At 45.9% G+C, this 55,562-nt stretch carries 68 protein-coding genes (2 of these 68 cut by a window edge); 18 read left to right on the top strand and 50 right to left on the bottom strand.

Going from position 1 to position 55,562, the window contains the following annotated elements:
* Both I2494_RS10550 and dprA read right to left on the bottom strand, forming a co-directional pair.
* On the bottom strand, positions 1–470 hold the 5' portion of the coding sequence (locus I2494_RS10550; RefSeq protein ID WP_218466775.1) for a DNA topoisomerase family protein. Its footprint begins 82 nt before the window's first position; the window shows 470 of its 552 coding nt (coding positions 1–470); its start codon is at positions 468–470; the stop codon falls past the left edge of the window.
* A 77-nt stretch (positions 471–547) separates the two neighbouring features.
* Positions 548–1,648 carry a DNA-processing protein DprA gene (gene dprA / locus I2494_RS10545; RefSeq protein ID WP_218466774.1) on the bottom strand — a complete coding sequence of 367 codons (1,101 nt, stop codon included), beginning with the start codon at positions 1,646–1,648 and terminating at the stop codon, positions 548–550.
* Positions 1,649–1,941: 293 nt separating this feature from the next.
* Between dprA and def the strand changes: the two genes are divergently transcribed.
* From def to mscL, 5 genes are all read left to right on the top strand, one after another.
* Complete coding sequence (gene def, locus I2494_RS10540; RefSeq protein WP_218466773.1) at positions 1,942–2,454, top strand: peptide deformylase; 513 nt, start codon at positions 1,942–1,944, stop codon at positions 2,452–2,454.
* A 42-nt stretch (positions 2,455–2,496) separates the two neighbouring features.
* Positions 2,497–3,444: a methionyl-tRNA formyltransferase gene (gene fmt / locus I2494_RS10535; RefSeq protein ID WP_218466772.1), complete on the top strand. Its 948-nt coding sequence runs from the start codon at positions 2,497–2,499 to the stop codon at positions 3,442–3,444.
* A gap of 67 nt (positions 3,445–3,511) precedes the next feature.
* On the top strand, positions 3,512–4,801 hold the full coding sequence (gene rsmB / locus I2494_RS10530) for a 16S rRNA (cytosine(967)-C(5))-methyltransferase RsmB (protein WP_218466771.1): 1,290 nt from the start codon (positions 3,512–3,514) through the stop codon (positions 4,799–4,801).
* Positions 4,802–4,846: 45 nt separating this feature from the next.
* Complete coding sequence (trkA, locus tag I2494_RS10525; RefSeq protein ID WP_218466770.1) at positions 4,847–6,223, top strand: Trk system potassium transporter TrkA; 1,377 nt, start codon at positions 4,847–4,849, stop codon at positions 6,221–6,223.
* 119 nt (positions 6,224–6,342) lie between these two features.
* Positions 6,343–6,744, top strand: coding sequence for a large-conductance mechanosensitive channel protein MscL (gene mscL, locus I2494_RS10520; RefSeq protein WP_218466769.1), 402 nt, complete (start codon positions 6,343–6,345; stop codon positions 6,742–6,744).
* A gap of 15 nt (positions 6,745–6,759) precedes the next feature.
* Here mscL and I2494_RS10515 read toward each other — a convergent pair whose 3' ends face one another.
* Entirely contained in the window at positions 6,760–6,966 is a 207-nt protein-coding gene (locus I2494_RS10515; RefSeq protein WP_218466768.1) for an alternative ribosome-rescue factor A, read from the bottom strand.
* A 66-nt stretch (positions 6,967–7,032) separates the two neighbouring features.
* Positions 7,033–7,473: a Zn(2+)-responsive transcriptional regulator gene (gene zntR / locus I2494_RS10510; RefSeq protein WP_218466767.1), complete on the bottom strand. Its 441-nt coding sequence runs from the start codon at positions 7,471–7,473 to the stop codon at positions 7,033–7,035.
* Positions 7,474–7,629: 156 nt separating this feature from the next.
* Here zntR and I2494_RS10505 point away from each other — a divergent pair, with 156 nt between their 5' ends.
* On the top strand, positions 7,630–8,919 hold the full coding sequence (locus I2494_RS10505; protein WP_218466766.1) for a tetratricopeptide repeat protein: 1,290 nt from the start codon (positions 7,630–7,632) through the stop codon (positions 8,917–8,919).
* Positions 8,920–8,999: 80 nt separating this feature from the next.
* On the opposite strand, the gene rplQ is transcribed toward I2494_RS10505, so the two are convergent.
* From rplQ to rpsJ, 28 genes are all read right to left on the bottom strand, one after another.
* Positions 9,000–9,386: a 50S ribosomal protein L17 gene (gene rplQ, locus I2494_RS10500; protein ID WP_108900569.1), complete on the bottom strand. Its 387-nt coding sequence runs from the start codon at positions 9,384–9,386 to the stop codon at positions 9,000–9,002.
* Between the two features lie 40 nt (positions 9,387–9,426).
* Entirely contained in the window at positions 9,427–10,416 is a 990-nt protein-coding gene (locus I2494_RS10495; RefSeq protein ID WP_029095697.1) for a DNA-directed RNA polymerase subunit alpha, read from the bottom strand.
* Between the two features lie 25 nt (positions 10,417–10,441).
* Positions 10,442–11,062 carry a 30S ribosomal protein S4 gene (gene rpsD / locus I2494_RS10490; RefSeq protein ID WP_108900570.1) on the bottom strand — a complete coding sequence of 207 codons (621 nt, stop codon included), beginning with the start codon at positions 11,060–11,062 and terminating at the stop codon, positions 10,442–10,444.
* 34 nt (positions 11,063–11,096) lie between these two features.
* Positions 11,097–11,486 carry a 30S ribosomal protein S11 gene (rpsK, locus tag I2494_RS10485; RefSeq protein WP_027275681.1) on the bottom strand — a complete coding sequence of 130 codons (390 nt, stop codon included), beginning with the start codon at positions 11,484–11,486 and terminating at the stop codon, positions 11,097–11,099.
* A gap of 16 nt (positions 11,487–11,502) precedes the next feature.
* Positions 11,503–11,859: a 30S ribosomal protein S13 gene (rpsM, locus tag I2494_RS10480; RefSeq protein WP_218466765.1), complete on the bottom strand. Its 357-nt coding sequence runs from the start codon at positions 11,857–11,859 to the stop codon at positions 11,503–11,505.
* Positions 11,860–12,022: 163 nt separating this feature from the next.
* Entirely contained in the window at positions 12,023–12,136 is a 114-nt protein-coding gene (gene rpmJ / locus I2494_RS10475) for a 50S ribosomal protein L36 (protein ID WP_108900572.1), read from the bottom strand.
* Positions 12,137–12,169: 33 nt separating this feature from the next.
* Entirely contained in the window at positions 12,170–13,498 is a 1,329-nt protein-coding gene (gene secY / locus I2494_RS10470) for a preprotein translocase subunit SecY (RefSeq protein WP_130593138.1), read from the bottom strand.
* Positions 13,499–13,505: 7 nt separating this feature from the next.
* Positions 13,506–13,940, bottom strand: a complete 435-nt coding sequence (gene rplO / locus I2494_RS10465) for a 50S ribosomal protein L15 (protein WP_108900574.1) — start codon at positions 13,938–13,940, stop codon at positions 13,506–13,508.
* A 3-nt stretch (positions 13,941–13,943) separates the two neighbouring features.
* Positions 13,944–14,123 (bottom strand): 50S ribosomal protein L30, encoded by a 180-nt coding sequence (rpmD, locus tag I2494_RS10460; RefSeq protein WP_029095691.1) that lies wholly within the window; start codon positions 14,121–14,123, stop codon positions 13,944–13,946.
* 6 nt (positions 14,124–14,129) lie between these two features.
* Positions 14,130–14,630: a 30S ribosomal protein S5 gene (rpsE, locus tag I2494_RS10455; RefSeq protein WP_029095690.1), complete on the bottom strand. Its 501-nt coding sequence runs from the start codon at positions 14,628–14,630 to the stop codon at positions 14,130–14,132.
* A 14-nt stretch (positions 14,631–14,644) separates the two neighbouring features.
* Positions 14,645–14,998 (bottom strand): 50S ribosomal protein L18, encoded by a 354-nt coding sequence (gene rplR, locus I2494_RS10450; protein WP_130593140.1) that lies wholly within the window; start codon positions 14,996–14,998, stop codon positions 14,645–14,647.
* A 9-nt stretch (positions 14,999–15,007) separates the two neighbouring features.
* Entirely contained in the window at positions 15,008–15,541 is a 534-nt protein-coding gene (gene rplF, locus I2494_RS10445) for a 50S ribosomal protein L6 (RefSeq protein ID WP_228350916.1), read from the bottom strand.
* A 13-nt stretch (positions 15,542–15,554) separates the two neighbouring features.
* Positions 15,555–15,947 carry a 30S ribosomal protein S8 gene (rpsH, locus tag I2494_RS10440; protein ID WP_130593142.1) on the bottom strand — a complete coding sequence of 131 codons (393 nt, stop codon included), beginning with the start codon at positions 15,945–15,947 and terminating at the stop codon, positions 15,555–15,557.
* Between the two features lie 31 nt (positions 15,948–15,978).
* A complete protein-coding gene (gene rpsN, locus I2494_RS10435) occupies positions 15,979–16,284 on the bottom strand; it encodes a 30S ribosomal protein S14 (RefSeq protein WP_047779700.1) in 306 nt (101 codons plus the stop codon).
* A gap of 13 nt (positions 16,285–16,297) precedes the next feature.
* Positions 16,298–16,837, bottom strand: coding sequence for a 50S ribosomal protein L5 (gene rplE / locus I2494_RS10430; RefSeq protein WP_218466764.1), 540 nt, complete (start codon positions 16,835–16,837; stop codon positions 16,298–16,300).
* Between the two features lie 14 nt (positions 16,838–16,851).
* Entirely contained in the window at positions 16,852–17,166 is a 315-nt protein-coding gene (gene rplX, locus I2494_RS10425) for a 50S ribosomal protein L24 (RefSeq protein ID WP_108900577.1), read from the bottom strand.
* 10 nt (positions 17,167–17,176) lie between these two features.
* Entirely contained in the window at positions 17,177–17,548 is a 372-nt protein-coding gene (gene rplN, locus I2494_RS10420; protein ID WP_108900578.1) for a 50S ribosomal protein L14, read from the bottom strand.
* Positions 17,549–17,709: 161 nt separating this feature from the next.
* On the bottom strand, positions 17,710–17,964 hold the full coding sequence (gene rpsQ / locus I2494_RS10415) for a 30S ribosomal protein S17 (RefSeq protein ID WP_108900579.1): 255 nt from the start codon (positions 17,962–17,964) through the stop codon (positions 17,710–17,712).
* Complete coding sequence (gene rpmC, locus I2494_RS10410) at positions 17,964–18,155, bottom strand: 50S ribosomal protein L29 (protein ID WP_047779697.1); 192 nt, start codon at positions 18,153–18,155, stop codon at positions 17,964–17,966. The genes rpsQ and rpmC overlap by 1 nt, the downstream gene beginning before the upstream one ends.
* Positions 18,155–18,565 (bottom strand): 50S ribosomal protein L16, encoded by a 411-nt coding sequence (gene rplP / locus I2494_RS10405; protein WP_029095681.1) that lies wholly within the window; start codon positions 18,563–18,565, stop codon positions 18,155–18,157. The genes rpmC and rplP overlap by 1 nt, the downstream gene beginning before the upstream one ends.
* Positions 18,566–18,577: 12 nt before the next feature.
* Positions 18,578–19,279: a 30S ribosomal protein S3 gene (rpsC, locus tag I2494_RS10400; protein WP_108900580.1), complete on the bottom strand. Its 702-nt coding sequence runs from the start codon at positions 19,277–19,279 to the stop codon at positions 18,578–18,580.
* A 17-nt stretch (positions 19,280–19,296) separates the two neighbouring features.
* Positions 19,297–19,629: a 50S ribosomal protein L22 gene (gene rplV / locus I2494_RS10395; protein ID WP_047779694.1), complete on the bottom strand. Its 333-nt coding sequence runs from the start codon at positions 19,627–19,629 to the stop codon at positions 19,297–19,299.
* Between the two features lie 14 nt (positions 19,630–19,643).
* The gene (gene rpsS, locus I2494_RS10390) at positions 19,644–19,922 is read right to left on the bottom strand and encodes a 30S ribosomal protein S19 (protein ID WP_029095678.1); all 279 of its coding nucleotides are present in this window, start codon (positions 19,920–19,922) and stop codon (positions 19,644–19,646) included.
* A gap of 14 nt (positions 19,923–19,936) precedes the next feature.
* Complete coding sequence (rplB, locus tag I2494_RS10385) at positions 19,937–20,761, bottom strand: 50S ribosomal protein L2 (RefSeq protein WP_218466763.1); 825 nt, start codon at positions 20,759–20,761, stop codon at positions 19,937–19,939.
* Positions 20,762–20,780: 19 nt separating this feature from the next.
* On the bottom strand, positions 20,781–21,083 hold the full coding sequence (rplW, locus tag I2494_RS10380) for a 50S ribosomal protein L23 (protein WP_029095676.1): 303 nt from the start codon (positions 21,081–21,083) through the stop codon (positions 20,781–20,783).
* Positions 21,080–21,685, bottom strand: a complete 606-nt coding sequence (gene rplD, locus I2494_RS10375; RefSeq protein WP_108900583.1) for a 50S ribosomal protein L4 — start codon at positions 21,683–21,685, stop codon at positions 21,080–21,082. The genes rplW and rplD overlap by 4 nt, the downstream gene beginning before the upstream one ends.
* 16 nt (positions 21,686–21,701) lie before the next feature.
* Positions 21,702–22,331 carry a 50S ribosomal protein L3 gene (gene rplC / locus I2494_RS10370; RefSeq protein ID WP_130593146.1) on the bottom strand — a complete coding sequence of 210 codons (630 nt, stop codon included), beginning with the start codon at positions 22,329–22,331 and terminating at the stop codon, positions 21,702–21,704.
* Positions 22,332–22,363: 32 nt separating this feature from the next.
* Positions 22,364–22,675 (bottom strand): 30S ribosomal protein S10, encoded by a 312-nt coding sequence (gene rpsJ, locus I2494_RS10365; protein ID WP_001181005.1) that lies wholly within the window; start codon positions 22,673–22,675, stop codon positions 22,364–22,366.
* Between the two features lie 442 nt (positions 22,676–23,117).
* Here rpsJ and I2494_RS10360 point away from each other — a divergent pair, with 442 nt between their 5' ends.
* A complete protein-coding gene (locus tag I2494_RS10360; protein ID WP_218466762.1) occupies positions 23,118–24,782 on the top strand; it encodes an LTA synthase family protein in 1,665 nt (554 codons plus the stop codon).
* Positions 24,783–24,877: 95 nt separating this feature from the next.
* Here I2494_RS10360 and tuf read toward each other — a convergent pair whose 3' ends face one another.
* The 10 genes from tuf to I2494_RS10310 all read right to left on the bottom strand — a co-directional run bounded on the left by tuf (position 24,878) and on the right by I2494_RS10310 (position 33,634).
* Positions 24,878–26,062, bottom strand: a complete 1,185-nt coding sequence (tuf, locus tag I2494_RS10355; RefSeq protein ID WP_218466761.1) for an elongation factor Tu — start codon at positions 26,060–26,062, stop codon at positions 24,878–24,880.
* Positions 26,063–26,132: 70 nt separating this feature from the next.
* Positions 26,133–28,238 carry an elongation factor G gene (gene fusA, locus I2494_RS10350; protein WP_218466760.1) on the bottom strand — a complete coding sequence of 702 codons (2,106 nt, stop codon included), beginning with the start codon at positions 28,236–28,238 and terminating at the stop codon, positions 26,133–26,135.
* 95 nt (positions 28,239–28,333) lie between these two features.
* A complete protein-coding gene (rpsG, locus tag I2494_RS10345) occupies positions 28,334–28,804 on the bottom strand; it encodes a 30S ribosomal protein S7 (protein WP_108900587.1) in 471 nt (156 codons plus the stop codon).
* Positions 28,805–28,900: 96 nt separating this feature from the next.
* Positions 28,901–29,275, bottom strand: coding sequence for a 30S ribosomal protein S12 (rpsL, locus tag I2494_RS10340; RefSeq protein WP_218466759.1), 375 nt, complete (start codon positions 29,273–29,275; stop codon positions 28,901–28,903).
* A gap of 195 nt (positions 29,276–29,470) precedes the next feature.
* Entirely contained in the window at positions 29,471–29,761 is a 291-nt protein-coding gene (gene tusB / locus I2494_RS10335; protein WP_218466758.1) for a sulfurtransferase complex subunit TusB, read from the bottom strand.
* 9 nt (positions 29,762–29,770) lie between these two features.
* Positions 29,771–30,136 carry a sulfurtransferase complex subunit TusC gene (gene tusC, locus I2494_RS10330; RefSeq protein ID WP_407657898.1) on the bottom strand — a complete coding sequence of 122 codons (366 nt, stop codon included), beginning with the start codon at positions 30,134–30,136 and terminating at the stop codon, positions 29,771–29,773.
* 5 nt (positions 30,137–30,141) lie between these two features.
* Positions 30,142–30,516: a sulfurtransferase complex subunit TusD gene (tusD, locus tag I2494_RS10325; protein ID WP_267081275.1), complete on the bottom strand. Its 375-nt coding sequence runs from the start codon at positions 30,514–30,516 to the stop codon at positions 30,142–30,144.
* A gap of 14 nt (positions 30,517–30,530) precedes the next feature.
* Positions 30,531–31,244 carry a helix-turn-helix transcriptional regulator gene (locus I2494_RS10320; RefSeq protein WP_218466755.1) on the bottom strand — a complete coding sequence of 238 codons (714 nt, stop codon included), beginning with the start codon at positions 31,242–31,244 and terminating at the stop codon, positions 30,531–30,533.
* Positions 31,245–31,405: 161 nt separating this feature from the next.
* Positions 31,406–32,191 carry an FKBP-type peptidyl-prolyl cis-trans isomerase gene (gene fkpA / locus I2494_RS10315; protein WP_218466754.1) on the bottom strand — a complete coding sequence of 262 codons (786 nt, stop codon included), beginning with the start codon at positions 32,189–32,191 and terminating at the stop codon, positions 31,406–31,408.
* Between the two features lie 267 nt (positions 32,192–32,458).
* The gene (locus I2494_RS10310; protein WP_218466753.1) at positions 32,459–33,634 is read right to left on the bottom strand and encodes an FKBP-type peptidyl-prolyl cis-trans isomerase; all 1,176 of its coding nucleotides are present in this window, start codon (positions 33,632–33,634) and stop codon (positions 32,459–32,461) included.
* A gap of 169 nt (positions 33,635–33,803) precedes the next feature.
* On the opposite strand from I2494_RS10310, the gene I2494_RS10305 reads away from it, so the two are divergent.
* Positions 33,804–34,031 carry a protein SlyX gene (locus tag I2494_RS10305; protein ID WP_218466752.1) on the top strand — a complete coding sequence of 76 codons (228 nt, stop codon included), beginning with the start codon at positions 33,804–33,806 and terminating at the stop codon, positions 34,029–34,031.
* Positions 34,032–34,120: 89 nt separating this feature from the next.
* On the opposite strand, the gene slyD is transcribed toward I2494_RS10305, so the two are convergent.
* From slyD to kefG, 3 genes are all read right to left on the bottom strand, one after another.
* Positions 34,121–34,747 (bottom strand): peptidylprolyl isomerase, encoded by a 627-nt coding sequence (gene slyD / locus I2494_RS10300; protein ID WP_130593157.1) that lies wholly within the window; start codon positions 34,745–34,747, stop codon positions 34,121–34,123.
* A 162-nt stretch (positions 34,748–34,909) separates the two neighbouring features.
* Positions 34,910–36,748, bottom strand: a complete 1,839-nt coding sequence (gene kefB / locus I2494_RS10295) for a glutathione-regulated potassium-efflux system protein KefB (protein ID WP_218466751.1) — start codon at positions 36,746–36,748, stop codon at positions 34,910–34,912.
* The gene (gene kefG, locus I2494_RS10290) at positions 36,748–37,299 is read right to left on the bottom strand and encodes a glutathione-regulated potassium-efflux system ancillary protein KefG (RefSeq protein WP_218466750.1); all 552 of its coding nucleotides are present in this window, start codon (positions 37,297–37,299) and stop codon (positions 36,748–36,750) included. The genes kefB and kefG overlap by 1 nt, the downstream gene beginning before the upstream one ends.
* A 357-nt stretch (positions 37,300–37,656) precedes the next feature.
* On the opposite strand from kefG, the gene I2494_RS10285 reads away from it, so the two are divergent.
* Positions 37,657–39,579 (top strand): ABC transporter ATP-binding protein, encoded by a 1,923-nt coding sequence (locus tag I2494_RS10285; RefSeq protein WP_218466749.1) that lies wholly within the window; start codon positions 37,657–37,659, stop codon positions 39,577–39,579.
* A gap of 57 nt (positions 39,580–39,636) precedes the next feature.
* Here I2494_RS10285 and I2494_RS10280 read toward each other — a convergent pair whose 3' ends face one another.
* Entirely contained in the window at positions 39,637–40,239 is a 603-nt protein-coding gene (locus I2494_RS10280; protein WP_218466748.1) for a LysE family translocator, read from the bottom strand.
* A 101-nt stretch (positions 40,240–40,340) separates the two neighbouring features.
* On the opposite strand from I2494_RS10280, the gene I2494_RS10275 reads away from it, so the two are divergent.
* From I2494_RS10275 to I2494_RS10255, 5 genes are all read left to right on the top strand, one after another.
* The gene (locus I2494_RS10275; RefSeq protein ID WP_218466747.1) at positions 40,341–41,321 is read left to right on the top strand and encodes a hydrolase; all 981 of its coding nucleotides are present in this window, start codon (positions 40,341–40,343) and stop codon (positions 41,319–41,321) included.
* Positions 41,318–41,566: a YheU family protein gene (locus I2494_RS10270; protein ID WP_218466746.1), complete on the top strand. Its 249-nt coding sequence runs from the start codon at positions 41,318–41,320 to the stop codon at positions 41,564–41,566. The genes I2494_RS10275 and I2494_RS10270 overlap by 4 nt, the downstream gene beginning before the upstream one ends.
* Positions 41,567–41,649: 83 nt before the next feature.
* Positions 41,650–42,519, top strand: coding sequence for a phosphoribulokinase (locus I2494_RS10265; protein ID WP_218466745.1), 870 nt, complete (start codon positions 41,650–41,652; stop codon positions 42,517–42,519).
* A 295-nt stretch (positions 42,520–42,814) separates the two neighbouring features.
* Complete coding sequence (gene crp / locus I2494_RS10260; RefSeq protein ID WP_027273485.1) at positions 42,815–43,447, top strand: cAMP-activated global transcriptional regulator CRP; 633 nt, start codon at positions 42,815–42,817, stop codon at positions 43,445–43,447.
* Between the two features lie 70 nt (positions 43,448–43,517).
* Complete coding sequence (locus I2494_RS10255) at positions 43,518–45,599, top strand: YccS/YhfK family putative transporter (protein ID WP_218466744.1); 2,082 nt, start codon at positions 43,518–43,520, stop codon at positions 45,597–45,599.
* 196 nt (positions 45,600–45,795) lie between these two features.
* On the opposite strand, the gene argD is transcribed toward I2494_RS10255, so the two are convergent.
* Complete coding sequence (argD, locus tag I2494_RS10250) at positions 45,796–47,022, bottom strand: bifunctional acetylornithine/succinyldiaminopimelate transaminase (protein ID WP_218466743.1); 1,227 nt, start codon at positions 47,020–47,022, stop codon at positions 45,796–45,798.
* A 325-nt stretch (positions 47,023–47,347) separates the two neighbouring features.
* Between argD and manD the strand changes: the two genes are divergently transcribed.
* The 4 genes from manD (at position 47,348) to I2494_RS10230 (ending at position 52,596) form a co-directional block, all read left to right on the top strand.
* Complete coding sequence (manD, locus tag I2494_RS10245; RefSeq protein WP_218466742.1) at positions 47,348–48,562, top strand: D-mannonate dehydratase ManD; 1,215 nt, start codon at positions 47,348–47,350, stop codon at positions 48,560–48,562.
* 14 nt (positions 48,563–48,576) lie between these two features.
* The gene (locus I2494_RS10240; RefSeq protein ID WP_218466741.1) at positions 48,577–49,590 is read left to right on the top strand and encodes a Zn-dependent oxidoreductase; all 1,014 of its coding nucleotides are present in this window, start codon (positions 48,577–48,579) and stop codon (positions 49,588–49,590) included.
* Between the two features lie 74 nt (positions 49,591–49,664).
* Positions 49,665–51,071, top strand: a complete 1,407-nt coding sequence (locus tag I2494_RS10235) for an MFS transporter (protein WP_407657897.1) — start codon at positions 49,665–49,667, stop codon at positions 51,069–51,071.
* 43 nt (positions 51,072–51,114) lie between these two features.
* On the top strand, positions 51,115–52,596 hold the full coding sequence (locus I2494_RS10230; RefSeq protein WP_218466739.1) for a mannitol dehydrogenase family protein: 1,482 nt from the start codon (positions 51,115–51,117) through the stop codon (positions 52,594–52,596).
* A gap of 296 nt (positions 52,597–52,892) precedes the next feature.
* On the opposite strand, the gene I2494_RS10225 is transcribed toward I2494_RS10230, so the two are convergent.
* The 3 genes from I2494_RS10225 to I2494_RS10215 form a co-directional block, all read right to left on the bottom strand.
* On the bottom strand, positions 52,893–54,290 hold the full coding sequence (locus I2494_RS10225; RefSeq protein WP_218466738.1) for a heavy metal sensor histidine kinase: 1,398 nt from the start codon (positions 54,288–54,290) through the stop codon (positions 52,893–52,895).
* Positions 54,277–54,969 (bottom strand): heavy metal response regulator transcription factor, encoded by a 693-nt coding sequence (locus I2494_RS10220; protein WP_218466737.1) that lies wholly within the window; start codon positions 54,967–54,969, stop codon positions 54,277–54,279. Before I2494_RS10220 ends, I2494_RS10225 begins: the two co-directional genes overlap by 14 nt.
* A 155-nt stretch (positions 54,970–55,124) precedes the next feature.
* Positions 55,125–55,562 carry the 3' portion of a ferredoxin reductase family protein gene (locus tag I2494_RS10215; RefSeq protein WP_218466736.1) on the bottom strand. The gene runs 408 nt beyond the window's last position, so the window shows 438 of its 846 coding nt (coding positions 409–846); its start codon lies off the right edge, out of view; it ends in the stop codon at positions 55,125–55,127.

The following is a 55,562-nucleotide window of genomic DNA, read 5'->3' as shown; positions in this document are numbered from 1 at the left end:
TCCATCAAAAGAGGATAGCTGCATATTGGGCAGATTCCAGCCACAGGCGTATGATTAAGCGCAAATTGACATTCAGGATAACGATCGCAGGCATGAAAAACCTTACCATAACGAGACTTCCGCTGTAGTAATTTTCCTTGCTTACACTGCGGACAAGCGATCTGAGTTTCATCAGGTTTATCAATCACCGCGATATATTCGCAGTCAGGATAACTGCTACAACCAATAAACATGCCGTAGCGCCCCTGACGTAGCACCAGAGTTTCACCACATTGGGGGCAATTTTGCCCCTCCAGTACTTTCACAACATGACCATCGCTTTGCGATGTCAACGAGTGAATATAAGTACATTCAGGATAGCGTGAGCATCCCTGAAATGGCCCCTGTTTTCCCGTGCGGATAACTAATGGCGCACCACATTCGGGACAGAGCTCTTCACTTTTTCCTGTAAATAATGCTGTTTTGCTCATAGCCTCACTGCTAATCGTTTTAAAGCCGATTTATATCTACAGTCTACCTGATTAAAACCATTTTTATATCCCCATCTTTACCTTACTCTAATATATCCTCCCTGAACTACCTGTACTGCGCCGGACAATTCCAGCTCCAGCAATTGGATCATCACCTCAGTAACTGATAAAGACATTTTCTCCGCAATAACATCAACAGAAATCGGCTGATGACTAACATGTGAATACAATGGTGAATCCGCTAATGGGCAATCCAAATTCATTAACAAAGGAACTGGCTCAATTGAAGTCTCTGGCGACAATGGTGCTATCCAACATAATGAGCTGTTAAGATTTTCGATAATATCTTCTGGTTGAGCAACCAACAGGGCACCTTGCTGAATCAGGCTATGTGCTCCTTCACTGTTACGGCTATCTAATGGCCCAGGGATCGCAAACACTTCCCTGCCTTGCTCCAAAGCATATTTTGCAGTAATCAATGAACCACTACGTAAACCCGCTTCAATGACTAATACTCCCAAACACAGACCACTGATGATGCGATTTCGCCGGGGAAAATACTCAGCCCTTGGCGCTTCAAAAGGTAAAAACTCAGAAACTAATGTGCCCTGATTTTCCAATATCTTTTGGGCTAACCCCGTATGACTGCGCGGATGAAGCCTGGCAAGCCCACTTCCCAAAACGGCTATTGTAATTCCTCCCACAGCCAAAGCCCCCTGATGGCTAATGCCATCAATACCTACCGCTAAGCCACTGGTTATTATCAATCCGCTAGCGGCCAGCTGTTGTGAAAAATAACTGGCCCAAATTTGGCCATAATGACTGTAATGGCGACTACCGACTATCGCCAGTTGAGGCTTGGCTAAATTACCTCTTTCTCCCCGAATGAATAAAGCTAATGGAGCAGAAGAGATATTTCGTAGAAGATCCGGGTATTCGGGGTCAATATAAGTAACTAAATGGCAGTCCTCCCCTTCTAACCATTTGAGGTTTCTTATTAGCTGATGTGGATCCACCTGCAAAAATGCTTCGGCTTGTTGAGGACTAAAGCCCAGTAATGGTAAAAGCTGTTCGCTAAAAACAATCTGCGATGGTTCTACATTTCTTAGCCGTCGGATATAAGGAAGTTTTTGTCCTGATATCATCAGCAATCTTAGCCACCACTCATCCCTGTCCATTTAATTACCTGCACCGTGCCATAAGCCTGTTTGTCAGATTAAAATGAAAAATCATCAAAACCGAGTGCAAAAATCACCTATTTCAGTAATGTTCTCATGAATATGATTACAACATTCCTCATACGACTTAATTCTTCGTGAAAGCCTGCATTTATGAACACTGAATATTCAGCAAACCTACTGCCATCAGGTTATCTATCACTTCAATAGTTGACTGATACTGTCAATCATCATCGGAAAGGTCTAGAATATAAGCATGATATTTTATCCATTAATTGGTGATTTAAAGAGATATGGCAGTATTACCTGTATTACATTTTCCCGATGAAAGACTACGCATTAAAGCCAAACCGGTTGCGGAAGTTACGCCAGAGATACAGCAGATCGTCGATGATATGCTGGAAACGATGTATGCCGAAGAAGGTATCGGCCTTGCTGCAACGCAAGTAAATATTCACCAGCGTATTATCGTGATCGATGTTTCAGAAAATCGCGATGAGCATTTCGTTATTATAAATCCGGAAGTACTGCAAAAAGCGGGTGAAACAGGTATCGAAGAAGGCTGTCTTTCTGTACCCGAATCCAGAGGTTTTGTACCACGAGCAGAGCAGATCAAAATTCGTGCTTTAGATCGCGATGGAAAACCTTTCGAATTAGAAGCGGATGACCTGTTGGCTATCTGTATTCAACATGAAATGGATCATCTGGAAGGTAAACTGTTTGTGGATTATCTTTCTCCGCTTAAGCGCCAGAGAATCCGTCAAAAATTAGAAAAAATTGCCCGACAAGAAGCTCGCTCACAGTAACCGTGTAGCGACTTAACTCATCAGATACGGTAGGAAATTGTAGTGTCTCAACCTTTGCGAATTATTTTTGCCGGCACACCTGATTTTGCAGCGCGTCATTTAGACGCGCTGCTCTCTTCTCATCATCAAATCGTTGGCGTATTCACTCAGCCCGACCGCCCTGCAGGTAGAGGCAACAAACTGACACCAAGCCCGGTTAAACAGTTGGCTGAGCAACATAACATCCCGGTATTTCAGCCCAAATCATTGCGGCCAGAAGAGAATCAGCAATTAGTTGCACAGCTTAATGCTGATATCATGGTTGTTGTAGCCTATGGGTTAATCCTGCCTCTGGCGGTATTAAATATGCCAAGATTAGGCTGTATCAATGTGCATGGTTCGCTATTGCCTCGCTGGCGTGGTGCTGCACCGATTCAGCGTTCATTGTGGGCGGGAGACAGTGAAACTGGTATCACCATTATGCAAATGGATGAAGGGCTTGATACTGGCGATATGCTATACAAGCTCACCTGCCCTATCTTATCTGAAGATACCAGCGCTACCTTATATGACAAGCTGGCTAAATTGGGCCCGGAAGGCTTACTCAATACACTGACGGGACTGGCAGAAGGCTCTATCAAGGCTGAAAAGCAGGATGATGCATTGGCTAACTACGCCGATAAGCTGAGCAAAGAAGAGGCTAAGCTTGACTGGTCGCTCTCAGCCGCTCAGTTAGAACGTTGTATTCGTGCCTTTAATCCGTGGCCTGTCAGCTATTTCATTATTGATGATCAACCGATAAAGGTCTGGGCTGCTGATGTCATTGAAGATAGTACTCAGGCAGAGCCCGGTACTATCCTTGAAGCCAGTAAATCAGGTATTCAGGTTGCTACCGCTCAAGGTATTTTAAATATCACTCAACTTCAGCCTGCCGGTAAAAAAGCCATGTCCGCTCAGGATTTGCTAAATTCTCGCCGGGAGTGGTTTATTTCAGGTCATCGATTAGCCTGATTTCAGGTGCTGGTCATCCTGACCAGCACAGTTATGAATAGCCTAATAATGGCTCGGTCCACTTTCTATGAATAACAAATATAATCTTCGGGCTATTGCTGCCACCGCTATTAGTCAGGTTCTGGATAAGGGACAATCCCTCAGCACAGTACTTCCTGAATATCAAAAAAACATTTCTGATAAAGATAAATCACTGTTGCAGGAGCTCTGTTTTGGTACGCTGCGCGTTCTACCTGAACTCGAATGGTATGTACAGCAACTGATGGCAAAAGTGATGACCGGCAAACAAAGGCCATTACACTATCTGCTAATGATTGGCCTCTACCAACTGCTATATACCCGGATTCCTGCTCATGCCGCTGTTGCAGAAACAGTAAATGGCGCAATTGTGCTGAAACGTCCGCAAATGAAAGGTTTGATCAACGGCGTAATGCGCCAATTTCAACGCCAGCAACAGGTAATGACCGAGCAATTTCAATCTCAAAATGGTCGCTTCTTGCACCCCGGATGGCTTTTACAGCGAATACAGCTCGCCTATCCACAACAGTGGCAGGCCATTATCGATGCGAATAACCAAAAACCACCGATGTGGTTACGAGTAAATCGCCAGCATCATACATGCGAACAATACCTGCAATTATTACAGCAAGCAGGTATAGAAGCTTTCCCTCATCCTGATTATTCTGACGCTTTGCGTTTAGCTGCCCCTTGCTCCGTTACGATTTTACCTGGATTTGAACAGGGATGGGTTACGGTTCAGGATGCGTCTGCTCAAGGTTGTGTATCTCTTCTCGAACCACAGAATGGTGAAATTATTCTGGATCTGTGCGCAGCTCCTGGTGGTAAAACCACACATATACTGGAAGCCGCGCCGGAAGCTAAAGTCATTGCTGTTGATGTCGATGAAGGACGCCTGAAACGCGTAACTGAAAATCTGATCCGTCTGAATCAACAAGCGACTGTCATTGCCGGAGATGGCCGTGAACCACAGGTCTGGAGTAATGGCCAAATATACGATCGTATCTTGTTAGATGCGCCATGCTCTGCCACAGGCGTGATTCGACGTCACCCGGATATCAAGTGGTTGCGCCGTAACAGTGATATTGACGAATTAGTCTCGCTACAAAAACAGATTATTAATGCCATCTGGCCACAGTTAAAGTCAGGTGGAACTATGATTTATGCAACCTGTTCTATTCTTCCTGAAGAGAATAAATTGCAAATTGATGATTTTATCCAAAATCATAGTGATGCTAAATTGGTGAATATTGGTGATTCACAATCGCCCTATCGACAAAATTTACCTTCACCTGATGGTGGTGACGGATTTTTTTATGCCAAACTGATAAAAGCATAAGCAAAATCAGTAACAAAATATCTTCGGCGCTAAAAAGAGAAAAAAATGAAAATTATCATTCTCGGTGCAGGTCAGGTTGGTGGCACACTGGCAGAAAATCTGGTCGGTGAAAATAACGATATTACTCTGGTTGATAATAATATTGTTCGCTTACGTCAATTACAGGATAAGTTTGATCTGCGTGTAGTACAGGGGCATGCCTGCCATCCCCGAGTATTACGAGAGGCCGGAGCTGACGATGCTGATATGCTGGTAGCCGTCACTAACTCTGACGAAATCAATATGGTGGCCTGCCAGATTGCCTATTCTTTGTTTAATACGCCAAACCGTATTGCCCGTATCCGCTCACCGGAATACATCCGTGAAGAAGATAAGCTGTTTGAACCTGAAGTTATTCCTGTTGATCATATAATTTCACCTGAGCAACTGGTTACTGATTACGTATATAAATTAGTTGAATATCCTGGTGCTTTACAGGTTGTGAATTTCGCCGAAGGTAAGGTCAGTATTGCTGGCGTTAATGCCTATTATGGTGGCCCATTAGTCGGTAATGCATTGTCATCTCTGCGTGAACATATGCCCCATATCGAAACTCGCGTGGCCGCGATATTTCGTCAGGATCGTCCAATTCGCCCACAGGCCTCCACTATTATTGAAGCAGGTGATGAAGTGTTCTTCGTTGCCGCTTCTGAAAACATTCGTGCGGTAATGAGTGAATTACAGCGTCTGGAAAAGCCCTATAAGCGATTAATGATCGTTGGAGGGGGAAACGTAGGTGCTGGCCTCGCTAAACGTTTAGAGAAAGACTATAGCGTCAAACTTATCGAACGGGATGCTGAGCGCGCGGCTGAATTAGCTGAAATACTGCAAGATACAGTAGTGTTTTGTGGTGACGCATCTGATCAGGAGTTACTGTCAGAAGAACATATTGAACAAATAGATCTATTTATCGCCCTTACCAATGACGATGAAGCCAACATTATGTCAGCCATGTTGGCCAAGCGTTTGGGGGCTAAAAAAGTGATTGTGCTGATTCAACGCCATGCTTATATCGATCTGGTTCAAGGTAGTGTTATCGATATTGCGGTTTCACCTCAGCAGGCTACTATTTCCGCGCTATTAGGGCATGTCAGAAAAGCGGATATCGTCAGCGTTTCTACGTTACGTCGTGGGGTTGCTGAAGCCATAGAGGCTATTGCTCATGGTGATGAAACCACATCTAAAGTTGTTGGCCGCCAGCTTGAAAATATCAAGTTACCACCAGGCACCACCATCGGAGCGCTTGTTCGTGGAAACGATGTCATTATTGCTGACAGAACAACAGTTATTGAGCAAGGCGACCACGTCATCATGTTTCTGGCTGATAAAAAATATATTTCTGATGTTGAACGGTTATTCCAACCAAGCCCATTCTTCCTCTGATAATACAGGGCTTATTCACCATAATTAGAGTAATAAGCCTATATTTTTCCTCGTTTATCTGGAAAAATGCCGTTCGATTGTTATGCTTATAACACACGTTGAATTAAAGGTAATTGAATATGAGTCTGCTTAAAGAGTTTCGCGAATTCGCTATGCGCGGCAATGTTGTTGACCTGGCTGTTGGTGTCATTATTGGTGCAGCATTCGGTAAAATCGTATCGTCATTGGTATCTGATATCATCATGCCGCCACTGGGATTATTGATTGGCGGAATAGATTTTAAGCAATTTGAATGGGTATTGCGTTCTGCTCAGGGAGATACTCCAGCCGTTGTAATGCATTACGGTGTTTTCATTCAGAATATTTTTGATTTTATTATTGTTGCTTTCGCTATCTTTATGGCGATTAAACTGATGAATAAAGTGCGTCGTGAGCAACCGCCAGCAGCTCCTCCGGCACCAACAACAGAAGAAAAACTATTAACTGATATTCGCGATATCTTAAAGCAACAGCAAAAATAGTTTATAAGTTGTAAATTAGCAGAAGGCTGGAGATAAAAAGACACTTTCCATCATCTTATCTCCAGCCTCCCGTACTATCTTCCCTGCATGTTTTGGCTTGCGCTGATAGCTTCCCTTCCCTTTCAGATTCTTCTCTATACGCTGTCGAAACAACGGATCATGCAATAAAGCCTGCAACGCATTATCCTGAATAGTTCCTTTTTGGTGCTGATACTTTGCCATAACAACCTCACTTAATTTATTTTGGCTATAAAACGAGCGCATCATAGTATAAAAATAATCCATTGACTATCTGGTTCTTAAATCTATATGCGGCAACTTATTTGTTGCACCATACTCTAATGCTTCGAGAATAGAGCAATAGGTACTGCTATGAGCACTACCACAACAAGCATCACTTAATCTTTGTAGTGATGCACGCATATGTTCCAACTCTTTTAGCTTCTTTTCCACTTCATCCAATCTGGCCTGAACAATAGACTTAGATTCTTGACAAGTATGCTGTTCCGGTTCAACTCTGATAGAAAGTAATTCAGCTATAGATTCCAGCGTAAAACCCAACTGTTTAGCATAACGAATGAATTTTAAACGCTGTAAATCCTGCTCGGTATAAAGGCGATAGCCGCCTTCAGAGCGGATATCGTGGGACATCATACCCTGCTTCTCATAATAACGAATGGTGTCTGGCGTAACACCGGCTAACTTCGCCAACTGTCCAATACGATACATCGCACTATTCCCCCTTCTTATCGTCAATTCCTATCCCACATGTTAAAATGAAGGGATATATATAGAATACCACTAACCCACTTTCGGCGTTTTGAAAAAGAGTTCTCTTTATAAAGAGCCTTGTAAGTGACGAATAATTCAAATATGAGGTATCACATGCGCCCTGTTCAAAATAACAGACGCTCTGCTGATTTAATCGCAAAACAAGAGCAGCAGTTTCATCAACTGGCCAGCCAATTTCAGGAAGCCATGCGAAACGCTGATTACCAGAAAGGTAAAGAGCTGGCTGAAGCCACACTGAGAATAATGCCGCGCAACCAGGATGTTCAGGCCAGTTATGCACTTTGTTTAATGCGTACCGGTGAATATGAAAAGTCATACAAGCTTTATAAACGTCTTCTGAAAACCGCTCCCCTGAATCAACTACCATCAACCATGATTGATGGATTAACTGAGGTTTGTGGCTGGCTGGGGCGTCCTGAAGAAGTTCGTCGCTATGGTCTGATGTCACTTGAAGAAGCTGATAAAATCTTTAGCGCCGGAAAAGTTTACCCATTACCTGCTGGCAATCCACCGCCGTTTAATCCAAATAATCCACAAGAGAATGTCATCTCTTTCACGTTATTTGGCTCTGCACCCCGCTATTGTGAAGCAGCAGTAATGAACGCCATTGTTAGCAAAGACCTGTTTCCTGGTTGGGAATGTCGTTTTTATCTGGATGATACCGTTCCTCAGGATATTCAGGAGCGTCTAAGCAAGGCTGGTGCAAACATTATTAAGGTTGATGAAGCGACTCGTCAGGCACTACCTGCTCTGATGTGGCGTTTTCTGGTGTTGGATGACCCGAAAATTAAACGCTACATCATCCGTGATGCTGACTCACTGCTTTCTGAACGCGAACAGGCGGCTATAGATGAATGGGTTAACAGTGATTACTGGTACCATCATATTCGTGATTACTTTACTCACTCAGAATTGATTCTTGCAGGGTTGTGGGGCGGTTGTCACAATGAAAATATTCCTTCTGTTATCGATGCAACTCGTGAATATCTAAGCCAGCAGGAAGCGCACAAGCGTTTTGTCGATCAATACTTCCTGCGTGAATATATTTGGCCTACGGTTCGGCAAAGTGTTCTCTCTCATGATGATATATTTGGCTTTCATCATGCTAAACCTTTCCCTGCCCATCCACCCATCCGTTGGAAAACCAATAAATTCCATGTTGGCAGTAATACCAGTTATCAGCGCGTTGCCGTCAGCAGTAAATTAGCAGATGGAGAGCTACAAACGTGGGAATTAATAGATGAAAACGGTGTGAAGAAAGCAGAATATCGCTCCGTTGTACATAATGGTGTCTGGGAAGAATATCTTCCATTCTTCACATTAGATCAAGTTAATGACAAAACGTTAACGATCCGAAATATCGATACGTCAGAGAAAGCATAACTCGAAGAGAACTTGATGCAATAAACATCTAGACGTAAAAAAGCCGGGATAAACCCGGCTTTTTCTTTCAGCAACAAATATTACTCTGCTGCTTCTGCTGGAGCTTTTTCTGCACGATCAACCAGCTCGATGTAAGCCATCGGAGCGTTATCACCTGCACGGAAGCCACACTTCAGAATACGAGTGTAACCACCTGCACGGCTCGCAAAACGCGGGCCAAGCTCATTAAACAGTTTTGCCACGATCTCGTTATCACGAGTACGGGCGAATGCCAGACGACGATTAGCAACGCTGTCGGCCTTAGCAAGTGTAATCAGTGGTTCAACCACGCGACGCAGTTCTTTCGCTTTAGGCAAAGTCGTCTTGATAATCTCATGACGAACTAAAGAACCTGCCATGTTGCGAAACATAGCTTGGCGATGACTGCTGTTGCGGTTCAGTTGACGTCCACTCTTACGATGGCGCATGACCTTATCCTTCTCAGTAAAACCTTAACCTGTGATCCGGTTACTCGTCAGCAATGCTAGCTGGTGGCCAGTTTTCCAGGCGCATGCCCAGAGACAAACCACGAGATGCAAGCACGTCTTTAATCTCAGTAAGAGATTTTTTACCCAAGTTAGGAGTTTTTAACAACTCAACTTCGGTACGCTGTACCAGATCACCGATGTAGTGGATAGCTTCTGCCTTGAGGCAGTTAGCGGAGCGGACAGTCAGTTCCAGATCGTCAACAGGGCGTAGCAAGATCGGATCGAACTCTGGCTTCTCTTCTTTAACTTCTGGCTGACGTACATCACGTAAGTCAACGAAAGCTTCAAGTTGTTCAGCCAGGATGGTAGCCGCACGACGAATTGATTCTTCCGGATCAATCGTACCGTTAGTTTCCATCTCGATGACCAGCTTATCCAAGTCAGTACGCTGTTCTACACGCGCTGCTTCAACATTGTAGGCAATACGCTCTACTGGGCTGTAGCATGCGTCAACCAACAGACGACCAATTGGACGCTCATCTTCTTCCGTATGAATACGGGCAGAAGCCGGCACATAACCACGACCACGCTGAACTTTGATACGCATACTAATAGATGCGTTTTCGTCAGTCAGATGGCAGATCAAGTGCTGAGGTTTGACGACTTCAACATCCCCATCATGGGTGATGTCGGCTGCAGTCACAGGGCCAATGCCAGACTTATTCAAGCTAAGAATAACTTCATCTTTACCATGAACTTTCACCGCCAGCCCTTTCAGGTTGAGCAGGATTTCCAGGATATCTTCCTGTACGCCTTCTTTGGTGCTGTACTCATGTAGTACACCATCAATCTCAACTTCAGTTACCGCACAACCCGGCATTGATGAAAGCAGAATGCGGCGCAGTGCGTTACCTAAAGTATGGCCGAAGCCACGCTCTAACGGCTCAAGGGTCACCTTAGCGTGCGTCGAACTCACTTGCTCGATATCTACCAGGCGTGGTTTTAGAAACTCTGTCACAGAACCCTGCATTGTGTCCTCTCTTTGGTACTAAACTTTACTTAGAGTAAAGTTCGACGATCAGGTGTTCGTTAATGTCCGCAGACAGATCGGAGCGCTCTGGATTACGTTTGAAAACGCCTTCCATCTTAGCAGCATCAACTTCGATCCAAGTCGGCTTTTCGCGCTGTTCAAACAGCTCTAAAGCGGCTTTAACACGAGATTGCTTTTTCGCTTTCTCACGTACGCTGACTACGTCATTCGGAGATACCTGAAAAGAAGCGATGTTAACAACGCGACCATTAACCATTACAGCTTTGTGGCTAACTAACTGACGTGCTTCTGCACGAGTAGCGCCGAAGCCCATACGGTAAACCACATTGTCTAAGCGACCTTCTAAAAGCTGCAGCAGGTTTTCACCTGTGTTGCCTTTCAGACGCGTTGCTTCTTTATAATAATTACGGAACTGACGCTCAAGAACACCGTAAATACGACGAACTTTTTGCTTCTCACGTAACTGTACACCATAGTCAGACAGACGTGGCTTACGCGCACCGTGCTGACCAGGAGCTTGTTCAATTTTACACTTGGTATCGATCGCGCGAACACCGGACTTAAGGAATAAGTCGGTGCCTTCACGACGGCTAAGCTTGAGCTTAGGACCCAAATATCTTGCCATTTTCTTTCTCCAACAATCCTAGAAACCGTGGCGATTAAACGCGACGTTTCTTAGGAGGACGACAACCGTTGTGAGGAATCGGAGTCACATCAGTAATATTAGTGATGCGGAAACCAGCCGCGTTTAATGCGCGGATAGTAGACTCACGACCGGGACCTGGGCCTTTAACCATAACTTCCAGATTCTTAATTCCGTACTCTTTTACTGCTTCTGCGCAGCGTTCTGCTGCAACTTGCGCAGCAAATGGAGTGGATTTACGAGAACCACGGAAGCCGGAACCACCAGCTGTAGCCCAACCCAATGCATTACCTTGACGATCGGTAATAGTCACAATGGTGTTGTTAAAAGAAGCATGGATATGAGCCATACCGTCAGAAACTTGTTTTCTTACACGCTTACGTGCACGAACAGGTGCTTTTGCCATTATTCAATCACCCCGATTATTTCTTGATCGGTTTACGCGGACCCTTACGGGTACGGGCGTTAGTCTTGGTACGCTGACCGCGAACCGGTAGACCACGACGATGACGTACACCACGATAACAACCAAGGTCCATCAGACGCTTGATGCTCATGGTAACTTCACGACGTAGATCACCTTCAACAACGTACTTGGCAACTTCGTCACGCAGCTTGTCAATTTGCTCTTCAGACAGTTCACTGATCTTAACATGTTCAGCAATACCAGACGCTACACAGATAGCCTGTGAGCGGGTTTTGCCGATACCGAAGATCGCAGTTAATGCGATTACAGTATGTTTATGATCAGGAATGTTAATGCCTGCTATACGGGCCACTATGCACTCCTACAAATAAAATAAGGCAACATTACTCTGAAAAGCCCGTTTTCAGGATACTCAAATAATGTTGCTGTCTTACACAAAAGATTGGCTGGCTAATCTAGCCAGCTCAATCACACTTTGCAAGAAAAATATGTCAAAACTTTAGCATTAACAACAATCAGCCTTGACGCTGTTTGTGTTTCGCTTCAACGCAAATCACACGAACAACGCCGTGGCGCTTGATGATTTTGCAGTTGCGACATAACTTCTTGACGGAAGCACGAACTTTCATTTTAACTCTCCGTAACTTCTCAAGCTAGCTGAATTAACGGCCATAGCCTTTCAGATTTGCTTTCTTCAATGCAGACTCGTACTGACTCGACATCATCAGAGTTTGCACTTGAGCCATAAAGTCCATGATGACGACAACGACGATAAGTAGTGAAGTACCACCAAAGTTGAAAGGTACTTTCATTGCGTCACGCATAAACTCCGGGATCAGGCAGATAAAGGTAATGTACATAGCACCAACGAAGGTTAACCGAGTCATTACTTTATCGATATATTTAGCCGTTTGCTCTCCCGGACGAATCCCTGGTACAAACGCACCGGACTTCTTCAGGTTATCTGCTGTTTCACGAGGGTTGAAAACCAACGCTGTATAGAAGAAACAGAAGAATATGATCGCGGCCGCATAGAGTAACACATAAAGTGGCTGTCCGGGTTGCAAATACATAGAAATAGTTGTCAACCAGTTCCAACCAGTACCACCACCGAACCATGAGGCAATTGTCGCAGGGAACAGAATGATACTTGAAGCAAAGATTGCAGGTATTACACCGGCCATATTCACTTTCAACGGTAAATGGGTACTTTGTGCAGCATAAACGCGGCGACCTTGCTGACGTTTTGCATAGTTAACGACGATACGACGCTGACCACGTTCAACGAATACAACAAAGAAAGTAACTGCGAATACTAAAACCGCAACCAACAGCAGCAGAAGAACATGTAAGTCACCCTGCCGAGCTTGCTCGATTGTCTGTCCAATGGCAGGTGGCAAACCAGCAACAATACCTGCGAAAATGATGATAGAAATACCGTTACCGATACCTCTTTCAGTCACTTGTTCACCCAGCCACATCAGGAACATGGTTCCCGTTACTAAGCTCACAACCGCAGTAAAGTAGAAAGCAAAGCCTGGATTGATTACCAGACCCGGCATTCCCATATTCGGCAAGCCAGTAGCAATACCGACTGACTGGAATATGGCCAGAACCAACGTACCATATCGAGTGTACTGGCTAATCTTACGACGGCCAGACTCGCCCTCTTTCTTCAATTCCGCTAACTTAGGATGAACCACAGTTAACAGCTGCACGATAATAGAAGCCGAAATGTACGGCATAATACCGAGCGCGAAGACAGAAGCACGACTGAGGGCGCCACCAGAGAACATGTTAAACATGTCAATGATGGTGCCTCTCTGCTCTTCGACTAACTTAGCAAGCACAGTGGCGTCAATACCAGGAATTGGAATGAAAGAGCCGATACGGAACACGATCAGAGCACCGACAACAAATAAGAGTCTGCGCTTAAGCTCGCCTATTCCGCCTTTTGCACTTTGAAAATCTAATCCTGGTTGCTTAGCCATCTGCTACTTATTCCTCAATTTTCCCGCCAGCGGCTTCGATTGCAGCACGAGCGCCTTTGGTAACACGCAGACCGCGTACAGTAACTGGACGATTGATTTCACCAGAAAGCATAACTTTCGCGAATTCAATTTGAATGCCAACTACGTTTGCCGCTTTCAGCGCATTCAGGTCAATCACTTCGCCTTCAACTAAAGCCAGTTCAGACAGACGAACTTCTGCCGTGATCATTGCTTTACGAGAAGTAAAACCAAATTTTGGTAAACGACGATATAAAGGCATTTGGCCGCCTTCGAAACCACGACGTACGCCACCGCCAGAACGAGACTTCTGACCTTTGTGACCACGGCCGCCGGTTTTACCCAGGCCAGAACCAATACCACGACCTAAACGCTTAGCAGCGTGTTTTGCACCTTCGGCCGGAGCCAGAGTATTTAAACGCATCTCTTACTCCTCCACTTTAACCATGTAAGAAACCAGGTTGATCATGCCACGTACAGCAGGAGTATCCTCGCGCTCTACGGTGTGACCGATGCGACGCAGACCTAAACCGACCAGAGTTGCCTTATGTTTAGGCAAACGGCCGATAGAGCTGCGAATTTGAGTAACTTTAATAGTCTTTGCCATTGCTCATTACCCCAGAATGTCTTCGACAGTTTTACCGCGCTTGGCAGCAACCATCTCAGGAGACTTCATATTCTCCAAGGCATCAATAGTTGCACGAACCACGTTAATCGGGTTAGTAGAACCATAAGCCTTAGCTAATACGTTACGTACTCCGGCGACTTCCAGAACGGCGCGCATTGCACCGCCGGCGATAATACCGGTACCTTCGAATGCTGGCTGCATGAATACGCGAGAACCAGTATGAGCACCTTTAACAGGATGCTGTAGGGTTCCGTTGTTTAATGCAACATTCATCATGTTACGACGGGCTTTTTCCATCGCTTTCTGGATCGCTGCTGGAACTTCACGCGCTTTCCCGTAACCAAAACCAACGCGACCGTTGCCATCACCCACTACAGTTAGTGCGGTGAAGCTAAAAATACGACCACCTTTAACGGTTTTAGATACGCGGTTAACCGCGATCAGCTTTTCCTGCAGTTCGCCAGCTTGTTTCTCGATGTGAGACATCTTACACCTCTACCTTAGAACTGAAGGCCAGCTTCGCGGGCAGCATCTGCCAGCGCCTGGACTCTACCATGATATTGGAAACCAGAGCGGTCAAAAGATACTTTCGTAATCTCTTTAGCCAGTGCACGCTCAGCGATAGCTTTACCTACTGCTGCTGCTGCATCTTTGTTTCCGGTATACTTCACTTGTTCTGCGATAGCCTTTTCTACTGTAGAAGCGGCTGCCAGAACTTCAGAACCGTTTGGTGCGATAATCTGCGCATAAATATGGCGCGGAGTACGGTGAACCACCAGGCGAGTCGCACACAGTTCTTTAATCTTACGACGTGCGCGGGTCGCACGACGGATACGAGCTGCTTTCTTATCCATAGTGTTACCTTACTTCTTCTTAGCCTCTTTGGTACGCACGACTTCGTCGGCGTAACGGACACCCTTGCCTTTATACGGCTCAGGACGACGGTAGGCACGCAATTCTGCTGCGATTTGACCAATTACCTGCTTATCAGCCCCTTTCAGGATGATTTCAGTTTGGCTTGGACATTCAGCAGTAATGCCTGCTGGCAGTTTATGGTCAATTGGGTGAGAGAAGCCTAACGCTAAATTCACCACATCACCTTTAACTGCTGCACGGTAACCTACGCCTACCAGCTGTAACTTCTTAGTGAAGCCTTTAGTAACACCGATCACCATTCCGTTAATCAGAGAACGTACGGTACCCGCTTGGGCCCATCCGTCTACAAAACCTTCGCGTGGAGCGAAAGTAATTGCATTGTTTTCCTGTTTAACTTCAACGGAATCATGGACTGTACGCGACAGCTCGCCGTTTTTACCCTTAATAGTTATAACCTGACCGTTGAGTTTTACCTCTACGCCAGCAGGAATAACGACGGGTGCTTTTGCAACACGAGACATTTTTTCCTCCTGATTAAGCTACGTAGCAGATAATCTCGCCACCAAGACCAGCTTGGCGAGCTGCACGATCGGTCATGACACCTTTAGAAGTAGAAATAACAGCAATACCTAAACCAGCCATAACTTTTGGCAGCTCATCTTTTCTTTTATAGATGCGCAGACCTGGACGGCTGATTCGCTGAATACTTTCTACAACAGGCGCTCCCTGGAAGTACTTCAGTACTAATTCCAGTTCAGGCTTGGTGTCGCCTTCAATTTTGTAATCTTCAATATAACCTTCTTCCTTCAGCACTTTGGCAATAGCCACTTTTAGCTTGGAGGAAGGCATAGTGACCGCAACTTTGTTCGCGGCCTGACCGTTTCGGATACGGGTCAGCATATCCGCGATCGGATCTTGCATGCTCATCTGTCTCTACTCCCGTGATTCAATGGTGATATTACCAACTAGCCTTTTTCAGACCCGGGATTTCACCGCGCATTGCGGCTTCACGGACCTTGATACGACTCAATCCAAATTTACGCAGAACACCGTGTGGGCGGCCTGTTTGACGACAACGGTTACGTTGACGGCTTGGACTGGAATCACGTGGAAGAGTTTGCAGTTTGAGCACTGCATTCCAACGGTCTTCATCGGATGCATTCACATCAGAGATAATCGCTTTAAGTTCAGTACGCTTTGCGTAGAACTTGTCTGCTAACTTCACACGTTTAACTTCACGTGCTTTCATTGATTGCTTAGCCATTAGTAACCCTACCTTACTTGCGGAACGGGAAGTTAAAGGCAGCCAGCAGAGCGCGGCCTTCTTCGTCAGATTGCGCAGAAGTGGTAATGGTAATGTCCAAACCACGTACACGATCGACTTTGTCATAGTCGATTTCTGGGAAGATAATCTGCTCACGCACGCCCATGCTGTAGTTACCACGACCATCAAATGACTTAGGATTTAAGCCACGGAAGTCACGTACACGAGGTACAGCAATAGAAATCAGACGCTCTAAGAATTCCCACATACGTTCGCCACGTAGGGTCACTTTACAGCCGATCGGATAGCCCTGGCGGATTTTGAAGCCTGCAACAGAGTTGCGTGCTTTGGTGATTAGCGGTTTTTGACCACTGATCGCTGCTAAATCAGCTGCTGCGTTATCCAGCAGTTTCTTATCAATGATCGCTTCACCAACACCCATATTAAGGGTGATCTTCTCGACCCGAGGGACTTGCATGACAGATTTGTAGCTAAACTGTTCTACCAGTTTACTAACTACCTGTTCTCTATAGTAATCATGCAGTTTCGCCATCGTACTACTCCAAATTACTTGATAGTTTCGCTATTAGATTTGAAGAAACGGACTTTTTTGCCGTCTTCAAAACGAAAGCCTACACGGTCAGCCTTGCCTGTAGCTGTGTTGTAGATTGCAACGTTAGAAACCTGAATTGCAGCTTCTTTTTCAACGATGCCACCTGGTTGGTTCAGAGCCGGAACCGGCTTCTGATGTTTCTTCACCAGGTTGATACCTTCAACAACAATCTTACTGGAAGACAGAACATTCTTAACTTTACCGCGTTTACCTTTATCTTTACCGGTTAACACGATAACTTCGTCATCACGACGGATTTTCGCTGCCATGGTTCGCTCCTTACAGTACTTCTGGTGCCAGAGAGATGATTTTCATGAACTTTTCAGAACGCAGTTCACGAGTCACCGGCCCAAAAATACGCGTACCGATCGGTTGCTCACTGTTGTTATTTAATAACACACAAGCATTACGATCGAAGCGAACGACAGATCCGTCAGGGCGACGAACACCCTTTCTGGTGCGCACCACTACAGCCTTAAGGACATCACCTTTTTTAACCTTACCGCGAGGAATTGCTTCCTTGATGGTAATTTTAATGATGTCGCCCACGCCAGCATAGCGACGGTGCGATCCACCCAGAACCTTGATACACATTACGCTACGTGCGCCAGAGTTGTCAGCGACGTTCAGCATAGTCTGTTCTTGGATCATCTTAGTGCTCCGCTAATGTCAACTACTAAGGACCCTCACGGGTCGTATAAAAGCCCCATACATCGGGGCGCGGCATTATACCACCGCTTTTCGATGTTGGGTAGAAAAAATAAACGGCTCGTTAACTGAGCCGTTTATTCTGTTTAAGAAAGCGTACTCTATTACAGAACAGCTTTCTCTACAACTCGAACAAGTGTCCAGGACTTAGTCTTAGACAGTGGGCGGCATTCACGAATTTCGATCAGATCGCCGATTCCACATTCATTGTTCTCGTCATGTACGTGCAGCTTAGTCGTACGTTTGATGAACTTACCATACATCGGGTGCTTCACCATACGCTCAATCGCTACAACAAGGGATTTCTCCATCTTGTCACTAACAACACGACCTTGCAGAGTACGGATTTTATCAGTCATTACGCACCCGCCTTCTCATTCAGTAAAGTCTTCACACGTGCAACATTACGACGCACTTGTTTCAACAGGTGAGACTGTTGCAGTTGACCGCTTGCTGCTTGCATGCGCAGATTAAACTGTTCACGCAGCAGGTTAAGCAGCTCAGTGTTCAGCTCTTCAACACTTTTTTCACGCAGCTCTTTTGCTTTCATTACATCACCGTCTTAGTTACAAAGGTGGTTTTAATCGGCAGTTTTGCTGCTGCCAGCTTGAATGCTTCACGGGCAATTTCTTCCGAGACACCATCCATTTCATACAGGACTTTTCCCGGTTGAATCAGGGCAACCCAATACTCCACGTTACCCTTACCTTTACCCATACGCACTTCAAGCGGCTTTTCAGTGATTGGTTTGTCTGGGAACACACGGATCCAGATTTTACCTTGACGCTTAACTGCACGTGTCATGGCACGACGTGCCGCCTCGATTTGGCGAGCAGTCAGACGACCGCGGCCAACAGCTTTCAGACCGAAAGTGCCGAAGCTCACATCCGCGCCAGCAGCCAGACCACGGTTGCGGCCCTTGTGCACTTTACGGAATTTTGTACGCTTTGGTTGTAACATCAGCGATGCTCCTTATTTACGGCCTTTACGCTGCTGCTTCTTCGGTTGAGCAGCCGGTTTTTCCGGTTGTTCAACGGCAGCCATACCACCCAAGATCTCACCTTTGAAGATCCACACTTTTACGCCGATTACACCATAAGTGGTGTGCGCTTCAGAAGTGTTATAATCGATATCCGCACGCAGAGTGTGCAACGGAACACGACCTTCACGGTACCATTCGGTACGCGCGATTTCAGCACCGCCTAAACGGCCGCTTACTTCCACTTTGATACCTTTAGCGCCTATACGCATGGCGTTTTGAACTGCACGCTTCATAGCACGACGGAACATAACGCGACGTTCCAGCTGTGAAGTGATGCTGTCAGCAACCAATTTAGCGTCTAGTTCCGGTTTACGGACTTCGGCGATATTAATTTGCGCAGGCACGCCAGCAATAGATGCTACCGCGTTGCGCAGTTTTTCGACGTCTTCACCTTTCTTGCCGATAACGATGCCTGGACGAGCAGTGTGAATAGTCACACGGATGCTCTTCGCAGGACGCTCGATAACGATGCGAGAAACAGAAGCTTTCGACAATTCTTTAGTTAAGAATTGACGAACTTTAAAGTCGCTGTCCAGGTTATCAGCGAATTCTTTGGTATTTGCGTACCAGGTAGAGTTCCAAGGTTTGACAATACCCAGTCGAATACCATTCGGATGTACTTTCTGACCCATTGCTATTCTCCAGAGTCTCAGCGATCGGACACAACCACAGTAATGTGGCTGGTGCGCTTCAGGATACGATCTGCACGGCCTTTCGCACGAGGCATGATACGCTTCATGGTTGGACCTTCGTCGACAAAGATTTTCGCGACTTTCAGATCGTCGATGTCAGCGCCATCGTTGTGTTCTGCGTTTGCAATGGCAGACTCAAGTACTTTTTTAACCAGATCAGCAGCTTTCTTGTTGTTGTAGGTTAAAATTTCCAGAGCTTGTGACACTTTCTTACCGCGAATCAGGTCTGCAACTAAGCGAACCTTCTGAGCAGAAGAACGAGCGTGGCGATGTTTAGCGATAGTTTCCATCTCTTCCTCCTACCTTAGCGCTTTTTGGCTTTTTTGTCAGCCGCATGGCCGCGATAAGTACGAGTCGGCGCGAATTCGCCCAGTTTATGACCGACCATTTCATCGGAAACAAATACTGGAACGTGCTGACGACCATTATGGACAGCGATGGTCAAACCGATCATGTTTGGAAAGATCGTTGAACGACGGGACCAAGTCTTAACAGGCTTTTTGTCTCCGCTTTCCACCGCTTTCTCTACCTTCTTCAGCAAGTGCAGGTCTATAAATGGACCTTTCTTGAGAGAACGTGGCATGGCTTATCCTCTAATTATTTTTTACTACGGCGACGTACGATATATTGATCAGTACGCTTGTTGCTACGGGTCTTCTTACCTTTGGTCTGAACGCCCCATGGAGTCACAGGATGCTTACCAAAGTTACGACCTTCACCACCACCGTGTGGGTGATCGACTGGGTTCATCGCAGTACCGCGAACGGTAGGACGAATACCACGCCAACGACTAGCACCAGCTTTACCCAGTACGCGTAACATATGCTCTGAGTTACCTACTTCACCTAAGGTGGCACGGCAATCAGATAATACTTTACGCATTTCGCCAGAACGAAGACGGATCGTTACATAGGAACCTTCACGGGCAACGATTTGAACATATCCACCGGCAGAACGAGCCATTTGGCCGCCTTTACCTGGTTTCATTTCAACGTTGTGAACCGTAGAACCCACTGGGATGTTACGCATTGGCAGGGTGTTACCTACCTTAATAGCTGCATCAACACCAGATTGGATTTGGTCACCGGCTTTCAGGCCTTTTGGCGCCAGAATATAACGGCGTTCGCCGTCTTTATACAGAACCAGCGCGATATTCGCGGAACGGTTCGGATCATATTCCAGACGCTCAACAACAGCAGGGATACCATCTTTGTTGCGTTTAAAATCAACTAAACGATAATGCTGCTTGTGACCACCACCAATATGACGCGTGGTGATACGGCCATTGTTGTTACGGCCACCTGATTTGCTGTTTTTTTCCAGCAATGGGGCATAAGGCTTGCCCTTGTGCAACTCAGGGTTAACCACTTTAACTACGTGGCGACGACCCGGAGATGTTGGCTTACACTTAACAATTGCCATTGTTTTTCAATCCTCCGACTTACTCTGCGCCGCCGATGAAGTCCAGATTCTGGCCTTCTTTCAAAGTGACGTAAGCTTTTTTCCAGTCGCTACGACGACCAACACGCTGACCATGACGTTTCGTTTTGCCTTTAACCAGCAAAGTACGAACTTCATTGACTTCAACCTCAAACAGCTTCTGAACAGCAGCTTTAACTTCTGCCTTGGTTGCATCTTTAGCAACTTTCAGCACGATAGTATTGTGCTTTTCCATTGCGCTAGAGGCTTTTTCAGAAACATGTGGTGCGCGCAGGACTTTCAGCAGGCGTTCTTCACGGATCATGCCAGCATCTCCTCTACTTGCTTCACAGCGTCAGCAGTCATCACCACTTTATCAAAAGCGATAAGGCTAAATGGATCGATGCCAGCAACATCACGAACGTCAACCTTGTGTAAGTTACCTGCTGCCAGGTACAGATTAGGTTCAACTTCGCTAGTGATGATCAGTACATCATCCAGAGCCATTTCTTTCAGTTTCTGTACCAGCAACTTAGTTTTAGGTGCTTCTACAGTGAACTTCTCGACTACAATCAGACGATCTTGACGTACCAGTTCGGACAGAATGCACTTCAGTGCGCCGCGATACATCTTTTTGTTGACTTTCTGGCTGTGGTCTTGTGGACGAGCAGCAAAGGTCACGCCGCCTGAACGCCAGATCGGGCTCTTTACAGAACCTGAACGCGCACGGCCGGTGCCTTTTTGACGCCACGGTTTTTTACCGGAACCTGTTACTTCAGCGCGGGTCTTCTGAGCACGAGTACCTTGACGAGCTGCAGCTGCATAAGCAACAACAACCTGATGTACTAACGCTTCATTGAAATCACGCCCGAAGGTAGTTTCGGAAACAGTCAGCGCGCCAGGCGCGTCTTTCATTACCAATTCCATTCCTATCTCCTCGACGTTACGCCTTGACAGCCGGTTTAACGATCAGGTCGCTACCGGTTGCTCCCGGAACAGCACCTTTGACCAGCAGCAGGTTGCGCTCAGCGTCAACACGTACTACGTCCAGGCTTTGAACGGTTACACGCTCGTCACCTAAGTGGCCTGCCATTTTCTTGCCTTTGAACACTTTACCTGGAGTCTGGTTCTGACCGATTGAACCATGACCACGGTGTGCCAAAGAGTTACCATGGGTAGCATCCTGGGTACGGAAATTCCAGCGCTTAACAGTGCCAGCATAACCTTTACCTTTTGATGTACCGGTAACGTCAACTTTTTTAACGTCTGCAAAAATATCAACGTTAATTTCTTGACCTGCTGCGAACTCTTCACCTTCATTCAGGCGGAATTCCCACAGGCCGCGGCCAGCTGTAACGCCAGCTTTAGCGAAGTGACCCGCTTCTGGTTTGGTTACACGGTTTGCTTTTTTAGCACCGGTAGTAACCTGTACAGCACGGTATCCGTCGTTAGCCAGATCTTTAACCTGAGTAACACGGTTCGCTTCAATTTCGATAACTGTAACGGGGATAGATACGCCATCTTCAGTAAAGATGCGGGTCATTCCCACTTTACGACCGACTAAACCAATCATTGTTTCAACCTCTCAATCGCTCAATGACCTGATTAACCCAGGCTGATCTGCACGTCAACACCGGCAGCCAGATCCAGACGCATCAGAGCATCAACCGTTTTTTCAGTTGGCTCAACGATGTCAACCAGACGCTTGTGAGTACGAATTTCGTACTGATCGCGCGCATCTTTATTGACGTGCGGAGAGATCAGAACGGTAAAACGCTCTTTGCGGGTCGGCAGCGGGATCGGACCACGAACTTGAGCGCCAGTGCGCTTAGCAGTCTCGACGATTTCCGCAGTTGATTGGTCGATCAAACGGTGATCAAACGCTTTCAGGCGGATACGGATTCTTTGGTTCTGCATGAGACCAGAGCTCCAATTATTTTATAAACGTAAAAAATTACTACTCACACCCATTTCGATTGATGGGGGAGTGTAATCGTTCTTCATGTAACCCCCAGATCGGGAGTATTGTTACTAATCGATTCATACCATATTGGTAAAAACGTCTTAGTAATAAGTTCTTATTTGAACTTATACCGCACCACATAAAAGTGCAGGCCTGAGCATTTTACAGATTTAGGGGCATAGCGCAAGGGCTATCTGGGATTAAATTCAACAATAGCCATTCTGAATGAAGTTTGGCGAATCATTTCTGCTGTTGTTCGTTTGAAATAGAACGCATTACATTTGCCGTATTTCTAAGCAGTTCTTTCGATTCAGGTCTAAATATGATAACTCAGCCAATACTCACTTATTAAAATACCTTACTATTACGCTTCAAATATAATAACGCTGAATGACTATGAAATTGAAAAACCATTTGAGAACTTATCTCTCGCTATCCAATGTTTACTTAAGTCTGATGACAATTGCTGCCTTGGTGATATGCAGTACTCGTTTTAGTTTCTCTTATGTGGGTTTTATCTCCTTTTCTTGTTTTGCATCTATTTTGGGTTGCTTGCTGTTACTTTCGGGTCGGGTCAAGTTGTCATTAAGTATTACCAGTACGCTGATAGTTATTTTGCAACTGCTGAACCAGATAAAAGTTCATTACTATAAAGAGCGGTTATTCTTTTCTGATGTCAGCATTGCTCTCGACCCAACCAACTTCAGCACTTTATTTCATTATCCTCTGGCGTTATTAGGTGTTATTAGCCTTGTTATACTGCTTGTTATTAATATTGTGTTCTATATACGAACACCAAAGATAAGAGCGTCTTATCGTTTGATGTCATTTATTGCAGTTGGCGGATTAGTTACCGGTATTGTTTTTGCCAGCCAGAGCAGAACGAACATCGAGCATTGGCAGGCCTCTCTTCCTAAAGGTAAAGGCACCATTGTTAACTTATTTATGTCAGCTCAACAGATGTATTATCAACCACCTCAATATGACGGTTCAGCAAAGTACTTCTTATCAGCTTCATCATTTAAATACCGACCAGATACAGAAACTAAAAAACCAGATATTGTCGTAATGCTACAAGAATCAACCGTGAACCCTGCGTTTTATCATTTGCCAGATACAACACTACCTGAGTTTGAAATGTTTTCTGCTGATGAGGGTACTCGGGCAACCAGCCTGCTCAGAGTGCAAACATTCGGAGGCGGAACCTGGCTATCCGAATTTTCTCTTCTTACCGGCCTCAATACGGATGACTTTAAATTTCGCAAAAATTCTGTTTTCTATACTGTTGCCCCACACATTAGATCCAGTCTATTTCGGGAACTAAAGCGTAATGGCTATTACACCGTGGTACTAACCCCAATGTATAAGATGAACTATAACGCGGGGCCGACCTACAATCATTTGGGCATTGATTTAATTATTCAGCCGCAAGAGCTGGGCTATCCCGCTGAGCTGGATGATAATTTATGGACTATTCCAACCAAAACTATGTTGGATTATGTGAAGACGTTACTTACCCGGTATACCGATAAACCGATATTCATTTTTGTTCTTACTATGAATGAACATGGTCCTTACGATACCGGACATTCTGATGATTTTGGTATAGAGAAATCAATTAATAATCGTTATGTGGCCGGCGCTTTAAGTCACTATATCAGCAAGCTCAAACAACTAAATAAGGCAACAGAAGAGTTCTCCGAATTCGTCATCCATCGTGAAAAACCAACCATTTTTCTGTATTTCGGCGATCATCAACCTAATATTAGTTGGGATGACGATTATGATGTAAGTTGGTCAAATGAACGCCGCATCACTCAATTCTTTCTAAAAGATAATCTCTCCTCAAAAAACATTGCCAATATTGGAGGCCTGACCGATATTTCATTTTTAGGCGGTATGTTGCTTGAGCGAGCAGGCCTACAAGTATCGCCTTTTTATGAGGCAAATATCCGCATGAGAAATCTCTGCTTAGGGCTCCTTGATGACTGCCCTGATGAACAGTTGGTTAAAAGCTATAAACATTATATCTATCAGGATCTAAAGAATGCGGGAGAATGATTGGAAATAGCGATCGGTTATTAAGCAATTTTAATCATATTCAGACAGCAAAAAGGGTGCCGAAGCACCCTTTTTTTATCGATAAGTAATAATGATTACTTAATGATTTTAGCAACAACACCAGCACCAACAGTACGGCCACCTTCACGGATAGCGAAGCGTAAACCTTCGTCCATCGCGATTGGAGCAATCAGCGTTACTGTCATCTGAATGTTATCACCTGGCATTACCATCTCTACGCCTTCTGGCAGTTCGATAGTACCGGTCACGTCTGTTGTACGGAAGTAGAACTGTGGACGGTAGCCTTTGAAGAATGGAGTGTGACGACCACCTTCATCTTTGCTCAGAATATAAACTTCTGATACGAACTGGGTATGTGGGTTGATAGTACCTGGTTTTGCCAGTACTTGACCACGTTCGATTTCTTCACGCTTAGTACCACGCAGCAGAACACCTACGTTCTCACCCGCACGGCCTTCGTCCAGTAACTTACGGAACATTTCAACGCCGGTACAAGTCGTTTGAGTAGTATCTTTGATACCAACGATTTCTACTGCTTCACCTACTTTAACGATACCGCGCTCTACACGACCAGTTACTACTGTACCACGACCAGAGATAGAGAATACGTCTTCGATTGGCAGCAGGAACGGCTTATCAATTGCACGCTCTGGCTCTGGGATATAAGAATCCAGGGCTTCTGCTAATTCGATGATTTTTGCTTCCCATGCTGCGTCGCCTTCCAGCGCTTTCAGTGCTGAACCACGGATTACCGGAGTATCATCACCTGGGAAATCGTACTGAGACAGAAGCTCACGAACTTCCATTTCAACTAATTCTAACAGTTCTTCGTCATCAACCATGTCACACTTGTTCAGGAACACGATGATGTAAGGAACGCCTACCTGGCGGCCTAACAGGATGTGCTCACGAGTTTGTGGCATTGGGCCGTCAGTTGCAGCTACTACCAGAATAGCGCCGTCCATTTGAGCAGCACCAGTGATCATGTTCTTAACGTAGTCGGCGTGTCCCGGGCAGTCAACGTGTGCATAGTGACGGCTTGGGGTGTCGTATTCTACGTGAGAAGTATTGATGGTGATACCACGTGCTTTTTCTTCTGGTGCGTTATCGATTTGATCGAATGCACGAGCCTGGCCACCGTAAGCTTTTGCTAATACGTTGGTGATAGCTGCTGTCAGAGTAGTTTTACCATGGTCAACGTGGCCGATAGTACCAACGTTAACGTGCGGTTTTGTACGTTCAAATTTTTCTTTAGACACGATTCTCTTCCTTTACACTATCCCCCTCTATCCGAGGGGGACTGGGATATTAATTTATTACCCGTGAGGCTTATTTAGCCTTGCGAGCTTCGATAATTGCTGTAGCAACGTTATTTGGCGCTTCACTGTACTTCAAGAACTCCATAGAGTAAGAAGCACGACCCTGTGTTTGTGAACGCAGGTCTGTAGCATAACCAAACATTTCAGATAGTGGAACTTGAGCACGTACAATTTTACCTGTCGCCAAGTCTTCCATACCTTCGATGATACCACGACGACGGTTTAAGTCACCGATCACATCACCCATGTAGTCTTCTGGAGTTTCTACTTCAACCTTCATGATTGGTTCCAGCAGAATTGGTTTTGCCTTCATGAAGCCTTCTTTAAAGGCGATAGAAGCAGCCAATTTAAACGCCAGTTCTGAGGAGTCGACATCATGGTAAGAACCGTAGTGCAGACGCACTTTGATATCAACAACCGGATAACCAGCCAGAGGACCAGATTTCAGTTGCTCCTGAATACCTTTATCAACCGCAGGGATGAATTCACCAGGAATTACACCACCCTTGATGTCGTTGACGAACTCGTAGCCTGGGCCACCAGCTTCCAACGGAGACATATCGATAATAACGTCACCGTACTGACCACGACCACCAGACTGTTTAGCGTGTTTACCCTGAACGTCTTTAACGGTTTCACGGATAGTTTCACGATAAGCTACCTGAGGTTTACCAATGTTAGCTTCAACGTTGAATTCACGACGCATACGGTCAACTAACACGTCTAAGTGTAGCTCACCCATACCCGCGATAATTGTTTGACCTGATTCTTCATCAGTCTGAACGCGGAATGATGGGTCTTCCTGAGCCAGACGGCCTAAAGCGATACCCATTTTTTCCTGATCAGCTTTAGTTTTTGGCTCAACAGCTACAGAAATTACCGGCTCTGGGAATTCCATACGCTCCAGGATAATTGGCTTAGCCTGGTCGCATAATGTATCACCAGTAGTCACGTCTTTCAGACCGATAGCAGCCGCGATGTCACCAGCGCGAACTTCTTTGATCTCTTCACGTTTGTTAGCGTGCATCTGAACGATACGGCCAAAACGCTCACGTTTGTCTTTTACTGAGTTCAGTACTGTGTCACCAGAGTTAACAACACCGGAGTAAACACGGAAGAACGTCAGGTTACCAACAAATGGGTCGGTAGCGATTTTAAATGCTAACGCAGAGAATGGCTCAGCATCATCAGCGTGACGAGCTGCCGGAGTACCATCATCCAGTTCGCCGTTGATCGCTTCGATATCGGTTGGTGCAGGTAAATATTCAACTACCGCATCCAACATTGCCTGAACGCCTTTGTTCTTAAACGCAGAACCACAGGTAACCAGAATAATTTCATTATTCAGAACACGTTTACGCAGTGCTTCAGTTACTTCTTCTTCAGTCAGCTCTTCGCCGCCTAAATACTTGTCCATCAGTTCTTCAGAAGCTTCAGCTGCTGCTTCAAAGGCATTTTGCTGCCATTTTTTCGCTTCTTCAAGCAAATGAGCTGGAACATCTTCATAGGTAAAAGTAACGCCTTGATCGGCCTCACTCCAGTTGATTGCCTTCATTTTCAGCAGGTCAACGATACCGGTGAAGCTGTCTTCAGCACCAATTGGTAACTGAATAGGAACAGCATTTGCTGCCAGACGCGATTTTAGTTGTTCAACTACGCGCAGGAAGTTAGCTCCCATACGGTCCATTTTGTTAACGAACGCGATACGTGGAACTTTATATTTGTTAGCCTGACGCCAAACGGTTTCAGACTGTGGCTGAACACCACCAACTGCACAGTAAACCATTACTGCACCATCCAGAACACGCATAGAACGTTCTACTTCGATAGTGAAGTCAACGTGTCCCGGGGTATCAATAATATTGATACGGTGTGCTTCGAATTGTTTAGCCATACCAGACCAGAATGCAGTAGTCGCAGCGGAGGTGATAGTAATACCACGCTCTTGCTCCTGTTCCATCCAGTCCATAGTTGCTGAACCTTCGTGAGTTTCACCGATTTTATGGTTTACACCAGTATAAAAAAGGATACGTTCAGTCGTGGTTGTTTTACCGGCATCAATGTGAGCACTGATACCGATGTTGCGATAACGCTCAATAGGGGTTACACGAGCCATTTTATTCCTCGATTACTAGGTCGTTCTTCAGATAACCCATGCGGGTCAACTTAAAAAGCGCCCGCATGATGATTAGCATAACTACCGAAAACAAATTACCAGCGGTAGTGGGCGAACGCCTTGTTGGCTTCAGCCATACGGTGAACGTCTTCACGTTTCTTAACTGCAGTACCTTTGTTTTCTGCAGCATCAGACAGTTCATTCGCTAAGCGTAAAGCCATGGATTTATCACCGCGTTTACGAGCAGCTTCTACAATCCAACGCATGGCAAGTGCGTTACGACGAACCGGACGAACTTCAACCGGTACCTGATATGTAGAACCACCAACACGACGAGACTTAACTTCTACAGTCGGTCTTACGTTGTCCAGGGCAATTTCAAAAGCTTCCAGTTCGTTCTTACCTGAACGCTGAGATAAAGTCTCAAGCGCTGTATAAACGATAGCTTCTGCGGTAGATTTTTTACCATCTACCATTAAAATATTTACAAACTTGGCCAGTAAGTCAGATCCGAACTTAGGATCTGGCAGAATTTTACGTTGACCAATGACGCGACGACGTGGCATGGAAATACTCCGTTGTTAATTCAGGATTGTCCAAAACTCGATGAGTTTATTTTGACATTAAGTTAAAAATGTTTGGCCTTACTTAACGGGTAACCATTAAGCCTTCGACTTCTTCACGCCATACTTGGAACGGGCTTGCTTACGGTCTTTAACACCTGAGCAGTCCAGCGCGCCACGGACGGTGTGATAACGCACACCCGGCAGGTCTTTAACACGACCACCACGGATCAGGATCACGGAGTGCTCCTGCAGGTTGTGGCCTTCACCACCGATATATGAAGAAACTTCAAAACCGTTAGTTAAACGTACACGACAAACTTTACGTAATGCAGAGTTTGGTTTTTTTGGAGTGGTGGTATATACGCGAGTACATACTCCACGTTTCTGCGGGCAAGCTTCCAGCGCAGGAACGTTGCTTTTTGCAACCTTCATTGAGCGCGGTTTGCGTACCAGCTGATTAATTGTTGCCATTAAAAAAAGCTCCTGGTTTTTTTACTTTCGTAAACACGTAATAAATCGATCCCTGAATGCATAGGTACACTGAGGGACGCAAAATTTTATGGCTGAAGAGGGTAACTGTCAAGAAATATACAGTATTGAACAATGAACAAAGAGATGGACTGCTTGATTTATCAGAATATTCACTAAAACAATAATAGACAAATGTCACCAATTTACTTGAGGATAATGGTCAACACTCAGATCTACCAGACCTGAGTAATCAATAATCTCAATGCGATTATCGATAAGTAGCAATAACCCCCTGGCCTCGATGTCTTCCCGAAGGACATAAATATTTATTGGGTTACGCTGAAGCAACTGTGTCAGCCAGCGGCTATCCTTTAGCGCAGCCGTTACACCATCCTGCAATAATACCAGAACATCACTTTGCCCAACGGTATTAATCAGCGCATTCATATCAACTTGATAAGGTGAATGTGGGAGGGTATGTAACACAGTGAATCCTTAAAAAGTTAGCACTACATCATAACCAGATAAATGCTCACGCATTTGCTGCTGATTCAGGCGAGTTGCATCAATAACCAATGCCATATCCGGATTAATTCCGCGTTCAACCATTGAATCAGTACAAATAAAGCATTGCTCAATATCGTATAACGCCAAAACACCAAAGGTGGCGATATAGTTACGCATCAATATCTGATCGGGCTGCTGTTCGGGAAGTAATTGAAGTACACCATCAGAGAGAAAGAACAAGCCGATCTCCTCAGTCAGAGCCGATGTTGCTAAAACAGCATCTAACCCCTCTCTGCCTCCCGAAGAACCGTGAGGAACATGCGTAAAAACAAAGGCTATCTTCTTCATATTCAGCCTGCCTAAAACTGCATGACGCGATCGCACGTCAGCATCGCTTCCGCTAATGAACCCAATCCACTCAGTACAAATCCCGGTTGTAAATTGGCCATCGCCTGTTGGCGCAATACAGCTTCCTGTTCATCCACAACACCACGACGTAATGCCGCTGCAACACAAACATTTAGCACTGTTCCTTGCTGTGCCGCTAATTTTTGCCAGGCCCGGACTAAATCAAACTCATCACTGGCAGGCGAGACCAGCTGGTTAGCATTGCTGATACCTTCCCGATAAAAAAATACACTCTCTAACTTATGACCACCGGCAATCAATGCCTGTGCAAATTGCCAGGCGCTGGTTGCCTGCTGAGTGCCATAAGCCGGGCCGGTAACTACCAGCGTATAACTGAGACTCACCGATCGTTTCCTGAAAAATCACCATTCTTAAACTGGCGAATATACAGATAGACCGTGTGCTTAGAGATGTTCAGACGATCGGCAACCTGATTAATGGAATCTTTAATATCAAAAATCCCTTTTTCATACAGATTGAGTACGATTTGGCGATTTTTGGCATTGTTCGACACATTTCGATCGGCATTCACTTCTTCAATGCTGAATTCCAATGTTTGAGCAACCAAATCGTCAACCGATGAGGCAAAGTTAACATTAGAATGAACATCTTTGGTTTCTGGTGGAATAAAGGTTTGCATAATCTGGGAGAAAGGCACATCCAGATTCATATTAATACACAGTAATCCAATCACCCGATGATCTTTATTACGAATAGCAATCGTCAGGGATTTCATTAATGAACCGCTTTTAGCACGAGTGAAGTAGGCTTTAGAGACACTACTGTCATCATGTGACATAGCGTGTAGCATCCGCAATGCCATATCCGTAATGGGAGAACCAATTTTACGGCCAGTATGCTCGCCATTGGCGATGCGAATGGCAGAACATTTCAAATCTTCCAGCGAATGTAAAACGATTTCACAATGTGAGCCAATCAGCATAGCTAAGCCATCAACGACTGATTCATAAGAACGTAGAATATCGTGGTCTTCGCTGGTAAATGGCTGCTCATCCAACGTCTCATATTCGCCGGATAACGGTGAATCAGACATGATTTTTCTCCAATATATTTTCCATATTGGTCCTCAGACTGAAAAAAACCTGGAGACTCATTCTTTACAAGTGTTGGTTAGTTTAACAAAAACAGCGCCGACATAAGAAATAAAAAAAACCGCAGTGGTATTCTGCGGTTTTTCTTCAGGGCAAAGCGTTATTACTTATCTTTCGCCGGAGCTGCTGCTGGTGCTTCCGCTTTTTCAGACTTAACATCCAGTAATTCAACCTGGAATACTAATGTAGAATTAATTGGAATACCCGGAACAACGTTTTCACCGTAGGCTAAAGATGGTGGAATAACCATGGTCATTTTTCCACCTTTCTTCAGGAATTTTAATCCTTCAGTCCAGCCAGGGATCACGCTATCCAGACGGAAAGTCGCGGGTTGACCACGAGTATAAGAGTTATCAAACTCGGTACCATCAATCAATGTACCTTTATAGTTCACCACAACAGAATCGCTGTCACCTGGTGCACTACCGGTACCTGCTGTTTCTACTTTATATAACAGGCCTGATGCGGTTTTCTTCACGCCCTCTTCTTTAGCGAAAGTATCACGATAAGCAGCACCTTTTTCTTCGTTCACTTTGCCATCAGCCAGCATTTTAGCATGTGCTTTTTCTTTCACACGGGCTTCAAAAGTTTGTAAGGTTTGCTCAATTTCAGCATCGGTTAATTTACTTTTGCTTTCAAAAGCATCTTTAAAACCAGCCTGGATTTGGGAGCGATCTAACACCACACCTAACTTATCCTGATCCTTCAGAGAGTTAGTCATATAACCACCCAGAGAAGCACCTAACGCGTAAGCCGCCTTCTGGTCTTCGCTGTCAAACTTAGCCGGCGCGGCGCTTTTTGGTGCAGTGGTTGCTGCAGTGTTGGCCATTGCCCCGGTAGCGAAAGCCATTGCGGTCGCTAACAGCGTTACTTTAAATAATGATTTCATCTACATCTCCGGTGATAGGACATATGTTGTTATGCGATAAAACAGAATTCGAATTCTATACCATACAGGCTAATTCTAAACAGACGCAAGAATATCAAATTATCTTATTACCCAAAAAGAATAGCCCATTATGCTAATTACTCATCTTCGACAACATAAATTAAAATGGTTCGCTGAAATTAAGAAATCTCTTTATCAGCGAACCATAAATCATTATGTAGCTCAGATAAATAACTGGTGTCAGCCTTTTGACTAAATCACCAGTGACTATTTCGCTTTAGCTGGATTAACCTGCAATACTTTAATACTAAAGATCAACGTAGCATTTGGTGGAATCCCTGGTAAAGCGCCTTTAGCACCATACCCTTGCTCAGGTGGTACCACTAATTTAATTTCACCGCCTCTGCCTGCCAGTTTAATACCGCTGCGCAAGGCGGGAATAACATCGGCTACTTTTAAAGTAATTGGTGAGGCCGTTTTTTCAAACACAGTACCATTTACCCGCATACCTTGCAGTTCAACAACAACGATATCTTTGTCAGCAATCGCTGCACCAGTACCTTTTTTCTCAACTAAATAGAGCAATCCGGTTTTACTTTTCTTCACACCATCCATTTTGGCGAATTCAGCCTGATATGCATCACCCATTTCACGTTCCCGTGCGGCTTCCTGCTCCATCTTGGCTTTATTCAGCGTGTTCACCTGATCGTCAAATGCAGCCATGGTTTTTTTAACCATCGCTTCATCCATTTTTATATCACCAGCAAAGGTATCAACAATTCCTGCCAGCACGATATTTGGATCCAGGGTAATGTGCAGTTTCTTTTGCTGAGCCATATTTTCCTGCAGGTAACGAGCCAGCGTTACACCACTGGCATAGGCGCGTTTTTGTTCTTCACTGTTCAGGGAAAATTTTACTGATGATAATGGCGTGGTTTCCAGCTCTGTGACCACAGGAACTGGCTCTTTCTTTGGCTCTACGGTTGAAGCTACTTCACTGACCGCAGATACAGGTGCAGCATCTGTAGGTGCCGTTTCAGTCGTTGCGGCTTTCTCTGTCACAGTAGAAGCAGCATCAACCGCAGCAGGGGTTTCACTAGCTACCGGCGCTGTTTCTGCAACAGGTGTAGAATTTGTCGCCGCAGGCTCAGTGACAGCTTGCTGCGTATTCGTCTTTGGGTCTGAAACATTATCCTTAGCAGGTTCTGCTGAAGATGGTTGGCTGTTCTTCTGTTCTTCTGCTGTAACAGGCGTCGCATCAACCGGTTGTTCAGCCTTTGCTGCTTCAGGTTGAGATGGCGCTGCCGTTGTTGCTGGTTGAACAACCGTAGCACTTTGTTCAACCTGAGGTTCTGGCGCAGCAGGGTTAGCGGAAACAGTAAAAACAGGCAGCGTTAATAGCAACGCTCCAATTGCATATGAAGGCTTATTTAAAAAAGACATCAATATATTCCTTGTGTTTCATTGTAGAATAGAGCCATTAACGGTCAACATCTCCTGCCGGTTGTATTACTGGCAAGCACACAGATATTTATGCGCATCTTACAAATTTCTGCGCTGATTTAATATCACATTCATAGTACGAGACTCATCATGATTCACCGGAGAAAATATGCAACACCTAAACTCTGACAGCCTGTTACAACGACTGGAACTGCTGGAAAGTCGTCTGGCTTTCCAGGAGGTGACGATTGAAGATCTCAATCAGGCAGTCATTCAGCATCAACTTGAAATTGCTAAACTTCAGGAGCAATTAAGGTTGCTGACCGATAAGCTGAAAGCCTCCCAACCATCCATGATTGCGTCACAGTCAGAAGAGGTACCACCTCCCCATTACTGATGTTTCATCAAAACTATAGCGGTAGTTCAGTCAAAAAATAAAATGGCAGCTTTAATTAAGCTGCCATTTTTTCACTTCTTAAATAATGATTAGTGGCTGCAGCCACAACCACCGTGGCCTTTACCATGACCACCACAGCCGCCTTCACCATGTTCGTGATCATGGTCGTGACCGCCGCCGCCACAGCAACCGCCGCCATCACCGTGACCATGACCGCCACAGCAGCCACCTTCACCATGTTCGTGATCGTGCTCACCGTGAACATGGCCATGAGCCAGCTCTTCCGGTGTTGCTTCGCGGATAGCAACAACTTCAACATTAAAGTTGAGGTTTTGGCCTGCCAGCATGTGGTTGCCGTCAACCACTACGTGGTCATCTTCTACTTCGGTGATTTCAACTGGCACAGGACCTTGATCGGTATCAGCCAGGAAACGCATACCTACCTGAAGCTCGTCAACACCCATAAATACATCTTTAGGTACGCGCTGAACCAAGACTTCATCATAGTTACCATAAGCTTCGTTCGCCGGTACAAACACGTCAAAACGATCGCCTACGTTATGATCTTCTAATGCTTTTTCTAAACCTGCGATCAGAGAACCATGTCCATGCAGATAATCTAACGGTGCGCTCACCGGAGACTCATCAACTAATACACCGTCTTCTGTACGAACCTGATAGGCCAGGCTGACCACTAGGTCTTTTGCTACTTTCATGATTTCTCCTACCGTTGATACTTAATTTCCGCTGATTGTAGCTGAAATCAACGGCGCTGTACTCACTGAGATAAAAATTTAGGCAACTTTATATTACTAAGTATGATGAAAGTCGACTATTTGATTGAGATTCTGTGGCTTCTCCAGCCTCTCTTTTTTGGGCTAATCTTTCTCTTCGTGTCGTGCCTCTTGCACTTCATCATCCAGATCCCAGGCGTCAGATAGCTTACTGTCATGCTGAATTTCTCGCTGGAACAGATTTTCCAGTTCACGTCGCGCCTCTGCTACCCGTGATACCTGCTGAACCTCACCCTGTCGACCAGGTACCAGCTCACGTAACATATTTTCATCCAGACGCTTGAAGTACTGTTGGGCACGATAGGCCTGATGAGGATGCATCCCCAAATCAATGAGTGCTTTACGTCCCAAATCGAGGGCGCTGGAAAAAGTTTCCCGGGAGAATAATTCAACACCAGCGCTCAGTAATTCATGAGCCTCAACCCGGCCTCTGGCACGAGCCAGAATCGATAAATTAGGAAAATATTGCTGACACAGACGAACTACCGTCATCGTCTCTTCCGGTAAATCACTGGCAATAATAATGGCTTTGGCTTTTTCCGCACCGGCAGCCCGTAGCAACTCAAGTTCAGTCGCATCACCGTAATAAACTTTATAACCATAACTACGCAAGATACTCACCTGACTGACATCCCGCTCCAATACGGTCAGGCGGATTTCATTTGCCATCAGTAAGCGCCCAACCACCTGACCGAAGCGACCAAATCCAACCACGATTACCTGAGGTTCATCGTCTTCGACATCAGATGCTTGTGTGGGTTCATCTCCGGGGTTATAACGGCGCGCTAATATCTTATCGACCAGTTGCATTAATATCGGCGTGGTCATCATAGAAATGGTCACCACCACTAACAGCATCGCTATCTGTTCTGAATCAAAAATATTCTGAGACTTCGCTGCAGCAAACAACACAAAGGCAAACTCGCCCCCCTGACTGAGTACCGCTGAAAATTGTAATCGCTCTGAACGGTTAATTCGGAAGAAACGGGCTAACCCATACAGTACGACGCTTTTAACCAATAGCAAAACGCATACGCCAACTAAAACCTGTAGGATATGCGAGTAGAAAACACCTAAATTGAGAACCATCCCCACCGAAATAAAGAATAACCCCAGCAACAACCCCTTAAATGGTTCAATAGCCACTTCAAGTTCATGCTGATACTCGCTTTCAGCCAGCAGTACACCCGCCAGAAAAGTGCCCAAAGCCATCGAAAAACCGATTTGCTGCATAAGCACCGCGGCACCTAATACCACCAGCAGTGCTGTGGCGGTAAACACTTCCCGAACGCCTGAAGCTGCAACATAGCGAAAAATAGGACGCAATAAATAACGACAGCCCAGAACTAAAATGGCCAAACCAACCACTTTACTGAGAACAGTAAACCAATCCGCTCCCGTCCCCCCCGTTCCCGCTAAGATCGGCACCAGCGCCAGTGCAGGAACAACGGCCATATCCTGAAATAGCAACACGGCAAAGCCAGACTGCCCACCGTCGCCGCGCATCCCCTTTTCTTTCATCAACTGAAGCGCCATTGCGGTAGACGACATGGATAGCCCAATGGCACCAATAATCGCAGCAGACAGACCAAATCCCGCCCAATAAAGCACTCCGCAAAGAATTGCGCTGGTAATCAGCACCTGAGCCGTTCCCAGACCAAAAATGGGCTTTCTCATTTTCCATAACTTGGCCGGGTTCAATTCCAGACCAATAACAAACAGCAGCAGAACTACGCCCATTTCAGAAAAATGAAGGATCTCATCGACATCATTTATCAGCCGGAATCCCCAAGGGCCAATAGCAATACCGGCTACTAAATAACCCAGTACCGCGCCAATACCTATACGTTTCGCCAAAGGAACCGCCAAAACGGCCACAGAGAGGAAAACTAAAACAGCGATAAGTTGGGGTGAAGTATCCATTATTCGCTATCCTCATCTGCGGACACACTAAGCCATTCGGCATATTTCAGCGCATGCTGCTGCAATTCATCTTCTTCCAATCGGCGAGCTCGATAAATAATCATTGGTTCAATCCACTCCATTCCACAGGCTTTAGCCATAATTTTGAACGGCAGCAGAATATCGTCAAAGGTATAGCCCACAGAGCCTCCGGGCTGATAGTTACTTTCAGTAGCGCCCGCGGTAACCACCAGCCGAAAACGTTTACCAGAAAGCTCATTAGCCCCAATACTGCCTGCAAACTGCAAATTTAATACCCGATCAATCCACTCTTTCATTAATGCCGGGCAGCTATAGGTATGGATAGGGAACTGAAAAATAATGACCTCGTGATCTCTTAATAGTTGATGTTCACGATGAGCATTAATAAAAAAATCAGGATAGTAAGCATACAAATCACGGACTGTGACGTTATCCAAATTGCGGATAACCTTTAATAACGCCTTATTGGCAACCGAGCGCTTGGGCTCCGGATGAGCAAACAAGACGAGGGCTTTTGGCAAGTGCGACATTTTCGCTTCCCCTAAACATCGTCATCACTGACATTTTCCGCTACCATGCATGGCTTATAAATTACTGGTGTGAATCAATGGTGGTTTTATACAACCGTCGCACTCTGTAAGTTTAGCCAGTAAATTGAAATATTGAACAATAATAATATTAAAAAAGAGACTGTTACGAATAACCAGACTCTCGATTGTCAATATGGCTAAGTGCTTTACTTTTAAACAATAATATTAAAAATAGTGTAGCGGCTGCTGTTGTACTCCTCTCACTGTTTTCTATCAATAGTTTCATGCCGTACTTATTTTTAACGTCGGATATTCACTGTTGATAACCCAGCGACTAATAACTTGATATGTGACCCTATGATTGTTTTTTCTTCATTACAGATTCGACGTGGCGTTAACGTTTTGCTTGATAACGCAACAGCAACCATCAACCCCGGGCAAAAAGTGGGATTAGTGGGTAAAAACGGCTGTGGAAAATCAACGCTGCTTTCGCTATTAAAAGGTGAGCTATCGGCAGACGGCGGCAACGCCACCTTCCCTGCCAGTTGGGCTTTATCATGGGTCAATCAGGAAACACCCGCACTCGATATTCCCGCCGTCGAGTATGTTATTGATGGCGATCGGGAGTACCGCCGACTTGAACGTGCACTCGCTGAAGCCAATGAAAAAAATGACGGCAACGAAATCGCTTCACTGCACGGCAAACTGGATGCCATACAGGCATGGACTATCTATCCTCGTGCCTCCAGCCTTCTACACGGTTTAGGTTTCTCTCAGGAGCAGTTACAACAACCAGTCAGCGCCTTTTCCGGTGGTTGGCGCATGCGTCTGAACCTGGCTCAGGCTCTGCTTTGCCGTTCCGACTTACTGCTGCTTGACGAACCAACCAACCACCTCGATTTAGATGCGGTAATCTGGCTGGAGAAATGGCTGAAAAGCTACGAGGGTACACTCATCCTGATCTCCCACGATCGAGATTTTCTTGATCCTATCGTGGACAAAATTCTGCATATCGAGCAGCAACAACTGTTTGAATATACCGGTAACTACTCCTCCTTTGAGCGCCAGCGCGCCACTAAACTGTCGCAACAGCAGGCTTTATATCAAAGCCAGCAGGAGAAGGTTGCTCATCTGCAGAGCTATATCGATCGCTTTAAAGCTCAGGCAACCAAAGCCAAACAGGCACAAAGCCGAATTAAAATGTTAGAGCGCATGGAGCTGATAGCCCCTGCGCATGTTGATAACCCTTTCAGCTTTAGTTTTCGTCAGCCAGAAAGCCTGCCAAATCCGCTGTTGAGAATGGAAAAAGTCAGCGCGGGTTACGGCGATAAAACCATTTTACAATCCATCAAGCTGAATCTGGTTCCTGGTTCACGTATTGGTTTACTGGGGCGAAACGGTGCCGGTAAATCTACGTTAATCAAATTATTGGCGGGGGAATTAGCACCTCAACAGGGAGAGATTGGTTTAGCTAAGGGCATCAAACTGGGTTACTTTGCCCAGCATCAATTGGAAACCCTTCGCCCTGATGAATCGCCATTGCAGCACCTTAGTCGTCTGGCGCCGCAGGAATATGAACAACCGTTACGGGATTATCTGGGAGGCTTCGGCTTTCGTGGTGATAAAGTCAGCGAAAATACCGAGCGTTTCTCCGGTGGAGAAAAGGCCCGGCTGGTGCTGGCATTAATTGTCTGGTTGCGCCCGAATTTGCTACTGCTCGACGAACCAACTAACCATCTCGATCTGGATATGCGTCAGGCTCTGACGGAAGCACTCATTGATTTTGACGGCGCTCTGGTGGTTGTTTCCCACGATCGTCATTTACTGCGTTCCACTACCGATGAGCTCTATTTAGTTCATGACAAAAAAGTAGAGCCTTTCGATGGTGATTTAGAAGATTATCAGCAGTGGTTAGTCGAGCTGCAAAAGCAAGAAATGCAACCGGAAGCGAATGATAAAGAGCCAACCGCAAATAGCGCTCAGGCACGTAAAGATCAGAAACGCCGGGAAGCAGACTTCCGTGCCCAAACTCAACCCATTCGTAAAAAGATCGATAAGCTGGATATTGAGCTAAACAAGCTGGCAAAACAGTTAAGTGATATTGAACTGGCTCTGTCGGATACTGCGATTTATGAGGCAGATAAAAAAGCCGAACTCACTAAACTGCTGCAACAGCAGGTTAGCGTGAAATCAGCTCAGGAAGAGACTGAAATGAGCTGGCTGGAACTGCAAGAGCAATTGGAAGAGATGACTGCCAGTTTTAATCAGGGGAATGATTAACGTTGAATAACAGAGGCGATGATGATCATCGCCTCTGCTAATAATATTTTGCTTTCACTACAACCAGATAAGCACCACACAGCCCGCCGTCAGAATACCCATGGTGATATTAAAAATCGCCCATGATTTACGACTTTGTAACAAACGGCCAATGGCGGAGCCAAAGCCCATCCAGATAAATCCGGCCACCAGATTAACTATAAACATGGCAACACTAATGGCAATCACCGATGCGCTATACATATCCCCTGCCAGGCTGTAGCTGGCTATCGAGCCGATGCCCATTAACCAGGCTTTAGGATTCAGCGCCTGTAGCAGTAACCCCTGATATAACCGAACCGGCTGCGCGGTTCCTTTTTCTGTCTCCAGCTTTTCATAGCGGGAAGTCGCAATTTTCCACGCCAGCCAAATCAGATAGAGGCTACCCGCAATTTTTAGTGCCAGATGCAGAGAAGGATAAGCGGTTACTAACGTACCCACCCCCATAGCAACCAGCAGTAGCAACAATTGCATGCCGATCATGATGCCAAACATCAATGGTAAGGAACGGGTAAAACCAAAATTGGCGGTCGAAGAGGTGAGTAACATATTATTTGGCCCCGGTGTAACCGCCGCTATCCATAAAAACATCGACATAGAAAGAAACCAGCCTAACTCCATTCTGTAGAACCCTTTACCAGTGAGAGATGTTTAATCATTCCATTCAAGCTAGCAGTGTGATATTGATCGCACAAGTCCCCAAGAGTGAAAATAATTTTGTTATGGATGCACAATTTCGGCCTATACCGGGCACCGCTAACCCACACATACAAACTCTGCTACCCCGAATTATTCGCAGAAAGATTAGCCTGAAGCCTGTGTGGCAGCGCCTGGAACTTCCGGACGGTGATTTTATCGATATCGCCTGGAGTGAAGACCCTCATCAGGCTAAACATAAGCCCCGACTGGTGTTATTTCGCGGTTTGGAAGGTAATTTTTACAGCCCTTATGCCCATGGTTTGCTGGCAGTTTGCCGTCAAAATGGCTGGCTGGGAGCCGTTATGCATTTTCGCGGCTGTAGTGGTGAGCCCAACCGTAGCCCTCGCGCTTATCATTCCGGCGAAACCAACGATACGCGTTTTTTTCTCAACTGGTTGCAGGATACGCTGGGAGAAGCCCCTACCGCAGCCGTAGGCTACTCGCTGGGTGGCAATATGTTAGGCTGCTATCTGGCCGAAGAAGGCGATCATGTTCCTCTTCAAGCGGCTGTGATCGTCTCTGCTCCGCTGATGCTCGACCCTTGTTCCCGTCGTCTGGAACAAGGCTTATCGAGAGTTTATCACCGCTATCTGCTCGGCCTGCTAAAACAGAGTACCAAACGTAAACTTATCCGTTACCCCGGCATTATGCCGTTACCTGGTTTATCACTAAAAAATATTCGTTCGATCCGTGAGTTTGATGATGCCCTCACTGCACCATTACATGGATTTAAAGACTCTACCGATTATTATCAAAAATGCAGTGCTTTGCCGGTATTACATCAGGTAAGAATTCCTTTGCTGATTATTCACGCCAAAGACGATCCTTTTATGGCACCCGATGTGATCCCAGCGAAAAACAGTCTGCCTGAAAATATTGAATACCAATTAACGGAACATGGTGGCCACGTTGGCTTTGTCAGCGGCACATGGAAAAAGCCACAGATGTGGTTGGAGCATCGTATCCCTGAATGGTTAACCGGTTATCTGGAGAAAAACAAATGATGATCCCATGGCAGCAGGTGGCTCCCGAAACTCTGGAAAGTATTATCGAATCCTTTGTTCTGCGAGAAGGCACCGATTACGGGGAACATGAGAAATCGTTGCAGCAGAAAGTGGACGACGTTAAGCGTCAGCTAAAAAGTGGTCAGGTGGTCTTGGTCTGGTCAGAATTGCATGAAACCATCAATATTATGCCCAAAGACAAGTTCAGTGATGATATGGAAGAGCAGCCTTATCCTGAGTACTGATTCATCTGAATAAATTTTGTGACAGCCCTGCCCCAATCCGACTATGCTCTGGTAATAACAACGAAAACTAAGGAATCAGGTTAATGTCAGCAAAACATCCGATCATTGCAGTTACCGGTTCCAGCGGAGCCGGTACCACTACCACCAGTCTGGCCTTCAGGAAAATTTTTCAGCAGTTAAATTTAAGTGCGGCACGCATTGATGGTGATGCTTACCATCGCTATACCCGGCCAGAAATGGATGCAGAAATTCGAAAAGCCAGAGAACAAGGGCGCCATATCAGTTACTTTGGCCCCGAAGCTAACGACTTCGCTCTGCTGGAGAACAGTTTTATTGAATATGGGAAAACCGGAAACGGACGTACACGTAAGTACTTGCATACTTATGATGAAGCGGTTCCTTATAATCAAACACCCGGTACTTTTACCCCCTGGCAACCCTTAGCTGAAACCACAGACCTGTTGTTTTATGAAGGACTACACGGTGGTATCGTTACTGCTAAACATAATGTTGCCCAGCATGTCGATTTACTGGTTGGGGTTGTTCCTATCGTTAACCTGGAGTGGATACAAAAGCTCATTCGCGACACGGTAGAGCGGGAACACTCCCGGGAAGCCGTACTGGACTCCGTTGTCCGCTCCATGGATGATTACATCAATTACATCACCCCACAGTTCTCCCGAACTCATATCAACTTCCAGCGAGTCCCCACCGTTGATACCTCTGACCCTTTTTCTGCGAAGAGTATTCCAACTATGGATGAAAGCCTGGTAGTTATTCATTTCAGGGGGCTGACAGGCATTGATTTTCCCTATTTACTGGTCATGCTACAGGGCTCGTTTATCTCTCAAACAAACACCCTGGTGATTCCGGGAGGCAAATTGGGGCTGGCGATGGAGTTAATTATCACACCATTAATACAGCAACTATTAGAAGGCAGAATATTAGAATAGGAAAATGAGGGTAAAACAGGCGAATAACCCGAATCAGAGCCGCTTAACCCTCATTTTAGTAAGACAACACGAGACTCTTGGCTCAACCTGTGTTAAAACCATAGTGTGGGTATAATAGATAAATTAGAGTTCGCTCAGGCTGATGCAACACCGGCCCACAAACACCTCTATATTCTTTTTTACATCAGCTATAATAGCGCTCACCTGGCAAGTTATATGCTTCGGGGCGGGTAAGATTTTCGGCAAGCTTTCGCTTTGCTGTGTTAGGCAGTGACTACAAAGAGGATAACAACAAATGGTTCTCGGCAAACCGCAGACAGACCCTACTCTCGAATGGTTTTTATCTCATTGTCATATTCATAAATATCCATCCAAGAGCACACTTATTCACCAAGGTGAAAAAGCAGAAACTCTTTACTATATTGTAAAGGGTGCCGTAGCCGTTCTGATTAAGGATGAAGAAGGTAAAGAGATGATTCTCTCCTATCTCAATCAGGGGGACTTCATCGGAGAACTTGGCCTGTTTGAAGAGGGTCAGGAACGCAGTGCCTGGGTTAGGGCAAAAACAGCATGTGAGGTTGCTGAAATTTCATATAAGAAATTTCGCCAGCTGATTCAGGTTAACCCGGATATTTTAATGCGTTTATCCGCTCAGATGGCCAGCCGCTTACAGGTTACCTCTGAGAAAGTAGGAAGCCTTGCCTTCCTTGATGTTACGGGCCGTATCGCACAAACATTACTCAATCTGGCTAAACAACCAGATGCAATGACTCATCCAGACGGTATGCAAATCAAGATCACCCGTCAGGAAATTGGTCAAATTGTTGGATGTTCCCGTGAAACGGTAGGACGTATTTTAAAAATGCTGGAAGATCAAAACCTGATCTCCGCTCATGGAAAGACTATCGTTGTCTACGGGACTCGTTAAATAATAAAGAGAAGCGGATAGGTTTACGGCCTCCTGATGCCATGTCCGCTTCCCTTTTCCTGGGAGGCCTATGTGGCGACGAGTCATTTATCATCCGGAAGTCAATTATGCTCTGCGCCAAACGTTAGTTCTCTGTTTGCCAGTGCTGTTGTTTTGGTTACTGGGTGACCTGCCAACCGGCTTTTTACTCTCTCTTGTTCCTGCCTGCTGCAGTATTGGTGGTCTGGATACTCCCCATAAACACTTTTTCAAACGGCTAGCTATTGGTGGCACACTGTTTGTTGCCAGCAGCGTATTGTTACAGTTTCTTCTGTTGTGGTCGGTTCCACTTCCGCTATGTATGCTTATTTTGACGCTATTATTTGGCGTAACGGCAGAAATTAGCCCGCTTTATGGTCGGTTAATGCCAGCGGCATTAGTCACTGCAATTTTTACTCTCGGTATGGCAGGGAATCTGCCCATTTGGCGAGTGGCTTCGTTATTTGTTATTGGTACCGTCTGGTATGGTTTGTTTATCCACTTGTGGTTTCGGCTGTGGCAAGAACAACCTATGCGGGAATCACTCAGCCTGCTTTTCCGACAACTAGCGTACTATATTGAAGAGAAATACAGTTTACTCACTCAGCATACCGACCCGGAGAAAGCGCTGCCCCCACTGCTGCTACGCCAACAGAAAGTGATGGACATCATTACGCTGGTCTATCAGCAAATCTATATGATTCCCAATTTGAAGCACCCTCGCCATCGGCGATTGATTCAGGCATTTCAGGTAGCTCTTGATTTGCAGGAGCATATAACTGTCAGTCTGCATCAACCTGATGAAGTACAAAAGCTGGTTGAGCAGAGCCAGGCTGAGGCTGTTATTCGCCATAATGCAAAGACTATCAGCCAACGTTTACAGGCTTTGGCTGACGATATTCTCTATCATCATCGCCCTACCCCTTTCAACATGGATAATGAACTATCAGCGTTAGAGAAAATTTCCCGACAACACCCTGATAATCCAGTAGGGACTTTTTGTTACTATCATTTCAGTCGTATCGCCCACTTACTTAGCCGTCAAAAACCGTTATATAACCGCACATTAATGCCCGTACAAAGTCGTTTGCCTTTATTACAGGCACTAAAAAGTTATTGTTCCCTTAAATCTGCAGCATTCAGAAATGCCACACGTCTTGGTGTTACGTTAGCCGCCGGTGCCGGGATTGGTCTGGCGCTCAATCTGCCTAAACCATATTGGATATTAATGACCATCATGGTGGTCAGTCAGAATGGCTATGACGCAACCCGTATTCGAATTCAGCACCGCTCACTGGGTACCATGATTGGAATTCTTGCCGGAGCGGCAATTTTGCATCTCTACTACTCACAGAATTTGATGTTGATCTTAATGTTGGTGCTGACACTTTGCTCTTATCTGATTGTGCGAAAGAACTATGGTATTGCCGTTATTGGCTTCACAATTACTGCGCTCTATACCTTACAAATTATCTCCAATAGCGGTATGAACTACCTATTGCCGCGCCTGATCGATACGGTTATTGGCTGTATGCTAGCGTTTGCCAGTAGCCTGTGGCTCTGGCCTCAATGGCAAAGTGCGCTATTGCGCAAGAATGCTCACAATGCGCTGGAAACCTATCAACAGCATCTGCGGCAACTGTTTAATATGAGTAATGATGTTGCTGAACTCGCTTACACCCGAATGAAGGTGAATCAGGCCCATAACACGCTTTTCACCTCATTAAACCAGGCTATGCAGGAACCAGGGTTTAATACACGCTATTTAGCCGATATGCGCTTATGGGTTACTCACAGCCAGTTTTTAGTTGAACACCTGAATGCAATGACGACTATCGCCCGAGACCAATATGTATTAGTTCCTGCGTTAGCACAGAAGTATTTAAACGCCTGTGAGATCCTGATTCAGGCCTGTCAGCAACGGCTGGAATATGATGGCCCCAGCGGCGATACCAGCATAATGCCCGTTGTGGAATCGGAAGATCAGGATGAACTATCCGATACCTCAATGGAAAAGCATATCGAGCGGATACTGGCGCATCTTACGACGATGCATACTATTTCTTCACTGGCGTGGCAGCAGCGACCTCATCATGGAATGTGGCTGAAGAGGAGATTGAGGGAAGAGGGATAGCGGGGAATTTGTTGAAAATGTATCCCGGTGGATATTCCGGCCATAAACACAATGTCTTCATATTATCACTGTGTTCGGCCGGAAGGATCATATACTCAGTTTCGGAGTGCTTCGGGCCAGCGCTTTAGCTGCCACACCCAACGGCGGTCTCTCCCTCAGTTTAACTCTGCTTGTTCATAACTATTTTCAGTTTTAATTACTTACCTTTCGCCTCAACCATTTGTTTCACCGCTTTTTCAAAGCGAACCATCCCCTGTTGCAGGTCTTTCTCGGGGATAACCAGAGAAGGCGCAAAACGAATCACATTAGGGCCGGCGTTGAGCAGCATCAGGCCATTCTCTACTGCCGCAGCAAGAAACTCTCGTGCCATCCCTTGGTAACCGGGTTGTAATTCAGCGCCAATTAGCAAACCTAAGCCACGGACGTCAGAAAATACATGATAGAGCTGATTGATCTCTTCCAGACGGGTGACGATATACTCATAGCGTGATTGCACGCCTGACAGCACTTCTGGCGTATTGATCACATCAAACGCCGCTTCTGCTACCGCACAGGCCAGCGGGTTACCGCCATAAGTTGTGCCGTGAACGCCGGGTTCCATCACTTGCGCGACGTCATCAGTGGTTAGCATGGCGCTAATTGGGAAACCACCGCCCAGCGCTTTGGCAGAAGTTAAAATATCCGGAACAATACCGTATTGCATGTAGGTAAACAGTGAACCGGTTCTGCCCATGCCAGACTGAACTTCATCAAAGACCAATAGCGCTTTATATTGATCGCACAGTTCTCTGACGCCACGTAAAAACTCGGCATCAACCGGGGTGATTCCCCCTTCTCCCTGAACCGGTTCCAGTACAATGGCACAGGTGTGGTCATCAATTACCGCTTTAACCGCATCCAGATCGTTAAAAGGAATATGCACAATATCTGCTGGTTTTGGGCCAAAACCGTCGGAATATTTAGGCTGTCCACCAACGGAAACGGTAAACAGGGTACGGCCATGGAAAGCATTATTAAACGCGATAATTTTGGTTTTATAGGGACTATGACGGGTAATGGCATAGCGACGAGCCAGCTTAAATGCCGCTTCATTGGCTTCGGCACCAGAGTTGGCAAAAAATACTCGATCGGCAAACGTTGAATCAATCAGTTTTTGAGCCAGTCGCAAAGCCGGTTCGTTAGTAAACAAATTACTGGTATGCCAGATCATCTCCCCCTGAGTATTGAGTGCTTTCACCAAAGCAGGATGACAATGTCCCAGTGCAGTAACCGCAATACCGCTGGAAAAGTCGATATACTCATTTCCCTGCTGATCCCAGACTCGGCTTCCCTTACCTTTAACCGGAACAAAGGCCGCTGGTGCATACACAGGTAACATAACGTTATCAAAAGTATTGCGATTAACTGATGTATTACTATCCATAAAACTGCCCTATTAATTTCACCGCGAATGACTCCACACTACCAAAACTGCATATAAAATCAATTTGTATAAATAAAAATACCAATAAAAATATCATATTATTTAATAATCAATTAATTACAAAAATGACCACAATAAATAACAATTCATAATTATTAAATAATTAGTCATGACGTTCTGTGGCTACCACGGTGATTTTGGTCACAGATCTCAAACTTTCTCCGATAAACATTCTAGACCTACTTGTATGGTAGTTAATCCAGAAGTATCTTGTGTCTACTTTCTATACCGAATGAGTTCTTTTTTCCGTCAGGATGGATGCATTATGAAAATTGTAAAGGCTGAAGTTTTTGTAACCTGCCCGGGCCGTAACTTCGTTACCGTCAAGATCACTACCGATGAAGGCATTTATGGCATAGGTGATGCTACCCTCAATGGACGTGAGCTCTCCGTTGCCTCCTACCTTAAAGATCATCTTTGCCCACAACTGATTGGCCGCGATGCTCATCAAATCGAAGATATCTGGCAATTTTTCTATAAAGGCGCTTACTGGCGTCGCGGCCCGGTCACCATGTCCGCTATTTCTGCCATTGATATGGCACTGTGGGATATCAAAGGCAAAGCGGCAAATATGCCGCTTTATCAACTGCTCGGCGGCGCATCGCGCACCGGGGTGATGGTGTATTGCCACACCACCGGCCGTACGATTGATGAAGTGCTGGAAGACTACGCTAAACATAAAGAGATGGGTTTTAAAGCCATTCGCGTGCAGTGTGGCGTACCGGGAATGAAAACCACCTATGGTTTAAGCAAAGGTAAAAACCTGGCTTATGAACCTGCCACCAAAGGCCACTATCCGGAAGAGCAACTGTGGTCTACCGAGAAATATCTAGATTTCACCCCAAAACTGTTTGATGCAGTACGTAATAAGTTCGGTTTTGATGAACATCTGTTGCATGACATGCACCATCGCCTGACACCAATTGAAGCGGCTCGTTTTGGCAAAAGCATTGAAGACTATCGCATGTTCTGGATGGAAGATCCTACGCCTGCGGAAAACCAGGAGTGTTTCCGTCTGATCCGTCAGCATACCGTTACCCCTATCGCCGTGGGTGAAGTATTCAACAGTATCTGGGACTGCAAACAGTTAATTGAAGAACAACTGATCGACTATATCCGTACCACCATCACTCATGCCGGTGGTATTACCCATATGCGCCGTATCGCTGACTTTGCCGCCATGTATCAGGTGCGTACCGGCTCTCATGGCCCATCCGATCTTTCACCAATTTGTCACGCGGCAGCACTGCATTTTGACCTGTGGGTGCCGAACTTTGGCGTGCAGGAATATATGGGTTACTCCGAACAAATGCTGGAAGTTTTCCCGCATAACTGGAGCTTTGATGATGGCTACATGCACCCAAGCGATAAACCGGGTCTGGGTATCGATTTCGATGAAAAACTGGCTGCCAAATATCCCTATGAAGCCGCCTACTTACCTGTTGCCCGTTTAACTGACGGCACGCTGTGGAACTGGTAATTAAGGATAACAAAATGAAAAGTGTAGTCATTCAACAACCCGAAGTGTTAGTCATTGAAGAGCGCCCGGTACCACAACCACAGGCTGGAGAAGTTCGCCTGCGGGTAGAGAGTGCCGGTATCTGTGGCTCAGACGTACATATCTATCGTGGCCATAATCCGTTTGCCAAATATCCGCGCGTCATCGGCCATGAATTCTTTGGTCGTATTGATGCGGTGGGCGAAGGCGTTGATGCATCCCGTGTTGGTCAACGCGTTGTTGGCGATCCGGTGGTCAGCTGTGGTCACTGCTACCCTTGCTTGGTGGGTCGCCCAAATGTTTGTACTTCTTTGCAAGTTATCGGTGTACACCGGGACGGCGGATTCAGTGAATACATCACCCTGCCGGCAAAGAATGCCCATGTTGTTCCTGACAGCATCCCGGATCGGGAAGCGACCATGATTGAACCTTTTACCATCGCTGCGAATATTTGTAGTCAGATGAACCCAGGCCCTCTGGATGTTGCTCTGGTTTATGGCGCAGGCCCAATGGGTTTGACCTCTATTCAGGCACTGCGTGGCGTGTACGGCGTTAAAGAGATCATTGTTGCAGACCGCATCAATGAGCGCTTAGCCATGGCCAAAGAGAACGGAGCCGATCGCGTCATCAACAATACCGATATCGATCTTACAACCGAACTGGCGAAGTTGGGCATTCGCCCTACTTTGATTATTGATGCCGCGTGTCACCCGTCAATTTTGCCGGAAGCCATTGGTTTAGCATCACCAGCAGCTCGCATTGGCATTATGGGTTTCTCTTCCGATCCTTGCGTTATTAACCAACAAGGTATCACCAGTAAAGAGCTGACTATTTATAGCTCCCGCCTCAACAGTAATCGTTTCCCAATGGTGATTGACTGGATGAATAGCAAAAAAATCCATCCTGAAAAACTCATTACCCATCAGTTTGATTACACACAAGTCGTTGAAGCAATGGAGATATTTGAAAAAGATCCTAAGTTCTGTTGCAAAGTTTTATTGAAGTTTTAACAGAAAACCTCTGTACCCAAACCTTTTCTGTATATATAACAACAACTGTAGAGAGCAGAAATATGACTAAAAGCATGGAATCAACAAATAATAAACCGGAAAGAAGTACTTCTGATCTGGTTAAGGCCGCGGTTTCCGGCTGGCTGGGAACCGCCCTCGAATTTATGGATTTTCAGCTGTACTCATTGGGTGCCGCGCTGGTTTTCCATGAGATTTTTTTCCCGGAACAATCGGCTGCGATGGCACTGATTCTGGCAATGGGAACCTACGGTGCGGGATATATCGCACGTATCGTTGGTGCCTTTATCTTCGGCAGAATGGGCGACACCATCGGCAGAAAGAAAGTCCTGTTTATTACTATCACCATGATGGGTATCTGTACCACACTGATTGGTGTATTACCTACCTATGCTCAAATTGGTATCTTCGCACCATTATTACTGATTACCTTACGTATCATTCAGGGGCTGGGCGCGGGAGCCGAAATCTCCGGTGCTGGCACCATGTTGGCAGAGTATGCACCTAAAGGTAGACGCGGCATTATCTCCTCATTGGTTGCCATGGGAACCAACTGTGGAACATTAAGCGCAACGGCTATTTGGGCAGTGATGTTTGTTCTGCTCGACAGAGAACAGCTGCTTGACTGGGGATGGCGTATTCCGTTCCTGTCCAGCGTGGTTGTGATGATCTTTGCGGTTTGGTTACGAATGAACCTGAAAGAGAGCCCGGTATTTGAACAAGCCAGCGAAACCGCAGCGACTGAAACAGCAGCCGCGAAAAAAGCCGCTTCTGAAGAAAGCTCCATTCTTTCTATGTTCACCAGCAAATCTTTCTGGCTGGCAACCGGGTTGCGTTTTGGACAGGCGGGTAACTCTGGCTTAATTCAAACCTTCCTTGCCGGTTATTTAGTACAAACCCTGCTATTTGAAAAACGTATTCCGACTGATGCGCTAATGATCAGCTCAATTCTTGGGTTCCTGACCATTCCTCTGTTGGGCTGGCTGTCTGATAAAATTGGTCGTCGTCTGCCTTATATCGTGCTGAGCATCAGCGCCATTATCTTAGCTTATCCAATGCTATCCATGATTGTGGATAAAACCGGAGAAGTTAACGTGATTATGGCCTGCATTATCATTATCCATAACGTTGCGGTATTAGGCCTGTTCGCCCTTGAAAATATCACCATGGCTGAAATGTTTGGCTCACGTAATCGCTTTACCCGAATGGCCATTTCCAAAGAGACGGGTGGTCTGGTAGCGGTAGGATTTGGCCCGGTACTGGCGGGTATCTTCTGTAATATGACTGACTCCTGGTGGCCAATCGTGGTGATGATTATTGTCTATTCATCCATCGGTTTAATTTCGGCTATCTGCATGCCTGAAGTAAAGGATCGCGATTTGAGCGATCCAAGAGATGCGGCGGAAGTTCCAGCTCACGAGGTATCTGCGGTTGATGTTCGCCGTAGTGCGGCAGAAGTTTAATCACACCAGCGCTTATTTATTATTTAACGGGTTAACCGACGATATGAATTTATCAAACAAATCATTACGCGATCTGCCGAAAAATGTGGTGGTGCCGGACTACGACAGAACCAAACTCCAGACTCGGATTGTGCATTTAGGCTTTGGCGCATTTCACCGCGCCCATCAGGCAGTTTATGCTGATATTCTGGCATCAGAGTACGGTAGCAACTGGGGATATTGTGAAGTTAACCTGATTGGCGGCGAACAGCAGATTAACGATCTGAACTCACAGGATCTGCTGTATTCGGTGGCTGAAATGGCATCTGAAGGCTGGTCTGGTCGGGTTGTGGGCGTAGTTCGCCGCGCTATCCACGGTGAAGTTGATGGTATCAACAGCGTGCTGGAAGCCATGGCACAGCCAGAGATTGCTATTGTCTCCATAACCATCACCGAAAAAGGCTATTGTTATCAGCCGGCTACCGGCACATTAATCGAAGATCATCCGCTGATTCAGCATGATATTGCTAACCCATCAATGCCAAAATCAGCACCGGGTGCGATCGTTCAGGCTTTGCGACTGCGCCGCGACCGTCATCTTCCTGCTTTTAGTGTGATGTCCTGCGATAACATGCCGGAAAATGGCCACGTCACCCGCAATGTGGTTCTGGCGTTAGCCCGTCTTCAGGATGCTCAACTGGCAAACTGGATTGAAACTAACGTCAGTTTTCCATCCACTATGGTGGATCGCATTGTGCCTGCCGTTACTCCGGAAACGCTGGATAAAATCACTCAACAGCTTGGTGGAATTAGCGATCCGGCGGGAGTGGCTTGTGAGCCATTCCGTCAGTGGGTGATTGAGGATAACTTTGTTAATGGTCGCCCGGAGTGGGAAAAGGCCGGCGCAGAGCTGGTACAAGACGTGCTGCCATTTGAAGAGATGAAACTGCGTATGTTAAACGGCAGTCATTCATTTCTGGCCTACCTTGGCTATCTGGCTGGATATCAGCATATTAACGACTGTATGCAAGATGACAACTATGCCACCGCTGCGCGCCATCTGATGCTAAGTGAGCAAGCTCCAACCTTGCGAACTCAGGGTGTCGATCTGGAAGCCTATGCCGATTCCCTGCTTAATCGCTATCGTAATACCGCTCTGAAGCACCGTACCTGGCAAATCGCGATGGATGGAACGCAAAAGCTACCACAGCGTATGTTGGATTCAGTACGATATCATCTTGCCCATAACAGTCGCTTCGACTGTCTGGCGCTGGGTATTGCAGCCTGGATGCGTTACGTTGGCGGTATGGATGAGCAAGGGCAACCGATTGAAGTTAGCGATCCGCTGCTGGAACAGTTAAAAACATTGGTCGCCACCAGTAAAGAAGGGGCCGGGCGGGTAAAAGCATTGCTGTCACTGGAAGTGGTGTTTGGCAAAGAGCTACCGCAAAATGCTCGCTTTGTTACGGCCGTGACAGAAGCCTATCTACAGTTGTTGCAGTCTGGTGCGAAGCAGAGCGTTGCTTTACTGGTTAAGCAGTTTTGATAAACCCTCCAGTTTATCAGTTGGTAAATAGCCACCCATCCGGGTGGCTCAGAGCGATGATAAAGTCTGATTTATTCAGTTTTGTGTTTTAAATAGCCGATTGTCGGAAGGGACTCCCGTAGGGAGGCCCGGATCGACACACGTTGAAGCCAAGTACAGATGGTCTTCCGGTCGAGCACAAAGCCAATATAAACAATTTTAGATTTTACGACCGGAATATTCATTGAGGCCAATTTATCTGGTTTGTCAGCAGCCTGTGCCTACTCACCTGTGTGACTATTTTTCATCGTTCAAAACTAAGCAAACGGAAAACTCATCACAAAACGACTACCGTGTCCCACTTCACTTTCCACCCCAATAGTACCGTTATGCAGCTCTACAATGGATTTCACCAGAGCCAGCCCCAGACCGGTACTTTCATTCGAGCTTCTTGCGCTATCGGCACAGTAAAAACGTTCAAATATATGGTCGATGTGTGATGGTTCAATTCCTTCACCGGTATCAGTCACCGACAGAATCAGGCGATCGTTCTCTCTTTCTGCTGTCAGTGTGATTTTTCCCCCTACAGGCGTATAGCGTAATGCGTTATCAACCAGATTAGAAAATGCTCGCCGCAACAACATTACATCAGCCTGCATGATGTAATCACCAGAGGTCAATAACTCAATCTGTCTCTCTTCAGCCAAACCGCTAAAGAATTCAGCCACCTGATTAAACAGAATCGATGTTGATACCGACTCAATATGAATAACTTCCCGGGAGTTATCTGCTCTGGCAAGAAACAGCATGGAGGAGATCATTCGGGAGAGACGCTCCCCCTCTTCCATAATTTTCTCCAGCGTATCCTGATATTCTTCCGGAGTACGAGGCAGGGATTGCGTTACGCTGGCGGCGGCAATCATATTATTGATAGGCGCACGGAATTCGTGGGCAATATCCGATGAGAAGCGGGATAGTTCAGCAAAAGAGCTTTCTAATCGGCTAAGCATATCGTCGAAAGAAGCGGCCAGCTCTTTCAATTCTCTTGGCCATTTCTGTTGACCGATACGCGTATTGAGCCGTTCGACATGGATATTCTGTATTTGCTTATTCAGAATAGTTAATGGTTTAAGACCGCTTCGCACGATCAGCCACCCAAGCAGTGCCGAAATAACCAGAGCAACAGATACCACCACTTTCAGAATATCCAGACAAAGATCCAGAATTTCCCGTTCCTGACTAACATTCAGCGCGGCCTGTACCAACCATACTTGCCCATTAGCCTGAGCCACCTTGCGGCTTCCCAGCAGCATTTTACTCTTACGCTCCCCTTGCTTAGAGAAGGTTATTTTATAGTTGAACGCCTCATTAGCATCAGGAAACTCCTCCGACGCAATTGTCAGTTGTGGCGATTCCGCAAACACCTGCCCGTTCGGCATAATCACCCGTAAAAATGCGCGCTTATCCGGATCGATATTCTCAAACCAGCGCTGCTGCCAGACCCTTAACTTACGATTATCATGGATATTTTCGATAACGCTGCTTTGAGACTGAAGAATATTAGTTAATTCGAGATGGTTCTTTTTCTTCAATTGTTCCACTAATGCAGTGAACGCAATCGCTGAAACAATCAACACTATAATGGTCATTGCCAGAGTAAAAAAGATACTCAGTCGTTGAGTCAACGACCAGCTGCGGATATCAAACAGTTTCATCTCTCAACTCCATCACGTAACCCGCCCCCCGAATAGTGTGTAATAATTTGACCGAATAGGGGTCATCGACTTTAGTCCGTAATCGACGGATGGCCACGTCCACCACATTGGTTCCGGAATCGAAATTCATATCCCAGACCATTTCAGATATCACAATACGGGATAACACTTCACCACTGCGGCGCATCAGCAAACTTAATAATGTGAATTCTCTTGGTGTCAGTTCCAGACGTTTACCCTGTCGATAAGCCTGATGTTTCAATAAATCGAGTTCCAGATCGGCCACGCGTAATACCGTGGATTCCGGCTGATGTGGATCAATCTGGCGCCGCTGAATAACGCGAATGCGCGCCAATAGCTCACTAAAGGAAAACGGTTTTATCAGGTAATCATCGGCTCCCAGCTCCAGACCTCGAACCCGATCTTCGACATTATCTCTGGCGGTCAGATACATTACCGTAGTTTGCTTACCCGCTTTACGCGCCATTTCCAAAATATCCCAACCACTCAGGCCGGGCAGCATAACGTCCAGAATCGCTAAATCATATTCATTGGTTAACAGATAGTGCAAACCATCGGGGCCATTGGCCGCAATATCGACCACCATGCCTTGCTCTTTGAGCCCACGGGCGATGTATTCCGATGCCATTTTCTGATCTTCTACTAATAATATTTTCATAATGGTTATCCATTTACCCTATGCACACCAACACGATTTTCTTTCTGCATCTGCCTTAATCAGAACGATCACATCAGAGCCATGATGAATAATGGCTCTGATGATGTAAATCAATATAAAAACCTCGCGTTCATTTGGCTTGGTAAAATGAGCCTTCAACGCATTGAAAATATTTCATGATGAAACTGACTCTGACACCATCCTGACGTTGATAATCCTTTTTTCAAATGCTCTGCAAACACTTCCGGGCCACAAAAACTGACGGAGTAATCGGTGCTGTTCCCCATCAGGCAAATAATCTCTTCTGCGGTTAATAGCTGTCCTTCTTCTGCCAGTAAAACTCGCAGCTCTACATGGGATATTCGTTTCACTAAACCTTGAAGTCGTTCAATGAAGAAAGCTTCTTGTCGATTTCTGGCGCAGTAGAAAAACACGATTTTTTCTGGTGTGGTTTGAGCGCTGTTGCCTGATGCGAGAGACTCCAGCCAGGCAATAAATGGCGTAACCCCAATACCGGCACCGACCCATACCTGCTTTTTATTATCTGATAGCAAGAATTTGCCATAGCCGCCCTCCACTTCAACTCGCTGCCC

The sequence above is a fragment of the Limnobaculum allomyrinae genome (genome assembly GCF_016649425.1).
GTDB lineage: Bacteria > Pseudomonadota > Gammaproteobacteria > Enterobacterales > Enterobacteriaceae > Limnobaculum > Limnobaculum allomyrinae.
This window is presented reverse-complemented; position numbering and strand designations above follow the sequence as displayed.

What these genes read in the sequence shown, in the direction of transcription:
- dprA (WP_218466774.1), bottom strand. Translation starts at nt 1,648, where the DNA reads ATGGACAGGGATGAGTGGTGGCTAAGATTGCTGATGATATCAGGACAA.
- def (WP_218466773.1), top strand. Translation starts at nt 1,942, where the DNA reads ATGGCAGTATTACCTGTATTACATTTTCCCGATGAAAGACTACGCATT.
- rsmB (WP_218466771.1), top strand. Translation starts at nt 3,512, where the DNA reads ATGAATAACAAATATAATCTTCGGGCTATTGCTGCCACCGCTATTAGT.
- trkA (WP_218466770.1), top strand. Translation starts at nt 4,847, where the DNA reads ATGAAAATTATCATTCTCGGTGCAGGTCAGGTTGGTGGCACACTGGCA.
- mscL (WP_218466769.1), top strand. Translation starts at nt 6,343, where the DNA reads ATGAGTCTGCTTAAAGAGTTTCGCGAATTCGCTATGCGCGGCAATGTT.
- I2494_RS10515 (WP_218466768.1), bottom strand. Translation starts at nt 6,966, where the DNA reads ATGGCAAAGTATCAGCACCAAAAAGGAACTATTCAGGATAATGCGTTG.
- zntR (WP_218466767.1), bottom strand. Translation starts at nt 7,473, where the DNA reads ATGTATCGTATTGGACAGTTGGCGAAGTTAGCCGGTGTTACGCCAGAC.
- I2494_RS10505 (WP_218466766.1), top strand. Translation starts at nt 7,630, where the DNA reads ATGCGCCCTGTTCAAAATAACAGACGCTCTGCTGATTTAATCGCAAAA.
- rplQ (WP_108900569.1), bottom strand. Translation starts at nt 9,386, where the DNA reads ATGCGCCATCGTAAGAGTGGACGTCAACTGAACCGCAACAGCAGTCAT.
- I2494_RS10495 (WP_029095697.1), bottom strand. Translation starts at nt 10,416, where the DNA reads ATGCAGGGTTCTGTGACAGAGTTTCTAAAACCACGCCTGGTAGATATC.
- rpsD (WP_108900570.1), bottom strand. Translation starts at nt 11,062, where the DNA reads ATGGCAAGATATTTGGGTCCTAAGCTCAAGCTTAGCCGTCGTGAAGGC.
- rpsK (WP_027275681.1), bottom strand. Translation starts at nt 11,486, where the DNA reads ATGGCAAAAGCACCTGTTCGTGCACGTAAGCGTGTAAGAAAACAAGTT.
- rpmJ (WP_108900572.1), bottom strand. Translation starts at nt 12,136, where the DNA reads ATGAAAGTTCGTGCTTCCGTCAAGAAGTTATGTCGCAACTGCAAAATC.
- secY (WP_130593138.1), bottom strand. Translation starts at nt 13,498, where the DNA reads ATGGCTAAGCAACCAGGATTAGATTTTCAAAGTGCAAAAGGCGGAATA.
- rplO (WP_108900574.1), bottom strand. Translation starts at nt 13,940, where the DNA reads ATGCGTTTAAATACTCTGGCTCCGGCCGAAGGTGCAAAACACGCTGCT.
- rpmD (WP_029095691.1), bottom strand. Translation starts at nt 14,123, where the DNA reads ATGGCAAAGACTATTAAAGTTACTCAAATTCGCAGCTCTATCGGCCGT.
- rpsE (WP_029095690.1), bottom strand. Translation starts at nt 14,630, where the DNA reads ATGTCTCACATCGAGAAACAAGCTGGCGAACTGCAGGAAAAGCTGATC.
- rplR (WP_130593140.1), bottom strand. Translation starts at nt 14,998, where the DNA reads ATGGATAAGAAAGCAGCTCGTATCCGTCGTGCGACCCGCGCACGTCGT.
- rplF (WP_228350916.1), bottom strand. Translation starts at nt 15,541, where the DNA reads ATGTCTCGTGTTGCAAAAGCACCCGTCGTTATTCCTGCTGGCGTAGAG.
- rpsH (WP_130593142.1), bottom strand. Translation starts at nt 15,947, where the DNA reads ATGAGCATGCAAGATCCGATCGCGGATATGCTGACCCGTATCCGAAAC.
- rpsN (WP_047779700.1), bottom strand. Translation starts at nt 16,284, where the DNA reads ATGGCTAAGCAATCAATGAAAGCACGTGAAGTTAAACGTGTGAAGTTA.
- rplE (WP_218466764.1), bottom strand. Translation starts at nt 16,837, where the DNA reads ATGGCGAAACTGCATGATTACTATAGAGAACAGGTAGTTAGTAAACTG.
- rplX (WP_108900577.1), bottom strand. Translation starts at nt 17,166, where the DNA reads ATGGCAGCGAAAATCCGTCGTGATGACGAAGTTATCGTGTTAACCGGT.
- rplN (WP_108900578.1), bottom strand. Translation starts at nt 17,548, where the DNA reads ATGATCCAAGAACAGACTATGCTGAACGTCGCTGACAACTCTGGCGCA.
- rpsQ (WP_108900579.1), bottom strand. Translation starts at nt 17,964, where the DNA reads ATGACTGATAAAATCCGTACTCTGCAAGGTCGTGTTGTTAGTGACAAG.
- rpmC (WP_047779697.1), bottom strand. Translation starts at nt 18,155, where the DNA reads ATGAAAGCAAAAGAGCTGCGTGAAAAAAGTGTTGAAGAGCTGAACACT.
- rplP (WP_029095681.1), bottom strand. Translation starts at nt 18,565, where the DNA reads ATGTTACAACCAAAGCGTACAAAATTCCGTAAAGTGCACAAGGGCCGC.
- rpsC (WP_108900580.1), bottom strand. Translation starts at nt 19,279, where the DNA reads ATGGGTCAGAAAGTACATCCGAATGGTATTCGACTGGGTATTGTCAAA.
- rplV (WP_047779694.1), bottom strand. Translation starts at nt 19,629, where the DNA reads ATGGAAACTATCGCTAAACATCGCCACGCTCGTTCTTCTGCTCAGAAG.
- rpsS (WP_029095678.1), bottom strand. Translation starts at nt 19,922, where the DNA reads ATGCCACGTTCTCTCAAGAAAGGTCCATTTATAGACCTGCACTTGCTG.
- rplB (WP_218466763.1), bottom strand. Translation starts at nt 20,761, where the DNA reads ATGGCAATTGTTAAGTGTAAGCCAACATCTCCGGGTCGTCGCCACGTA.
- rplW (WP_029095676.1), bottom strand. Translation starts at nt 21,083, where the DNA reads ATGATCCGTGAAGAACGCCTGCTGAAAGTCCTGCGCGCACCACATGTT.
- rplD (WP_108900583.1), bottom strand. Translation starts at nt 21,685, where the DNA reads ATGGAATTGGTAATGAAAGACGCGCCTGGCGCGCTGACTGTTTCCGAA.
- rplC (WP_130593146.1), bottom strand. Translation starts at nt 22,331, where the DNA reads ATGATTGGTTTAGTCGGTCGTAAAGTGGGAATGACCCGCATCTTTACT.
- rpsJ (WP_001181005.1), bottom strand. Translation starts at nt 22,675, where the DNA reads ATGCAGAACCAAAGAATCCGTATCCGCCTGAAAGCGTTTGATCACCGT.
- I2494_RS10360 (WP_218466762.1), top strand. Translation starts at nt 23,118, where the DNA reads ATGAAATTGAAAAACCATTTGAGAACTTATCTCTCGCTATCCAATGTT.
- fusA (WP_218466760.1), bottom strand. Translation starts at nt 28,238, where the DNA reads ATGGCTCGTGTAACCCCTATTGAGCGTTATCGCAACATCGGTATCAGT.
- rpsG (WP_108900587.1), bottom strand. Translation starts at nt 28,804, where the DNA reads ATGCCACGTCGTCGCGTCATTGGTCAACGTAAAATTCTGCCAGATCCT.
- rpsL (WP_218466759.1), bottom strand. Translation starts at nt 29,275, where the DNA reads ATGGCAACAATTAATCAGCTGGTACGCAAACCGCGCTCAATGAAGGTT.
- I2494_RS10320 (WP_218466755.1), bottom strand. Translation starts at nt 31,244, where the DNA reads ATGTCTGATTCACCGTTATCCGGCGAATATGAGACGTTGGATGAGCAG.
- fkpA (WP_218466754.1), bottom strand. Translation starts at nt 32,191, where the DNA reads ATGAAATCATTATTTAAAGTAACGCTGTTAGCGACCGCAATGGCTTTC.
- I2494_RS10310 (WP_218466753.1), bottom strand. Translation starts at nt 33,634, where the DNA reads ATGTCTTTTTTAAATAAGCCTTCATATGCAATTGGAGCGTTGCTATTA.
- I2494_RS10305 (WP_218466752.1), top strand. Translation starts at nt 33,804, where the DNA reads ATGCAACACCTAAACTCTGACAGCCTGTTACAACGACTGGAACTGCTG.
- slyD (WP_130593157.1), bottom strand. Translation starts at nt 34,747, where the DNA reads ATGAAAGTAGCAAAAGACCTAGTGGTCAGCCTGGCCTATCAGGTTCGT.
- kefB (WP_218466751.1), bottom strand. Translation starts at nt 36,748, where the DNA reads ATGGATACTTCACCCCAACTTATCGCTGTTTTAGTTTTCCTCTCTGTG.
- kefG (WP_218466750.1), bottom strand. Translation starts at nt 37,299, where the DNA reads ATGTCGCACTTGCCAAAAGCCCTCGTCTTGTTTGCTCATCCGGAGCCC.
- I2494_RS10285 (WP_218466749.1), top strand. Translation starts at nt 37,657, where the DNA reads ATGATTGTTTTTTCTTCATTACAGATTCGACGTGGCGTTAACGTTTTG.
- I2494_RS10280 (WP_218466748.1), bottom strand. Translation starts at nt 40,239, where the DNA reads ATGGAGTTAGGCTGGTTTCTTTCTATGTCGATGTTTTTATGGATAGCG.
- I2494_RS10275 (WP_218466747.1), top strand. Translation starts at nt 40,341, where the DNA reads ATGGATGCACAATTTCGGCCTATACCGGGCACCGCTAACCCACACATA.
- I2494_RS10270 (WP_218466746.1), top strand. Translation starts at nt 41,318, where the DNA reads ATGATGATCCCATGGCAGCAGGTGGCTCCCGAAACTCTGGAAAGTATT.
- I2494_RS10265 (WP_218466745.1), top strand. Translation starts at nt 41,650, where the DNA reads ATGTCAGCAAAACATCCGATCATTGCAGTTACCGGTTCCAGCGGAGCC.
- crp (WP_027273485.1), top strand. Translation starts at nt 42,815, where the DNA reads ATGGTTCTCGGCAAACCGCAGACAGACCCTACTCTCGAATGGTTTTTA.
- I2494_RS10255 (WP_218466744.1), top strand. Translation starts at nt 43,518, where the DNA reads ATGTGGCGACGAGTCATTTATCATCCGGAAGTCAATTATGCTCTGCGC.
- argD (WP_218466743.1), bottom strand. Translation starts at nt 47,022, where the DNA reads ATGGATAGTAATACATCAGTTAATCGCAATACTTTTGATAACGTTATG.
- manD (WP_218466742.1), top strand. Translation starts at nt 47,348, where the DNA reads ATGAAAATTGTAAAGGCTGAAGTTTTTGTAACCTGCCCGGGCCGTAAC.
- I2494_RS10240 (WP_218466741.1), top strand. Translation starts at nt 48,577, where the DNA reads ATGAAAAGTGTAGTCATTCAACAACCCGAAGTGTTAGTCATTGAAGAG.
- I2494_RS10235 (WP_407657897.1), top strand. Translation starts at nt 49,665, where the DNA reads ATGGAATCAACAAATAATAAACCGGAAAGAAGTACTTCTGATCTGGTT.
- I2494_RS10230 (WP_218466739.1), top strand. Translation starts at nt 51,115, where the DNA reads ATGAATTTATCAAACAAATCATTACGCGATCTGCCGAAAAATGTGGTG.
- I2494_RS10225 (WP_218466738.1), bottom strand. Translation starts at nt 54,290, where the DNA reads ATGAAACTGTTTGATATCCGCAGCTGGTCGTTGACTCAACGACTGAGT.
- I2494_RS10220 (WP_218466737.1), bottom strand. Translation starts at nt 54,969, where the DNA reads ATGAAAATATTATTAGTAGAAGATCAGAAAATGGCATCGGAATACATC.